The following is a 57,671-nucleotide window of genomic DNA, read 5'->3' as shown; positions in this document are numbered from 1 at the left end:
GGATTATAGGCGCGAAATCGGTCGAGTAGATCCTCGCACGCCAGCCACGCGTCGATCAGCTTGGTCTGACCGTCGATCACCAAAGGCGGTGTCACCGCAACCTCCTGCACTAAGGGAAAAGGAATGGTCCCTTACCCTCGAAGCATACGGCACCTGAGAAACGGTCCTTTGATCCAGGTCAACGGTGCGCCATCGCAGCCAGGACGCGCTTAGACGTCCCAGCCGCCGTCGACAACGATTTCCTGACCCGTAATCTGGCGAGCCTCATCAGTTGCCAGAAACACCACGGCGTGGGCGATATCCTCGGGCGTGGTCACGCGCTTGAGCGCCATGTCCTGGACGTACTCCTCATAGACCTGATCGACGGTCCAACCGCGAACCCGGGCCTTTTCCTCGCATAGCTTGTGCATGCGCGGCGTCTCGACGATGCCCGGCATGACCGCGTTCACGTTGATGTTGTATTCGCCGACGTCCAGCGCGGTGGTGCGGGTCAGGCCACGGATCGACCACTTCGACGAGCTGTAGGCCGCGCGGTAGCGGTATCCACGCATGCCCGAGCTGCCGCCGATATTGATGATCTTGCCATAGCGCCGCTCCACCATGGACGGCAGTACGTGTTTGATTGGCAGAAACGTGCCCTGCAGATTGGTGCGTACCAGATCGTCGAAAGCCTGCTGGTCGATCTGCCAAACCGGCGTTTCAATCGGACCGGTCGCGCCGGCCACGTTCACGAGGATATCGAGGTTACCGTCGAAGACCTTGAGCGTGGCCTCGACCATGGCCGCGACCTGATCCTCCTGGACGACGTCGCAGGTCACGACCTCCGCCTTGCGGCCCATCGCGCGCAACTCCTCGGCCAGGTCGTCCAGTGGACCCCTGGTGCGGGCGGCAAGGACGAGATCGCAGCCTTCCGCCGCCATCGCCTTGCAGATGGCGCTTCCCATGCCCTGCGCCGCACCGGTCACCAGTGCCGTCTTGCCATCCAACCTCATCGATTCCTCCACTCTTTATGCGATCAGACATCAGCGGTGCCAAAGCCGCCGCCGCCGCTGGTTTCAATTGTCACCCTGTCGCCTTTCGTCAGGCGCGCCTCGTCCTTGCCGCCCAGTCGTTCGACCGTGCCGTCGGCGCGCCGCAAGGTAATGCGGTACGGCGCGCCCGCCTCACCGCCCTGCAGGCCATAGGGCGGCACCACCGCGCGGTCGACCATGGAGGTCAACCACATCTCATCGGCGATGATTTCATAGACGCGCTCCTGGCCCTCGCCACCGCGGTGACGGCCCTCACCGCCCGACCCTCGTCTTAGCCGCTGGCATACCAGGCGGATCGGATAGTTGGTCTCGATCACCTCCGCCGGTGTGTTCATGACGTTGGACATGTGCGGACGCGTGACTGGCATGCCGTCGCGGTCATGACGCGCGCCTTCGCCGCCGCCATGGACTTCATAGAGTGTCGTCCACTCTCCGTTGCGCGGATCGCGGCCACCGAACAACAAAAGGCCCGACGTCGTCGCGCAGCCGGCGGTCAACCGTTCCGGCACGACAGGCTCCAGCGCGCGGAAGATGGCATCGGCGACACGCTGGGTGGTCTCGTGATTGCCGCCGACGACCGGTTTGTCGACCGGCGGCTCCAGCAGCGAACCGGGGCGCGTGATGATGTCGAGCGGCCGGTAACATCCGGCGTTCGGCTGAATGTCCGGCCCGGCCACCGCCTTCAAGGCATAGAAGACGCTGGCCGCGGTCGAGAACGGCGTCGCGTTCAACGGCCCGGGCGTGGCGTCATCGGACGCGGAGAAATCGACAACGGCCCGATCGCCGTCGATCGTCAGCGTGACGCGGATGGCCACCGGCGGACCGCCCGCTCCGTCGTCATCGAGCAGATCCTCGCCCGTGTAAGAACCGTCCGGGAGATCCGCCAAGGCCTGTCGCATGGCGGCCTCGGACTGGTCGTGCAGTGCGACAATCGCCTGCTGTACCGTCGCGGCGCCATGGTCGGCAAACAGCACCTGCATGGCCTCATCGGCGGCGCGGGTCGCCGCCATCTGCGCCAGGATGTCGCCTTCGCGCTCGATGCCGCCGCGCACGTTGGCGGTGACGAAGTTCAGCTTCTCGCGGTCCGGTCCCTCGGCGGTGAAAAGCCGCGTGGGTGGAATCCGCAGACCCTCCTGCCAGGCGTCGCGGGCATGCGGCACGTAGCTGCCAGGACGACCGCCGCCGATATCGGCCCAGTGCGCCAAGCTGACGGCAAACGCCTGCACATCGCCGTCAAAGAACACCGGCCTGATCGCCTTGACGTCAGGCAGGTGGTTGCCGCCGACCTCCGGCAAGTTGACGAACCAGACGTCACCCTGCGCCAGCTGTTCGGTCGGTACCCGTTTCAGAAACTCACGCACGGTTGCGGCCATGACGCCCATATGGACGGGGATGTCGCGGCCCTGGGCGATGAGTTCGCCATCCGCGTCGGTCAAGGCGGAGGAGAGGTCGCCGGCCTCGCGCAACAGCGGCGATCGGGCCGAGCGCATGACCACATATGACATCTCCTCGGCGATCGCCGTGATGGCGTGGCGGATCACCTCGACGGTGAAGGGATCGACCCGGCCGGTCACGGCTTGCCTCCGACATCGATGTGCAGATGACCGTGTTCGTCGGCCCAGACCGTCGATCCCGGCGGCACGATCACCGTCGACCATGCGTCTTCGATGACCACCGGTCCATCATGGCGGTTCTCCGCCGTAAGACCATCGCGCGCCAACCTCTCGCTCTCGACCGGACCGGCCGCATCGAACCAGCACAGGGTCGTGTCCGACGCCTCCGTATCCGCCCCATCGGCGGTTGGCGACAGCGCCGACAACGCCAGGGGCGGTGGCGCCGTGACCGTGATACGCAGGGTATCCAACACCCAGGGCTCATCCGTGGCAAAGCCATAGAGCCGCTGATGCCGGTCGATGAAATCAGCGGCCAGGGTCGCGGGATCCGCCGGCCGATCGAACGGCACCTCGATCGCGTCGCTCTGACCGGCATAGTGCATCAAGGCGACACAGGTGGCATCGATGGCGTCGCGCGCCACGCCGCTTGCGGTCAACGGTGCCGACAACCGGGACACCATGTCGTCGCACAGCGCCGCCAGGTCGGCGGCGTTCCAGGCGTCGCGCGCCATGCGTACGGTCCGCTGCTCCGCATAGGTCAGGCGTGCGGTCACGCAGCCGAGCGCGGAGAATCCACTGGACAGACGCGGCACGACAACGTGGTCAATGCCGCAAGCACGCGCCAGTTCGACCGCATGCATCGGCCCGGCGCCACCAAAGGCGAGCAGCGTGCATTGACGAGCATCGATACCGCGTTCAACCGTGACGCGGCGCAGGGCGCGCACCATGCTGGCATTGGCGACGCGATGAATGCCCAGCGCCGCCTCTTCGATGCCGACGCCAAACGCATCGGCTATGCCACCGACGGCGCGGCGTGCCAACGCTTTATCCAGGGTGACCGTGCCGCCCAGTTGCCGGTCAGTGTTGATATAGCCGAGCACCAGGTTGGCGTCGGTGACCGTCGGCGTCTCGCCGCCGGCGCCGTAGCAGGCGGGTCCCGGGTCGGCGCCGGCGCTGTCGGGCCCGACGCGGATCGCCGAACCGTCAAGGCGCGCGATCGAACCGCCGCCGGCGCCAATGGATTCGACGGCGACCATCAACTGACGGATCGGTCGACCGGCAATCCGTTGGTCGCTGTTGATCTGAACCTCGCCGTCAATAACGACGGCGGCGTCTGTCGTCGTGCCGCCCATGTCGAAGGCAATGGCGCGGTCCAGCCCGAGCTCCCGCGCGACGATACCGGCCGCTGTGACACCGGCCGCCGGACCCGAAAGCGCCAAGCCAAGCGGCCGGCCGCGCATGGCATCGACCGCGGCCATGCCACCGGCGGAGTGAAAGAGATGCAATCGCGTCGTCTCACCAGCGTTGGCCTCCAACCTGTCGAGATAACCGCCGACCAACGGCATGAGCGCCGCGTTCAACACCGTCGCGTTGGTCCGCTCGTACTCCCGCGGCTCCGGATTAAGTTCGTGGGACATGGTCACATGCGCGATTTTCGCCGCCATTTTCGCACCCAGGGCCTTCTCGTGCGCCGGATTGGCATAGCTGTGCAGCAAGGCCACGGCCGCCGCATCAACCCCACATGCCGCTGCCGCGTCGCACGCGCGCGACGTCTCGGCCTCGCTCAGGCCGGACAACACAGACCCGTCCCAATCAAGCCGCTCGGCCACCTCAAGCCGCCGTTCTGCCGGCACCAAGGGCGGCAGTTTGGGCAGCACGTCAAGACGGTAGAGTTCACGACGATTCTGCCGGCCGATGGCCAGCGTGTCGGCGAAACCTTCGGTGGTCAGCAAGACGACGGGCGCCAACTTGTCCTGGACAATGGCGTTGGTCGCCATGGTCGTGCCGTGCATCAAGTCCGCGACGTCCGCCCATGCCAATCCAACTGCTGCCAGCCCCGCTTCGACGCTCGCTACCGGATCATCCGGCCGGCTCGGCGTCTTCGCGCTCAAGACCGTTCCGTCGGCCGCGTGAACGGCAACGACATCGGTGAACGTCCCGCCGATATCGACACCGACCTGCCAGGCGCCACGCATGGTCAATTGGCCTCAGCCAATGCGGGCCCGCACGCAGCTGACGATGCCGGGCAAGAGAGTAACTCAAGAAACGTCATCAAGGAGTACTCCAGCGATGTGGCACGTCCACCTCCGCATAGTCGACGCTTTCAATCCATGAGATCGCAATCGAATGGTAAGGAAAAGTATGTTCAGACCCACTCCAATAGAGACATAGCCAATACCCGGACCTCCCGTTCCCGGGGCGGCCGATACGCCCGGCATGACGTTGATGCCGATTGGCAAGATCTCTACCGGATACGCCATAACTAAAGACTGCCCAAGCACTATCGGCGACGACAAGCCGTCCATACGAACTCGGATCGATCCGCGCTGTCACGCCGCGCTGCTCGACATAACGCCCTGCCGCCACGATCGCGTCCTCGCTTCGCTTGGTCGTTGCGACCGCATCACTCTTGATTTGGTCCAATCATCGCCGGGTACAGCGGGTCGATCGGCATTTTGCGCAAGCGTTCGGCACGTGCGACGCGCGTCGGTTGCATGGATCTGCACGTCTTGTTTCTGACCTGACTATGCATTTGCGTCCCCGAATCAGCTTCAATAGCGACCTTCGATCAAACCATACGGCCTTAGCATCAACGGGAGGAAAACCATGACATCACGGCTTGGATCGTTGGATGTCTATCCGCCTGCCAGCAAGTTTGCCTACTTCGATGCTGCGTCAGTGGGGCTGATGCACAAGGGAGCAGCACAATCCATCGTTCAGTGGCAGAAGGCCTTGGCCGAAGAAGGCACCGTCGCTTTCAACGAACAAGACGAACTGCAGATCCTTGAAGGATTGGGTCAAGCCGCAGCCAAACTGTTCGGCACAGATGAACAGAGCGTCGCCATCTCATCCGGGGAGACGCCACTGATGGCGTCGCTCGCGTGGGCAGTCGCTCCACCGAAAGGCAGCACCATTGTCGCGACCGACGTCTGCCACCCCAGCACAATCTATCCCTGGATGCGTGTTGCCGAGACGACCGGCGCGGAGCTTCGATGGGCGCGCGGCAAAAACTACTACGTTGCGCCGGAGTCGATCGAGGCTCTGATCGACGACAACACGGCTGTCGTTTGCCTGTCCCACGCCGAGTACGGCACGGGACAGGTCCACGATCTCAAACATTTCGCCGATCTCGCCCACAAACATGGTGCGTTGCTTGTTGTCGACACCACGCAATCGGCCGGTCAGATCCCGATTGATGCGCAAAGCCAGGGTTTTGATGCCGCGGTTTCGTCGACCTACAAATGGACGTGCGGCCCCTTCGGAACCGGCGTCATGTATGTCTCGCCGGAACTGCAACAGGCCAATCCGGGCATTATCGGTTGGCGTAGCCACAACGACATGTGGGATTTCCAGGCTGACCGGGTTGACTATCCCGACACCGCGAAGCGGTTCGAGTATGGCACGATGGCGTACGGGACCGCCCTTGGCGCCGCCGAGGCCATCAACCACCTGCTCAACATCGGTATCGACACGATTGCCTCGCACAATCGAACCATTGCCGATGAACTATGGGCTGGTCTTGAGGAGACAGGCGCTGAGATACTCTCCCCGGCTGACACGGCGCAACGTTCGGCAACGGTCGCCGCGCGTTTTCCCGGACAAGACAGCCGCGAGCTTGCGGCTGCCCTCAAACAGCGTTCCGTCGTCTCGTCTTTGCGGCGCGACTTCATCCGCTTTTCGCCTCATCTCTACAACAACTCGGAGGACGTCGAGACCGCCTTGTCGGCGTTGCGTGACAGCACACGCTAAACCTCATCGGAGTCATGCCGGATCAACGTGAAGGCATGACAACCGGCAGTTTCTTGCTGCACTGCAGCGAATTGGGCTTGGCGGCAGCACGCATTGTGCCGTGCAAAGACCGTTTCAAGTGCTATGATCAAGGAGAAAGGCGACCATCTTTGGCAGCACATCGGAGGTCGCGGCACGTCTATCAGCTTGATGAAAGACAACCGTTTGATGAGCTGGCCACACAAGATCTTTCTCGGACAAGTCTCGGATTTCGAACTTCGCCTTCTTCGGATTTTCCAGGTTGTCGTTGAGTGCCAGGGGTTTACGGCCGCGGAGAACGAGTTGGGTATCACCCGCTCGACGATCAGCCGCCATATCTGCGATCTGGAGACGAGACTTGGCGCACGGCTCTGCTCACGCGGACGAGGCGGCTTTGCGCTGACACCAGAAGGCCAATCGGTCTTTAACGCGGCAACGCAACTCTTTTCCGCCGTGGAGGAGTTCCGCTCGACGGTGAATGAACTGCATCTTGAACTCGCTGGCGAGATTCACATCGGATTCATCGATACTCTCGTCACAATGGACGAGATGGGCATGCAAAGCGCGATATCGCGCTTTTCCAAGCTGCATCCGAATGTTCAGTTAAAGATTGTCGTCGGCACCGCTGACGAGATTGTTCGGGCCGTGCAGGATCGGCGGCTGCACATTGGCGTCACGGTAAAACAGGGCCGTGCGCCCCGCATCGTCGAGATCCCGCTGGCGACCGAGGTGAGTTATCTCTATTGCGGCCCGGGCCACGAAGCGTTTGACTGTCCGGAATCAGAGATTGATCTGGCGAGTGTCAGCCGTTTCCGCATGGTACGCCATGCCTATTCGGAAGCAGAAGGCCAAGCGATCAGCCGCTGGAACCTGTCGGTGGCATCCAGCGCCAATCAGACAGAAGGCATATTGCTTCTGGTGCTCGGCGGTTCTTATGTGGGTTTCGTTCCCGGTCATTTTGCCAGAACATGGGAAGACAAGGGATTGCTGCGCCGCCTTCTGCCGGCGACGCTGACGACCGTGTCGACCATCACGGCGATCGTGCACAAAAATGCGCGCCAGGACCCCATGGTCAGCCAGTTCCTATCGCTGCTGCCCGTCAACCAGGCTGTCCCCCAACCCAAGATCGAAACTGCAGCCGAATAGACGCTCGCCCTTTAGGGCCGGGGACCACCCCATAAACGTTCCGAAACCTGCGGATTTCGCGCTCGACTCAGCCCGCGTCGTCGTCACTTCGATGATCGCCGATGTAATGCGCTCGCCACCTGTTCACAGTTGACGAGCCAAAGCCACGCGATCCGACGTAACGTCCGAGAGTCTCAAAGTTTAAGTGCAGAGTTTGCTATTTCACGCCTCAGAACCGCTACGAATGATGCATGTGTCTGACGCGGTGACCAGGGGGCGAAGGCGCTAGGGTCTGGTCTCCACGTGCTGACCTAGCAAACGAAGCTTGCTTGCACTGCGTGAACAGCAAGCTGCAACTCAGGGATCAACGCTCGGTTGACCCCATCGAATCCAGGAGGCGAACATGAAGCAACGAGGGGCTTTGAGACTACTGGCTGCCGCGGGACTTGTCGGACTATTCGCGGTGCAACCCGCTACCGCAGAGGACCTCGTTCTTGGCAACGAGGGTACCTATCCACCGTTCAGTATTATGGGAACGGATGGTAGCTTGTCCGGCATCGAGCCCGACCTGGCACGCGAAGTTTGCGCACGCATGGGCGCGAACTGTGAAATCGTGGCGATGGACTTCGACGGCCTGCTGCCTTCGCTGACCACCGGCAAGATCGATATGATCGTCTCGCAGTTGACGCCACTGCCGGAACGCCTTGAGGCAACAGAGTTTACCGTTCCATTGATCTTCAGCCCGGAAGGCTTCGTCGTGCCCGCCGATTGGGACAAGGGTTACGACAACGATGCCATGAGCGGCATGCGCGTCGGCGTCTACAAAGGTTCGTCACACGCCAAGTATGTAGAGGACAACCTGCCCGACGCCACGCCGGTCTATTTCGAGAACAACGACCAGATGGTGCTCGACCTGAAGGCTGGCCGCATTGACGCTGTCTTTGGCCACAAGATCAACTGGGACGTCTTGCTGATCAGCACAACTGACGGCGGAGACTGGAAGCTTAGTGAAGACGATTTTTGGGCGTCCGGCACCAGAGAAGGTATGAGCTGGGCGGTGCAAAAGGGCGAAACCGACCTCGTCAGCCGGGTCAATGAAGCGATCCAGTCGATTATTGACGACTGCACCTACACCGAGATCCGCATGAAGTATCTTCCCGGCGTTCAATTGCTGGAAGAAGAGACGAAGTGCCTCTGAGTCGTACGTAGCATTACTCTTGCTGTGACGGTCAGGTGATGGAGGCGCTAAGCTTTGACGACTCCGGCTATGGCGACGAACTGCTCGCCGGCGCCTCCATCACCGTTCAGCTCGCCACTTACAGCTTTGTGCTGAGTCTCATTCTCGGTATTTTTCTGAGCTTTGCAGCCCTCTCCAAGAACACCGTCGTTAAAGGCGTTTGGCGGGTGAGCGCATCCGCCCTTATGGGCGTCCCATCGATCCTCGTCGTGTTCTTCATCTATTACAACGCACCGCTACTGGTGAACGATGTCTTTGGCGTGCGCTACGACATCTCGCCCTTTGTGGCCGGTATCGCCGGTCTCGCAATCGTTTATGCGGTCTACGTTGGGGAAGCCTTTCGAGGCGCCATCATCAACGTTCCCACGGGCCAATTCGACGCGGCACGCGCGTTGGGTTTGCACGCCTGGCTCATGTGGCCGCTCATCATTCTGCCCCAGGCTCTGCGGCTTGCCCTGCCGGGCCTGACCAATATCTGGATGGTCGTGCTTAAGGATACCGCGCTGGTGTCCATGGTCGGTCTTGCCGATCTGGTTCGTATTGCCGATGTGGCGGCGGCCGTCACCAAGGACCCCTTCGTCTTCTACCTCTTTGTCGGTTTCGCCTACATCATCTTCAGTTCCGTCACGATGTATGGCGCCGAGCGGTTTGAACGTTGGGTCAACCGTGGGCAAAGTGACGAGGGCCGCTGATGGAGTTCAATCCCGAACTTGCGTGGCGCATCCTTCCGGCCCTCTTGCATGGCGCCGGCGTGACGTTGAGCGTCCTCGTGCCGTGCCTCGTCTTCGGCATCATCATCGCAACGCCGATCGCGCTGGGACGGTCGTCGAAGAACCCGATCATCGCCGGTCTCTCGTGGTTCTTCTCCATGTTCTTTCGCGGCGTTCCCGCGCTTGTCGTGCTCTACATGATCTACAACGGCTTCGCGACGATCGGGTTTATCCGCGACACCGTCCTGTGGAACTTCTTTTCTGAGGCCTATTTCTGCGCGGTCTTGGGTTTCACGCTCAATCACGCGGGCTTTACGGTGGAGATTCTGCGCGGTGCCTTCAAGGCGGTGCCGCCAGGCCTGACTGATGCGGCCCGCTCAATCGCCCTGCCGCGGCGCCTCGTGTTCTTCAAGATCACGTTCCCGCTTGCCATACGCTACGGGCTATCGGCTTACATGAACGAGGTGATACTTTTCGTAAAGGGCACGGCCGCGCTCGGCGCCATCACCATGATCGACTTGTTGGCGGCGGCCAATGCGGCGGTGTCAACGACGTACGATCCGTTCACACCGCTGGTCGCGGCAGCCGCCATCTACTGGGCCATAGTCCAAATCGTCAGGATCGGCTTCGAGCGCCTTGAAGCGCATCTGAACAGACATCTCAACTACGTCGGATAGGTGACGTCAGCCACGCGACTAACGTCACGCAAAGCGCCGGCGAACGCAATTTGCCAGGGAGACAGCAATGTATCGCCACGATTGGTATCAGCAAATCTACGAACAGTTTCCGCAGATCGTGTCCGAAGCCGAGGCCTACGGTGCAAAACTCAAACTCGACAAGCTCAAGGGTGAGATCGGCCTTTATTCCGGCTCCTCCGCCTGCCCTGCCCGGCTGCCCGACTATGTATTGAATGCCATTGTCGAGGCGAACCAGACGGAAATTCTACCGGTTCGCACTGTCGAGGACAGACTGCGCAACGTCATCAAGGATCTATTCGGCGATGATTATGATGGCGCCGTCGTCAACAGTTGCGAAGCCGGACTGAGGGTAGCGATCGAGGGGTTGATGGCGCCGCCCTTCATGCGCCGGGGCGATGCCTATCGGGCGCGGATGGTCGCGACTTATGGCGAAGATGTCGAATGGGGCATGGCCTACGGGCGACCGTTCCCGCCCAAGTACAAGAACGTCAACATTGATCGCACCGTCAGCGGCGGCGAACTGGGCATGGAAGCGAAATCGCTGGCCAACCTGGATACGCTCTTTGTGCGATTTGCCGGTGCCCGCTATGAGATCCATGGCGTGCGCCAAAACGTCGTGCCGTTCCTGACCGACGTTGACGTCGACGGCACCATCGAAAACATGAGTCGGGCCTGCGAGCGCAACGCCTCGACCATTAGTGGCTTCCACACGGTGGGTTACGACACACCTGGATGGGGCCACGGCGCCAGAGACGATAAAGGACGTCCCGCCCTGATGCGCAAGATCGGCGAGCTCGCCCGGAGCTACGACGTGCCGTTCCTGGTCGATGCGGCTAGCTGCGTGCCGGGTGTGGGTTTCTCACCAGAGGACGCCGGAGCCAGTATCATGCTGTGGAGCATGGACAAAGCCGGCCGCTCGCCGTGTGCCGGCCTGATCGTCGGCAAGGCCGAGGAGATGCTCACCATTCGCAAGGCACTCGGTCTTGGCGGCCAACGCTTCGGACACGTCTCCTCCCACGGCAAGGCGACGTTCTCCGCCGCCGATCCCGGCCGCGACAGTGTCGTCGGGCTTCTGGCCTATCTCGAGCTGTTGCGCGATGACCCCGATCGTGTGCGCAATCCCGTCGACCGTTTTCATGAGATCATGGTCGACGCGTTCAAGGAACTTGAGCCGTCCCGGTTCCGCGACGGACTGATGTTCACGAAGTCCTATCACATGGGCGGTACGGAGCTGAACTATCAGAAGACCTGGGACGGCGACGGTTTCGGGATCCCCCTCTTTACGCTGGAGGATCTCTACGCCAACACAAACCCGATCCTTCTTGCGACCGAAGCGATGGGTGTCGAACCGGCGACCATCTATGCCGGCAGCATGCTGCTCAATCCGGGGCTCGGTCTGCTCGACCGCGACGGTGGTTTGATCGACGAACGCGCCGCCTTGGCGGCACAGGCCTTGGTCAAGGCAACGGAGATCGTCTGTAAACACGCGGGGCTTGGCGATTGAAGCCCCATCAACACTGGAGATAAGGAGAGGCTGCCATGGGCATTCAAGCATTCAATGCGAGCAACCCCGAAGGACTGCCGCTGTCGGCGGCCATTCGCGCCGGCGATTTTGTGTTCGTTTCGGGAATGGTGGGATTTGGCGAAGGCGAAGAAGTTGTCCCGGGCGGTGTCGGGCCGGAAACCGAGAAGATTATCGCCGATCTGGTCGATGTGCTTGGCGAAGCCGGTATTGCACTGGAGCATGTCGTCAAGTCCACGGTCTTTCTTACCGACGCGGCGGACTTCGACACCTTTAACGCCGTTTATGCCAAACACTTCAACAAGCGCCCGCCAGCACGAATCACCGTGGTCTCGGACCTCACCATCGATGCCAAAGTCGAGATAGATTTCATCGCCTATTGCGGCACTTAAGGCCGTCGCGCTAGCGCCGACGCCACGCTTAAGCGGATTATGAGGCCGGTAAGCGGGTGCCTGCACGCGAAGCGGTCACTGCCTGGGATTGCGACGATCGTGCAACCACGATCAACGACATGGCGTCGCGATATCAATGGCCCATCCCGGTCGGTCTCAGGCCGGCCGGGCAGCAGGCCATCGGTGGTATGACACTGACCGATGACGCTGTCTTTTTTGACATCGGACCTGTGGCGTCGTGGCAGGCTGACATCATGTCCCGGCGCCAACGGGACATTCCAGACCTGCACGGCCGACGGCTCGCGTCTGCGTGAGCGAAGTTGATCCGCTCGAGCGAGACCCTTCGTTATCCGCCCGTATCATGAGGCCCCGCGGCAGGCTGGCACTGGCCTGTTACACGCGTAAACAAGTGCGCTCGATGAACTGCATGTCATCACACAGCGGTCCAAAACGGGGAATTCTGCACTGCCTAGAGCCATGTCGATGAGCGATACACCATTTGCTTGCATTCACATTTAAGTAGTCAATCACACAGTCTAAATTATAAGTTGTGTATTAAACCTCCCTTCTTTGTTGTACGAATTCGTCTAATACTAAATAAGAAGAAGATTGCGTTTGCGTGCACTTTACATTGGCGATTCTATTTGAGGCGAGCGCGGTGCGATGGGATCACTAACGATCCGCGCGCTGCGCAAACTCGTCCGCTTCGCCTGTCCGTCGATAGGCCTCTTTGTGTGGCTCGTCCCCGTCGTTCTTGAGGACCATAAGGCCCGCGCGCAGACGGTCGTCATTTCGACCGATCAAACGACCACGCAGAACCTCGACACACTGGCAGGCGGTGACCCTGGCACAAGTGCCATCGTTAATCCGGGCGTCACCGTCGACACGAGCAACCCGCCGGGATCGGGCGGCAACGCGATTGTCGGCGGTTCGCGACCCTGGGAACTGACCAACGGCGGTTTTATCACCGGGCAAAACAGAGGTGTCGATCTGAGCGCCGGCGGCAGCGTGACCAACAGCGCGGGCTCGAGTGTCACGGCTGTGTCCCTGCAGGCGATCCGAATCCGAAACGCACCGGGCACGGTGATCAACGCCGGCACCGTGCTGGCCCGCCGAGAAAGTGTACTGCTGACCGGCGGCGGCAGCGTCACCAACGAGACCGGCGCGTCCATTACCAGCACGACGCGAGAAGCCATTCAGATCCAAGGCGGCAGCGGCACGGTGGTGAATGCCGGAACACTGCTTGGTCAACGCGAAACGATCCTCCTGCTTGGCGGCGGCAGTGTCACCAACGATGCGGGTGCATCGATCACCAGCACGGCGCGCGAAGCCATTCAGATTCAGGGTGGCGCAGGAACCGTCAACAATGCGGGCACCATCGACTCGCGGCTTGAAGGCGTTCTCCTGAACAGTGGCGGCACGGTCACCAACGCGCTGTCAGGCCTTATTCAGAGCGCCATCCGGGAAGGCATCCAGATCAGCGGCTCGGCGGGCACCGTCGACAACCTCGGCACGGTCGACGCCGGCACCATCGGCGTCTTCCTGGATCGCGGCGGCAGTCTTACCAATCACGAAGGCGCCACGATCACAGGCGGCACCATCGGCGCACGGGTCGACAACGGCGGCACACTGGACAACCTCGCCGGCGCCACGATCACCGGCAACAACGGATCAGGTGTGGAAATGCGCGGCGGTGGCACTGTGGTCAACGGCGCGGGCTCGACGATTTCTGGCACGACACGCGGCGTCTTCATAACCGGCGGCGGCGGCTCCGGGCAATTGACCAACGAAGGCACGATCACCGGTAACCAGTTCGGCGTTTTTCTCAACAACGGCGGCACCGTCACCAACCTGGCTGGCGCCACGATCTCCGGCAACACCGAAGGCCTGCGCGTCAACAACGGTGTCACCAACATCACCAACGCCGGCACCATTTCCGGCGCTGGAACGGCGATCCGCTTCGGCAATGCCGGCGACACGCTGACGCTTCAAACAGGTTCGGTCCTGAACGGCAATGTGAACGGACGCGGCGGTAATGACCAACTGTTCCTCGAAGGGACGGGGACCGAGGACAGCAACTTTCAGAACTTCGAAGGGCTGACCATGCAGGGTACCGACTGGACCCTCTCCGGAACGTCGGGCTTCAACAACGCCACCATCACGAGCGGCACGCTTCGGATCACCGGCACGCTCAACAGCCCGACAACGATCGGCCCCGCGGGCATACTGGGCGGAAACGGGACGATCGGCGGCTCGGTCACCAATAACGGCCAGATTTCACCCGGCGCGGGCCCTGCGACACTCACCATCACCAACAACTACACCCACGCCGCGGGCGCGGTTTACAACGTCGATATCGAACCGGCGGGAACCAGCGACCAGCTGTCGGTTGGCGGCACGGCAACGCTGAACGGCGGCACGGTCGTCGTGACCGCCGCACCAGGCACCTATGCGCCGGGAACGGTCTACACGATCGTCGACGCCGCGACGGTCGCTGGCACGTTCGACGGTGTCGTCTCGAACAGCGCTTTCGTCACGCCCTCGCTGGTGCACAACGCATCGACGGTCCAGCTCGCCATCGCGGTCGCGCCCTTTACGACCTTTGCTGCGACTCCCAATCAGCTCGCCATCGCCAACTATGTCGATCTCACCGCGCCGAGCGCCACGGGCGACTATGCGACCGTCGTCGGCAGCCTGTTCAGTCTAGAACCTGACGCCTACCGCAACGCCCTCGATGCGGTCAGCGGTGACGTCTATCCGTCGACGACGGAACTGGCGATCCAAACCCACGATCAGTTCAACACGACCATTGGGACGCGCATCAACAACTACTGGGTCACACAACGCGGCCTGCTCGACGGTGTCGGTCTCGCCGCGCAGGACAATGGCTTGGCCATCGACTTTGCCAGCGGTGCCAGTCAAATCGCCGATGGCGGCGGGCTGTGGTTCCAGGGTTACTACGTCACTGGCGACCTTGACGGCGACGGCAACGCGGCCGGCACGGACTTCGACATTCAGGGCATTGCCGGCGGTATTGACGCGCAGGTCTCCGACACCCTGCTTTTGGGCGTGGCCGCGGGAACATCCTGGACCACCGGCGATTTCTCTTCGCGCAACAACGCCCGGGTCGACATCGATAGCTACGAGGTCGGCGCCTATGGCAGCTACTTCGACGGTTTTGTCGGCCTTGACGGCATCGTCAGCCTGGGTGTGCAGGACGCCGACAGCGAACGGCCGATCGCGTTCGGCGCCATTCAGCGCACGGCGACTGCCAGCTACGACAGCCATGTCATCGCCGCCTACGGTGAGGCGAGCGTTCTCTATGACATCGCCGACGATACCCAGATCCAGCCACTTGTGGGACTTCGCTACAGCGATTTCGAGTCGGATGGATTTCAGGAAACCGGGGCGGGAAGCCTCAATATCACGACCAACGGTTTTTCGCGCGAGAGCCTGCGCTCGAGCCTGGGCCTGCGCCTGACCCATCAGGACATGCTGAACGACGGTACGGAGCTCGTGCCCTGGGCCTACGCCTTGTGGTCCCACGAGTTCCTCGACAGGTCCGTCAGCTTCAATGGGTCGTTGGCGGGCGCTATTGCCGGCCCGACCTTCTCGGTCGCTGGCGTCGAATCAAGCCGGGACAGCCTAGACCTGGGCGGCGGCCTGTCCATCGCCACGACCGAAAACCTCTCCGTCTTCGCCGGTTACGGGACCAGCCTCAGTACCGACGGTGTCTCCCACACGTTCCAGGGCGGCCTTCGATTCCACTGGTGACGCGTCGGACGATCGACACGTGATTACGACGCTGGCGGCGGATCGAAAGCCACGTTGCATTGGCCGGTGCCCGAGCTGCCGAAATAGGGCGTGATAATCTCCGCACCGCCCTGGTACTCCGTCCAGCCGAGCGCACCGAACAGCATGGCGGTGTCGATCATGGCGCACTCGCCGTTGCAGCGCGTGGCATAGGTCGGCAGCATCTCCAGAAACTCCGACCAGGCACGTTGCTGCCAAAGATCGAGCACGCGCAGGTCGACCTGCCGGTTGAATTCGCCGTTGACCTTGTTGAGTCCGTCGGCCGACACCGCGTTCGGCCAGAACTCATGGGAGAGCGACCCGCTGGCCAGGACCGAGACCTTTCGGCCGCTGGCGGCAATCGCCCGTGCGACGGCCTCCCCCATGCGACGGCCTTCGTCGATCGAGGCGTACTGGTTGGCAGCAACCGGCACGACACGTGCAAAGCTCCCCTGGTTCATGAAATGCATGGGAACCAGCGTGCCGTATTCGCACGCCAGGTTCGGCGTGTCGTGCGCCATTGCGCGCAGATCCGCCGCTTCGACTGCGGTGGCGATAGCATTGGCAAGCTCCGGGTCACCGTCATAGGCATAGTCCAGATCGGCCAGCATGTGCGGCAGTTCGTGGCTGGTGAAGCACCCTTCGTGTCGCGCCTTAGCGTTGACGTGGAAACCCTGGTTGACGATCCAGTGGACGTCGAAAACGACGAATGTCTCAACACCCGATGCCTTGGCCCGTCGGCCAAGCTCGACCAAGCCGTCGATCGCGCTTTGGCGGATGCCATGAAACCGTTCGATGGTGTGCGACATCCAGATCGACGGGACGTGCGTAATCTTGGCCGCCTGAACAATGCTGCCCATGGTGTCAGCCCCCCAAGCCGAGTCGTGGTATCGCGTGATCGCCCATGGCAAGCGCGACGTTCTTGGTCTCCATGTAGAAATCGAAGCTGTAATCGCCACCGTCGCGGCCGATGCCAGAGGCCTTCATGCCGCCGAAGGGCGTCGGCAGATGACGAACGTTCTCCGAGTTGACCCAGACCATGCCGGCGTCCAAACCATGCGCGACACGCAACGCGCGCCCGTTGTCGCGTGTCCAGACATAGCCTGCCAGGCCGTAACGAACACCGTTGGCGATGGCGAGTGCATCCGACTCATCCTCGAAAGGGATGGTCGTCAGCACCGGACCAAAGATCTCCTCCTGCGCCACCCTGGCATCCGGGCTGGCACCGGAAAACAGCGTCGCGTCGACATAATAGCCTTGAGTCGGCGCGCTTTCCGGCGCCCGGCCGCCGGCGGCGACATTGACGCCGTCCTCGCGCGCGATGTCGAAATAGGACGTGACCTTGTCGAGATGGCGGCGATGGATCAACGGACCCAGTTCCGTCGCCGGATCAAGCGGATTGCCGACACGGATCGCCTCCGCCCGTTCGGCGATACGGGCGACAAATGCGTCGTGGATGGAACGCTGCACCAGCACGCGGCTTGACGACGTGCAGCGTTCGCCGTTGAGGCTGTAGATCATGAAGACGACCGCGTCGAGCGCGCGATCGAGATCGGCGTCATCAAAGACAATCACCGGGTTCTTCCCACCCAGCTCGAAATGCACGCGTTTCAGGGTCGGCGCCCCTTGGGCCATGATGGCCGAGCCGGTCGCCGACTCGCCAACAAAAGAGATCGCCTTGATGTCCGGATGCTCCGTCAGCGCCTTGCCCGCCTCTTCGCCCAGGCCGTGCACGGTGTTCGCGACGCCCGCGGGTAGGCCGGCCTCGTGCATCAACTCGACCAGCCGGGTCGCCGTCAATGGGCTCCATTCGGCCGGTTTGTGTACGACCGTACAGCCGGCGGCCAGCGCTGGTGCGATTTTCCAGGTCGACAACATGAACGGCGTGTTCCACGGCGTGATGACGCCGACCGGGCCGAGCGGCTGGCGCACCGTGTAGTTGATGTGGCTTTGGGTCGGCAGCGACAGGCCGTCGGCGGCCTCCGGTGCGCGATCGGCAAAAAAACGGAAGTTTTCAGCGCCGCGCAGGGCAGCTTTGGCCATGAAGCGAATGGCTTGACCCGTATCCCAGCTTTCCAGCACCGCGATCTCATCGGCATGGGCGACAATGGTGTCGGCGATGGCATGCAGGATCTCGCGACGCCTCTTGCCGGGGACCTGCGACCACGCGTCGAACGCTTCGCGCGCCGCCGTTGCCGCACGGTCGATATCGGCGGCGGTACCGCGCGCGACATCGCAGATCGGTTTGTCATCGACGGGGCTGACGGTCTGGAACGTCGCTGTGCTGTCGACACGCTCGCCGGCAATTACATGGCCGATGCCGTCGCGACGCGTCCCCGCCAGGTATGTCTCCAGGGCCGTCAGATTTGCGGCGAGCGCACCCTGCCTATCGGCTACTGCGTCGTTCCTCATGCGGCGGCCTCTTTCTTCGCCATGATGTCGTGCAGGTTGTTCTTCTTGTAGTTGAACGTGTTGGAGATCTCGGAGATGTCGAGCGAGATGCCGATTGGACGGCGTTCGTAGACATCGTTCAGAGCGGACGTCAGCGTCTCGAACAACATCTCACCGATGGTCGCCTTCGTCTCGTCGGGCCGGCCCTCCAGGATTCTCACGCCCACCGCGATAAAGGCGTTCTGGGGGTCGCTATCGGCGATTTCATAGATGTCCCGGCGCTCGGCCCGGGTTCGGACCGCCGCCTTTTTGAATGTCGGACAGGTCAGCGCCGTCTCGTGGATCGCACGGACCAGGCCGGGAATGTCGACCTCGTCCTCAAGGTTCGCGGAATACTCAACGGTCAGATGCGGCATGGCGTGATCACCTCCCAATGTCATTTACATGATAACAATAACATGGTAATGATCAAGCAACAATCACGGGAGGCCCACCAATGATCGACCTGGACCGCGACTTTCTGGCCGGCTCGATACCACCGCTTATCACGCCGTTCCGCGACGGCGCGGTCGACCTGGACGCCTATGCCGGGTTGGTCGACTTCCAGGTCAAGAACGGCTCCCACGGGGTCCTGGTGAACGGAACGACCGCCGAACCGTCGAGCCTGACGGTCGAGGAACGCAACCGCCTGGTGGATGTCGGCATCGAAGCCAGCGGCGGTAAGGTACCGGTGGTCGCGGCCACGGGCTCGCAGTCGCTCGCTGAGACACGGTCACTCACCGAACACGCCGTCCAAGCCGGCGCCGACGCGTTGCTCATCGTTACGCCCTACTACGCCAAACCGCCGCAGCGCGGCCTCATCGAATATTACCTTGAAGTTGTGAAGGGCATCGACCTGCCGTGGATGGTCTATCACATTCCCGGCCGCACGGCGGTCAGCGTCACCCTCGATACATTGCGCGCGCTAAGCGCGGCGTCGCCAACCTTTGTCGGCATGAAACACGCGGTCAACGATCTCGGCTTCTGTAGCGAATGCCTGGCCGAGTTCGGCGATGACTTCCGCATCTTTGTCGGCCTGGAGGAGCTGTCATTCCCCATGATGGCGGTCGGTGCGAAAGGTCTGATGAACGCCGTCGGCAATCTGCGCCCCGGCGCGCTGGCCGCCATGTGCCAGGCCGTCTTCGACAGCGATCTGGCCGGCGCGCGCCGCATGCATCAGGACCTGCTTGAGATCAACAAGTCCGTCTTCTTCGACACCAACCCTATCGCGATGAAATACATGATGCGCCGGCTCGGCATCATCCCGACCAACGAGCACCGCCTGCCCATGGCGCCGGCGACGCCGGAACTCGAACAGCGCCTGGATCGGGTGCTGGCGAACGCCGGCTTGCTTGAAACCGGACGGGACGCCGCCGAATGAGGTTTGTCAGTTACCGTATCGACGGCCGGCCGGGCTATGGTCTGGTGAACGATGGCGGCATCGTCGACCTGACGCGGCGCCTTGGCGATCGACACGGTGAACTCGCCGGATTGATTGCTTCCGGCGATCTTCAAGAGGTTGAAACCTTCACCACGACGGAGCCTGACCTCGCGCTCGATGCCATTGATTTTGACCTGCCGGTCCCCCGACCCGGCAAGATCCTGTGCGTTGGCGTCAACTATGTTGACCGCAATGCCGAGTACAAGGACGGCTCCGACCAGCCGTCGTATCCCAGTCTGTTCATGCGTACGCCGGGCTCGCTGGCCGGCCATCACGAGCCAATCCTGCGGCCGCCGGAGTCCGAGCAGTTCGACTATGAAGGCGAAATCGTCATGGTCATCGGCAAGGCCGGCCGCCGCATTCCGGAGGACAAGGCCGAAGATCATGTGTTTGGCCTGACCATCATGAACGAAGGCTCCATTCGCGACTGGATGCGCCACGGCAAGTTCAACGTCACCCAGGGCAAAAACTTCGAGCGGTCCGGAGCCCTCGGGCCCTGGATCACCACGCGTGATGAGACGCCCGCCTTCGACAACCTCAACGTCATTACCCGGGTCAACGGCGAAGAGCGCCAGAACGGGCATACCGCCGATCTCCTCTTCCCGTTCTCCCGTTTGATTGCCTACATCTCGACGTTCATGGAGCTCCATCCCGGCGACGTGATTTCCACAGGCACGCCGACCGGGTCCGGCATTCGCCTTGACCCGCCACAGTTTCTGAAGCCCGGTGATACGGTCGAGGTCGAGGTCCCGGGCATCGGAACGCTGACCAACACGGTTGCCGATGAACAAGCCTAGTCCCAGGCCAAACGGCATGCGCCCTATCGAACGCTCGCTTCCGCTAAAACTCCTGCAGGCGCGTGAAGCGGTGATGGATCAATTCCGGCCCAATCTCAACGCCCACGGCGTTACCGATCAGCAGTGGCGCGTGCTGCGTGCGCTGGCCGAACACAAACGCATGGATGCCGGCGCGTTGTCGCGGCTCATCACGCTGCGCATGCCAAGCCTGTCACGCATCATGAATGACATGGAGGCGCGTGGTCTGGTCGTGAAACATCGCTCCGGCATTGACCGGCGCCTGGTCGACCTGGAGATAACGCCGGACGGCAAGGCGCTCTTTGCCGAGATGTCGAAGGAATCGGAACGGGTTTATCGAGAAATGGAACAACGCATTGGCCGCGAGACCTATGCGCGGTTGATGGACATTCTCGACGACCTGACCGATAGCCTGAGCACCGAAAGCAGACCGTCGTGAGCAAGGCGCAACCCAACATCCTCTTTATCATGGCCGACCAGTTGCGCGCCGACTACCTGGGCTGCACCGGCCATCCGGCGATCCGGACACCCAATATCGACGGTATCGCCGCACGCGGCGTGAACTTTTCGCGGGCATATGTGCAGGCGCCGGTATGCGGCGGTTCACGCATGAGTTTCTATACCGGCCGCTATGCGTTCAGCCACGGCGCCTATTACAACAACTATCCGCTGCGCATCGACGAATGCACTATCGGTGACTACCTGCGACCGCTTGGATACTGCGTCGCGCTCGCCGGCAAGACCCATGTGAAGCACGATCGCGCAACCTTCGAGCGCCTGGGCGTCGACGCCGACGAAGGCGCCGGTCTCCTGGCGCGCCAAGGTGGTTTCGAACCATGGGAGCGCGACGACGGCCTTCAGCCGGCCCCGGCCTTCGACCCTGACGCGACCTATAACCGCTATCTCTGGGACCTCGGCTACAACGCGGAAAACCCCTGGCAGGATATCGCCAATTCCGCCGAGGGACCTGACGGCGAGGTGTTGTCGGGCTGGCTCATGCGCAACGCCCGCTTGCCCGCGCGCGTCAAGGCGGAGCACTCCGAAACCGCGTTCATGACGGATCGCGCCATGGCGTTCATCGAAGACGTCGGCGACGACCCCTGGTGCCTGCACCTCTCCTACATCAAACCACACTGGCCCTACATCGCGCCGGACCCCTGGCATGCGATGTACGACGCAAACGATGTGTCACCGGCCAACCGTGACGATGCCGAACGGGTCGAGCCCAATCCCGTCTACGCCGCCTTCATGAACCATCCGGAAAGCCAGTGCTTTGCGCGCGAGGACGTCCGCCGCACCGTGATCCCGACCTATATGGGCCTGATCACCGAGATCGACCACCATGTCGGCAGACTGGTGGACTTTCTGCGAACAAAGGGGCTCGCCGAGGACACGATCGTGGTCGTGACATCCGATCATGGCGACTATTTGGGCGACCACTGGCTGGGTGAGAAGGATCTGTTCCATGAGGAGTCGGTCCGCATACCCTTGATCGTCGCCGATCCCCGAAGCACCGCAGACGCGACGCGCGGCACCATCGACGACACCTTGGTCGAAGCGATCGATCTGGCGGCGAGCTTTCTGGACATCGCCGGCGGCGAACCGGCTCCTCATCGCCTGGAGGGTCGGTCCCTGATGCCGTTGCTTGGCGGCGAGCGGTCTGGCGACTGGCGTGACGCCGTCTTCTGCGACAGCTGCTTTGCGATGCGCGAGGCGCGACTTGACCTGGGCCTCGAGCCACAGGACGCGCGCGGCTACATGGTTCGCACGCGCGACTGGAAGTATGTGCTGTTCGAAAAGAACCCACCGATGCTGTTCGACCTGACGACCGACCCGCACGAGCTGAATGACCTTGGCCGCGATCCCGGCCATGACCGCGTGCGCGCAGACATGCATGAGCGTCTGTTCGACTGGACACGGCACCGCCGGCTGCGCACGACGATCCCCGATGACGTGATTGCCGCCAACACCGGTAGGGCGCACGAAAGAGGTTACTTGTTCGGCGTTTGGTAGTGGTCCTGTTCAGGGCCGTCGTGATTTTGAAGCATCAATGCGAATCACAAACCAAAGAGCTTTAAAAAAGGGAGACTGAGATGTTGAAAAGAGCTTTTGCCGCTGGCCTGCTGGCCACCGCTGCAGCGTTAGCCCCGGGCATGGGGGTGGCTGAATATCCGGAAAAACCCGTTGAGTTCGTCGTGCCGTGGCCCCCGGGCGACCTGGAGGACGTCTTGACGCGCATGATCGCCGAGGACTTTCAGGCCGCCTATGGCGTGCCGGCCGCGGTCGTGAACAAACCCGGCGGCGGTGGCGGTCCTTTCCCGGGTGCGGTCGAGGTGGCAAACGCACCGGCCGACGGCTACACCGTCGGTTCCTTCATCATCGCGATTCCGGTAATCGGACCCGATATCGGCATCCCCGAACTCAATCCCAATCCGTTCGAACCCTTGGGCAGTTTCCTGACCTATCCGTTCGTCATCGTCGCCGGTGCCGACGCACCCTATGACGATATCGATGGCCTGGCGGCCTATGCCCAGGATAACGACGTCGCGCTGGGGCACTTTGGCGCGCCTTTGATCCCGACACAGGTGACATTCGCGCTTGCCGATTCCAAGGGTTTCGAATTCGGCTCCGATGCCGCATTCGACATGCTGGACTGCAACTCGCTGGCGTCCGGCGATGTCGATGTCATGAACACGACCTTGCAACTCGTTCTGCCGTGCATGGACCAGATCAAGGTGCTGGCCTCAATCGGCGGTGAGCGCATCAGCCTGACACCCGATACGCCGACGGTCGCCGAGCTCGAGCCCGGTCTCGACATTGCGCTGTGGAACGGCCTCTTCGTGCACAAGGACGTGCCGGCCGACGTGCGTGAGAAGATCATCGCCGTCGCAAAGGAAACGGTGCTGTCCGAGCGGGCCCAGACACTGGCCGCTGAGACCGGCGCGCTGATCTACTGGATGGATGCGGACGAAACCTCGGCGCAGATCGAGCAAGACATCCAGACGATGGGCACCATCGAAGGCATGCTGGGCGACTAAGCAAACAGCCAACGGAGCCGGCCTCGCGTTGAGGCCGGCTGCCTTTCGATCAGGCCGATCACCGCAAAGAGTGTGCGCCTGCGATAGGGAGAACACGTGGTTTAGGGGGTGACCCGTGGCGCGTTTCCAAACACTACAGGATCTCTTCAAGCGTTATCGGCGCCCGGGCGACCTGGTCTTCGCCGTTGTGTTCCTTGTCTTCTCGGTGTTCCTGCTGGCGAACCTTGGTGAGGAGACGGAGTGGACCAAGCGCACCAAGCTCTTCGCACAGCCCGGGTTCTGGCCAGCCATCTCGCTGGTGGCAATGACTCTTTTCGCGCTGCTGCATTTGATCAGTTCGGCCGTCTCGCCGCGCCTACCCGGCCGCTGGACGGAAGTCGCGTTCTGGATACGCTCGATCGAATACGCTTTGTGGTTCATGGCCTACGTGATGCTCGTGCCGCGCGCGGGTTATCTTCCGACCACCGTCGTCTTCACCGGCTTGCTCGCGTTCCGATTGGGCTATCGCGGCTGGCGGCCGATTGGCGGGGCGATGCTGAGCGGCGTCGCCATCGTCGTCGTGTTCAAGAGTTTCCTTCAGGTCAAGGTACCCGGCGGGGAACTCTACGAGGCCCTGCCGGACGGTCTGCGCTCATTCATGCTGACGTACTTCTAAGGCGGCCGGCATGGACGCTTTGCTTTCAGGAGTTGAACTGCTTGCCCGATGGGATGTGCTCGCCGCCCTCCTTATCGGCTCCATCGGTGGTGTCATCATCGGTGCGATCCCGGGCGTCGGTGCCGCTGTCGCGATCGCCATTCTGCTGCCCGCGACGTTCTCGCTCGATCCCCTCGTCGGCCTCACGATCCTGTTGGGCATCTACGGCTCGTCCATGTATGGCGGGGCGCTGCCGGCGATTTTGATCAACACGCCGGGCACCGCGGTCAACGCGCTGACAACCTATGACGGCTATCCAATGACGAAGAGCGGCCAGGCGCGACGTGCCCTGGCGCTGGCCTATTCCGCCTCGTTCTTCGGCGGCGTCTTCGCGATCATCTGTCTGATCGTGTTATCGCCGGTGCTGGCCCTGATCGCCCCGCATTTCGGCAGCCGCGAGATCTTTCTGGCCGCCTTGCTCGGCATCATCCTGGTCGTACTGGCCCATCGTGGACAGATCTTCGCCGCCGGCATGCTGGCTGCCTTTGGCATTTTCCTGAACACGGTCGGCCTGGAGCCGGTCAAGTATACCCACCGCTACACCTTCGACCAGACGTGGCTGGCTTCTGGGATCGATCTGATCGTCGTGGTCCTGGGACTCTTCGCCGTCTCGCAGGCGTTCCTGCTGCTGGTCCAGAAAGACGACCACCCGGACACCCAACCGGTCCAAGGGGCGATCTTCTCTGGCTTGAAGGAACTGCTCGGCCACAAGCGTGTCGCGTCGGTCGCCTCAAGTTTCGGCGTTCTGATGGGCATGATCCCCGGCGTCGGTGAGTTCACCGCCCAGTTCATGTCGTATACCTACGCGCAGAAGACGTCGAAGGACCCCGACAAATTCGGCAAGGGATCGCCCGAGGGACTAATCGCCGCCGAGGCCGCGAACAATGCGGTGCCGGGCGCTGCCATGATCCCGCTGTTGGCGCTTGGCATACCTGGCGAAGCGCTGACCGCCATGATGTTGTCGGTGTTCTATGTGCACAACGTCATTCCCGGCCCGCAACTGTTCCAGAACCAGATCGACTTCGTCTTCGCACTCTACATTGCGATGCTGGCGCTCAACGTCATCGTCCTGGTGTTCCTGCTGTTCTCGACCAACCAGCTGATCAAGATCATCCGCGTACCCACGCGTTTCCTGGGCGTGATCATTCTGACATTGAGTTTTGTCGGCGTTTACAGCCTTCGCAACTCCATCACCGACTGCGCGATCGCCGCCGGCCTGGGCGTCTTTGGACTGATCCTCAAGCGGCTCAATCTGCCGGTGGTGCCGATCATCCTGGGCATGGTGCTGGGCGGCATCATGGAGGTGAAACTCCGAAGCGCCATGGCGAGAGTGAACGACCCGATCGATTTCGTTGACCGGCCAATCGCCGCCATCTTGTTCGCCCTGATCCTGCTGGTGATCGCGCTGCACATCCGCACCCTGGTCGTCGAGAGGCGCAACAGGCTGAGAGACGTCGACAGCGACCTGCACGACACTCAGCAGCGCTAGATCGGTATCAGGTTAAGGCTTTACCGCATCGGGGTCCGCCGCCGCGAAGGCAGGATGCGCCCGGCAGGCTTGCGTGACCGCGCGGATCCGCGGCAATGGTTCGAAATCGATGTCCCATCGCTCGGCATTGTAGACCTGGGGCACCAGGCAGATATCGGCGAGCGAGACTGTGGCGCCGGCACAATAAGGCGCCTGCTCGAAGCCGGCCAAGAGCTGCTCGAACGCGGCCAAGCCAGGCCCGATGAAGTGTCGTGACCACGCCTTGCGCGTACCCTTGGTGCCTCCCGTCAGTTCAGACACATGGGCGGCGACAGAAACGTTGCAGACCGGATGAACGTCGACGGCGACGCTATAGGCTAGCGCGCGGACGCCTGCGCGTTCGGCCGGATCGTCGGGCAGCCAGCCCAGACCGCGTGCCTCATTCAGGTATTCGATGATCGCCAGCGATTGGGTAAACCTGTTGCCGTCGAGCTCCAGCACCGGCACCAATCCCTGAGGGTTGCGCGCCATGTGCTCGGGCGCACGATTGTCTTTCGCCACGAGATCGACCGAGACGGTCTTGTAGGCGATGCCCGCCAGGTTGAGTGCGATGCGCACCCGGTAGCTCGCCGAACTGCGCCAGAAGTCATAGAGCGTGGGCTCAGCCATCGCTGTAGGATCGCGCGGTTTCGAACAGCGCGGTCAGCCGCTCGCCATCGCCGATCTCGTTGGCCATGAGCAGCACGAGCCGTGCGTTCAAAGCATGGCTTTCGGCCTCGCTCAGTCCTTCGTGAATGCTCATCAGCGCGGCATAAACGTTGTCGCCTTCGCTACCGAGCCTGTCGTCGCCAAATGTCTGCGTGGTCATTCCGCGACCTCCTGCATCAGGGTTTCACCGGATGCCCGTGCCAAAGCCATCGACACCTGTGCCGTGTCCGGTGCTTCAAAGACGGCGGCCACGTGGCCATCCGGACGGAAGAGGTAGGCGCGTCCGTCACCGTAGTGGTCGGCGCAGAAGCCACCTTTGTCACCAAAGACCGGGTAGTCGACGCCGTCCTTGCCAACGCCCATGCGTCGCACGCCGTCCACCACCGGCAGCGTCACGTCGCCAAAACCGACCAGCGTGAAAGCGCCCTGGGCCTCGCTGATGAGCCACGTGTCGCCACGAGATCCGGACAGCGGCGCATCGCGCATGGCGCTGCCGGGAGGCACCGGCGCATCGCCGTCAGTCTGAAGCTCGTAACCGGCAAGCGAACACGGCACCGAGAGGCGCCCGGAGTTGATCAGTTTGCGGGCGAACGGCATGTCGCGGGCCAACCGCAGGACCTCACCGCGAAACAGAGCCTCGATTGGCGACTTCGGCGTCATGAAGTGGGTCGCGCGCGAGGAGTTCAGCAGGTTCTCGGTGGCACCGTGGCGGCGCTCGGAATCATAAGTCTCCAATAGCGCCTCCGGCGCCCTGCCCTCAAGCACGGCAACCAGCTTCCAGGCGAGGTTGTCGACATCCTGAATGCCCCCATTGCCGCCGCGCGCGCCGAAGGGCGAGACCACATGGGCGCTGTCGCCGACAAAGATCACGCGGTTATGCACGAAGCGCTCCATCATGGCGCATCGGAACTGATAGATGCTCATCCAGTCGAGCGTAAACGGCGTGTCACCGACCACGGCCTTGATACGCGGCAGCACGTGTTCTTCGCGCGCTTCGGCCTCCAGGTCGGTATCCGGGCGAAGCTGCAGATCGATGCGATAGATATTGTCCGGCTGTTTGTGCAGCAGCGCGGACTGGCCGGAATGGAACGGCGGATCGAACCAGAACCAGCGCTCCGGCTCCTGGGTCTCGAACGGGCTTTGCTCCATCTCGACATCGACGATCAAGAAATGCTCTTCGAAGGTCTGCCCTTCAAACGCCAGCCCCATCCGCTGACGGGTCGGAGATTTCGCACCGTCACAGGCGATGTAATAACTCGCCTCCAGCTGATAGGACCCGTCAGGCGTTTCCACGGTGAGCACGACATGGTCGCCGCGATCCTCGTGAGCGGTGACGTTGTTCTTGAACCTCAATTCGATGAGATCGGGGAACTCGCGCGCGCGCTCAACCAGGTACTGTTCAACATGGTACTGCTGCAGGTTGATGAAGGCGGGGTACTTGTGTCCCTCCTCCGGCAGCAGGTCGAAGGTGTAGACCTCGTCATCGCCATGGAACAGTCGGCCGACCTTCCACGTCACCCCCTTATCCAGCATACGCTCGCCGACACCAAGCCGGTCGAAGATCTCGAGCGTGCGCTTGGCCCAGCAGATGGCGCGTGAGCCAATTGAGACAACGTTGTTGTCGTCGAGAACCACGCTCGCCACGCCCTGTTGCGCCAAGTCGATGGCCATGGCGAGCCCGATCGGGCCTGCCCCGACAATCGCCACTGGATGGCGCGGTTCCGGCGTGATCAGACCCGGCGGCGCAACATAGTCAAAGGGTACGTATTCATAACGAGTCATGGTGTCGTGCCCCTTGCACCATCAGCCCTGCAGTTGCGCCCACATCTCCAGATCGCGCTCCGCGGTCCAGATGCGCGGCGTGTCGATACCGTTGGCCTCGTCATAGGCCCGTGACACGTTGAACGGCAGGCAATGCTCGTAGATGGCGTAGTCGGCGAACTTGGGGTCACAGACCGCGCGCACGGCATCCCAGGCTTCCTTTAGCGAACCGCCGCGCGCGGCAACCTGCACCGCGGGGCGGTAGGTGCTCTCGACAAAATCGCGGGTGTTGTCGAGCGCCGCATTGACCATCTCGGACCCGACCAAGGCGTCGCCACGCCCCGGCGAGATGGCCGAGAGGTCGAAAGCCTTGATCCTGTCGAGCGTCGTGCCCCAGTCGCTGAAGTGGCCGTCGCCGCAGTAGCAGGCCGAGTGGTATTCCACGATATCGCCGGTGAACATAACGTTCTCGTCGGGTACATGGACAACGATGTCACCGGCCGTATGGGCGCGGCCCAGATGCATGAGCTCGATCCGGCGCTTGCCCAGAAAGACAGTCATACGGTCATTGAATGTGGTGGTGGGCCAGGTGAGACCTGGAATGCTCTCATGGCCCTGGAACAGGCGCGGAAAGCGCTGAAATTCGCTGTCCCAGTCTTCCTGACCACGTTCGGCGACCATGGCGCGCGTCTTTTCGCCCATGATGATCTGATCGGCGTTGTAGGCCGAGGCGCCGAGCACGCGCACGGCGTGATAGTGCGTCATGACCAGATGGCTGATCGGCTTGTCGGTCACGCTGCGGACCTTCTCGATCACCAGATTGGCGAGACGCGGCGTCGCCTGGGCCTCGATGACCATGACGCTGTCATCGCCGATAATGACGCCGGAGTTGGGATCCCCCTCGGCGGTGAATGCCCAAAGCCCCGCGCCGACCTCGGTGAAGCTGATTGTCTTTTCTTCCAGGTCGCCTTGCGAGGCGAATGCAACGGACATGATCCCTGTCTCCCTATGTCTTGATGTCGGGGGCCGGCAGGATGGTGCCGGTGCACGTCCCGAAACCCACGCGATACCCGTCACCCCGGGCATAGCCGCTCAGCGTCAGGGTATCACCGTCTTCAACAAAGCTGCGTATCTCGCCGGTGTCGAGCGTCAGCGGGTCCTTGCCACCCCACGACAGTTCCAGCAGCGAACCGAAGCTGGACTTGTCGGCGCCGGAAATCGTGCCCGAGCCCAATAGGTCGCCGGTGTTCATGGCGCAGCCGGAGCTGGCGTGATGGGCAAGCTGCTGGGCTGAGGAGTAGTACATCTCGCGATAGTTCGTGTTGCAGATGGTGGTAGGTCGTTCGGCGTCCTTTGGCTGCATGGTCACGTGAAGCTTGATGTCATAGAGCATCGGCCCCTCCTCCTGGAGGTACGGCAACAGCGGCTTCTCGCGTTCGGGGGTCGCAACGCGGAACGGCTCCAGCGCCGCCTTGGTCACCACCCACGGGCTGATCGAGGTTGCGAACGCCTTGGCCTGAAACGGGCCGAGCGGTTGGTACTCCCAGGCCTGGATGTCACGCGCCGACCAGTCGTTGAGCAGCACGTAACCAAAGATCATCGCATCGGCCCGCTCGACCGTGACCGGTTCGCCCATGGTCGAGGGCAGCCCGACAACGGCGCCCATTTCCAGTTCGATATCCAGGCGTTTGCATGGCCCGAACGACGGCGCGTCCGCGTCCGGCGCTTTGAGTTGACCCAGAGGCCGCACCACGTCGGTGCCGCTTACGACGACCGTCGACGCCCGGCCGTTATAGCCGATCGGAATGTGCAGCCAGTTTGGCGGCAGGGCGTTTTCCGGGCCGCGGAACATTGTGCCGACGTTGGAAGCATGGTGTTGGCCGGCATAGAAGTCCGTGTACTCGGCAACCCGGAAAGGCAGGTGCAGGTCTACCTCCGCCATCGGATGCAATGCCGTCGTCACAGCCTCTTGAACCTCGGACCCTTCCGACAACAGGGCGATCAGGGTCTCGCGGACGGAAACCCAGGCCTCATTGCCCTTGGCCATGAAGGTGTTGAGCGCCGGTTCGCCAAATCCCATCGCCGGCAACAAACCGGCGATTTCAAGCGCTGCGAGGTCGAGCACCTGATCGCCGATCGCCGTGCAGCAGCGCGCCGGGTGGCCGTTGGAGAATACGCCGAACGGCAGATTGTTCAGGGGAAAGAGACCTTCCGGGTCATTGGCCGACGACACCCAGCTTCTTCGAAGGCTCATGGACGCTGCCTCATGTCCAATCGCCCTCCGGCGTGCCGTCGAAGCGCTTCTTCAAGCCATCCCAGCAGTCCTGATAACGCGCCTGAAGCGGTGCTTCGCGTGCGGCGAAGGCAGTCAATTGCTGGGGAAAGCGGGTCTCGAACATGAAGGACATGGTGTTATCGAGTTTTTCAGGCTTCAGATCCACCGTCGATGCGCCGAGGAAGGCGTCGGCATCGGGGCCATGCGGCAGCATCATGTTGTGGAGCGACACGCCACCGGGAACAAACCCTTCGGGCTTGGCGTCGTAGACGCCACAAATGTTGCCCATGAATTCCGACATGATGTTCTTGTGATACCACGGCGGACGGAACGTGTTCTCGGCGACCATCCAGCGCTCGCGGAACAGGACGAAGTCGATGTTGGCGGTGCCCTCGATACCGGACGGCGCCGTCAGCACCGTGAAGATCGACGGGTCCGGGTGATCGTGGAGGATTGAGCCAACCGGGCTGAAGGTGCTGAGGTCATACTTGCAGGGCGCGTAGTTGCCGTGCCAGGCGACGACGTCGAGCGGTGCGTGATCGATAGAGGTCTGGTGGAACGCGCCACACCACTTGACGATCACGCGTGACTTGACATCACGGTCCTCGAAGGCGGCAACAGGCGTCTTGAAGTCACGGGGATTGGCCAGACCGTTGGCACCGATGGGTCCACGCGATGGCAGGTCGAAAGCCTGACCGTAGTTCTCGCAGACGAAACCGCGTGCCGGACCGTCGACCAACTCGACGCGAAACAGCACGCCGCGCGGCAGGATGGCGATCTCCCGTGGTGCCAGATCGAAGATGCCCAGTTCTGTTGCGAAACGCAGACGGCCTTCCTGTGGAACGACCAAAAGCTCGCTGTCGGCCGAATAGAAGTACTCGTCCTCCATCGACGCGGTAACGAGATAGACGTGGGCGGCCATGCCGACCTGGGTGTTGACGTCACCGGCCGTCGTCATTGTGCGCATGCCGCTGACAAAGGTCAGGGCCTCACGCGTATGCGGCAGAGGATCCCAACGGTACTGGCCAAGGCTGATGACGTCGGGATCGACGGAGGGCGCCGACGCCCAGTATGGCAGGTCTATCTTGTCAAACCGGCCGGTATGTCTCACCGACGGCCGGATTCGGTAGCACCACGCACGCTTGTTGTGACCGTGAGGCGCGGTGAAGGCCGTGCCCGACAGTTGCTCGGCGTAGAGACCGTAAGGGCATTTCTGCGGACTGTTCATGCCTTGCGGCAAAGCGCCAGGCAGCACCTCGGTCTCGAACTCGTTGCCGAAACCCGCCATGTAACCGTCCGGCGCGCAGCCAGGACCGGATGCCTGGCGCATCACCTGGGAAGAACTTTGCTCGTTCATCACATGCCCTCGCTCATTTAGTAACTACTGTAACAGTTGCATTTGCAACTAACAAGATTTATGATTCCTGGATGAGCAAGAAGACCGATTTCGACCTCATCGAGTTCCTGCCCTATCTGCTCAACCAGGCTGCGGAGGCGTGCAGTCTGGAGTTCCGCGATACCTATCGGGAACGCTACGGCATGAGCCGGTCGGAATGGCGGGTGCTGTTTCATCTCGGCCGCTACGGCACGATGACCGCCAACGAGATCTGTGCGCGCGCCAAGATGCACAAGACCGAGATCAGCCGTGCGGTCCAAAAGCTCGCGCAACGTCGGTTTCTCGCGCGTAAGACAGACCCTGACGACAGACGCCGCGAAAACCTGGAGCTAACCGCCGCGGGCACCCGCGCGTTCCTGGACCTGAAGTCGGAAGCGGCCGATTACAACCATAGACTGACGCAAGACCTGTCAGCTCAGGAAGCCGAGGTTTTGGTCGGCGTACTTCAACGCTTGTCGAAACTTCAGTGCGTGTGAAAGCCAGCCACCCGCAACCTTGACCTCGCGAAGATAGGCGGTGACCGGACCGATCCTTACTGGCCCGAACAGGATGTCATATCGGGCATCGCCGGTTCGATGACATGCCGCTCGCGCTGGAATGGCACGGTCACGGGATCAATCTCCGCGCCGAGCTCGCGGGCATAACGATGGCCCTCGTAGTTTGCCGTCGCGATGATGCCGGGCGCCTGGCAATCGCCAACCCGGCGCAGCGTACGAATGCCGGCATCGGGCGTGCTGCCTAGAACCTCGAGGACCTCGTGATAGAGACCGTCTTCGGGCACGCGCGATGTCACCATGACCACGCCGTCGGCCGGTCGCTCGGCCTCGCGCCGCCGCAACGAGTCGACAAGCAGGACCTTCCCGGTGTCGATCGCCAGAACGGTCGCGTTGGGCAACAGGTCAACGCCGGCGTCGATGAGCCTATCTTGGTTGGCACCCTGTTCCAGTGTGTGTTTCATCCATGCGGCGATGGTTGCCTGGGGCGTTGCGAGGGTCACCTCATAGCCTTCCGTGCTCAGCAGCTCGGCGATGATGCTGGCCATGTAATAGTGGTCGTCGTCGAACACCAGGACCTTCGATCCGGACGGGCGCCGGCCGGCCATGATATCGTCGGGTGTCAGGACGTGCGCGCCGTCGGTGCCGGGAACCGGTGACGTCAGGTGGCGGCCGTAGCCATCGCGCCGCCAGGTGGCGCCCGTCGCAATCGCCACATGGTCGGCCCCTAGTTCCAGAACCTGATCTGCCGAGAGCCGGCTTTCCCGGTAAACCTCGACATTGGCCATGCGCTGGATCTGTCCGACGCGGTAGTCGCGCACGCGCGCCCATGCCGCCAAGCCCGGCAGCTTGCTCTCGCGCGTGACACGGCCGCCCAGTTCCTCTTCGGCCTCGGCCAGCGTTACGTGGAAACCGCGCAGGCCGGCCGCACGCGCCGCCTCAAGACCCGCAGGCCCGGCGCCGACGATCAGGACGTGATCTTCCGTCTCCGCGGGCGGCAGGTACTCGGGATGCCAACCCTTGCGCCATTCCTCGCTGAAGGTCGGGTTCTGGGTGCAGCGCGCCGGCGCGGTCATCTGGGTCCAGCCGACGCAGACATTGCAGCCGATGCACTCGCGGATGTCGTCGAGCCGGCCTTCCTCGACCTTCCGGGGCAGAAACGGATCGGCGATCGACGGTCGGGCCGCCCCGATCAGGTCGACGATGCCGCGGCGGATTGCCGAGACCATGGCATCAGGCGAGGTGTATCGCCCGACCGTGGAGACCGGCTTGCTCGTCACCTGCTTGACGAAGGCGACATACTCTTCCTGGTACCCTTCCGGCGCGAACCGTGACGTCTTCGAATCATTGTCCCAGTCGCTGACATTGACGTCCCACAGATCGGGCATCTCGGCCAGCATTTCGACCGCCTCGCGGCCCTCGGCGTGCCACTCCAGCCCGTCCGGCCCCATCATCTCGTCAACGGCGAAGCGCACCACGACCGCCGTGTCGCCGCCGACCGCTTCCTTGGTTTCCTCAAGCAGTTCGCGGTAAAGGCGAAGGCGGTTTTCCAGACTGCCACCGTATTCGTCGGTTCGCTGGTTGTGGCGCTTGGCGAGGAAGTGGCTGGGTACCGTGCCGTCGTGACCGGCATAGACGATGACAATGTCGAAGCCGATGTCGCGCGCCCTGATCGCGGCTTCCTTGTGCGCGCGGCGGTAGTCGCGGATGTCGGCCTTGTCCATGGCACGCGCCTGAATGGGGGCCAGGCTCCAATTCGCGGGGCGGTGCATCGGGCCGATCGGGATCTCGCGGCTGTAGAGGTTCGGGGTGTCGTGGCCGTTATGGACAAGCTCGATACCGGCGAGGCTGCCGTACCGATGCACCTCCTCGACCATGCGGCCGAGATAGACCTCGTCGCCGGTGTCCCACATGTTGGTCTCGGCATAGGGCGAGGCATCGCCGCTTGCCAGGAAGTCGCACTGCTCGGTACAGACGATGCCCCAGCCGCCTTCCGCCTTCGTGCCACGCATGCCAATCATGGCGTTGGGATAAACCCGGCCCATGCCGTTGCAATGGGGGACCTGATAGAACCTGTTGGGCGCGGTGACGGGACCGATCTGCAGCGGTTCAAATAGAATGTCGTAACGGGGATCGCGGCTCACGAGTGTTTCTTTCTGTTGTTGGCGTGTTCAAGAGTTGGCCGTCACGAACGCACCGAACGGCGCGGTCACCGGCATCCGACGATCTAGCCTGGACGCTGACCGCGCAGGTGGTGAGGGCAATGCTCGCCCGACTCAAGGACCTGAAGCATCGCTTCCCAGATCTCTCCCATATGAGAGACGATCTCTTCGCCGTGTTTACGCGCCAGGTCGGCACGTTTACCGCCGGTCAGGAAGTCGAACTCGCGTCTTGCCTCTTCCGCATACCAGCCGTTGCGATTGACCAGACTGATGTTGGCGAAACCCGCATCCTTAAGTGCCGCCTCGTAGCGGGCCGGTGACGCCATCGCGAAATCGAGCCCTTCGAGTTCGACGTAGCGCGCCATCTCAGGACTGGGCGTGCCGTCGTGGGCGATGAGCCAATCGGAGGCGGCGAACCAGCCGCCGGGCTTCAGGACCCGGAACACCTCCGCAAAGAGCAAGGTCTTGTCGGCGATGTGGATCATCGCATCCTTGGAGAAGACAACATCGAACTGCTGATCGGCAAAATCGAGCGGACCCGGTTCGACCTGCCGGATCGTGATGCGATCGGCGGCACCTGCGCCATCCGCACGCTTGCGCGCGGCCTCGCAGACTGGTGCTTCGACGTCGATGCCTGTGACATCAGCCGCACCGTGGTCCAGCGCGAGCGCGAGTGTGATAGCGCCAGACCCGCAGCCTATATCGAGCACGCGGGCTCCATCCATGTGCAGACCCTCGACAATGCGGCCGACCTCCTCCGGACCACCGGGCGATAGATAGCCATCACCCCATACTTCCCAAAGAAAAGCGGTGTAGCCATCGTCATAGAGATCTTCGTCTGTTTTATTTTCCATCGATCCAATGCCCATGATCATCGCGTCCAGTGGTTCGCGGTCGCCTTGAACGACAACCGCGAAGCCACCGGCGCGTGCCTTGTGGTTCCTGGCTCGGTTGAGACCGAACCTTAGAACCCTGCCTTCAACTCCTCCCAGCGGAGTGCGAGCACTTCAGGCTCGTTCATGGTCTGCTGGAACTGGGCGTTGGCCAGGAACTCCTCGACGTGACTGGTCTGACCGATCGACTGGAGGAACTCCTCAGAGAGCCCGTCATAGGACCTGATGTTGGAGTGACCGTAGTACCAGTTGGTGATCTCGTAATGACCAGCCTCTGGCGAAATGAATGAGTCGATGATCTCATGCGCCATCTCGTAAAAGCCGTCCTCCATCGCGGCGGGATGGATCGAGAGGCCACAGTGCCACGTGATCGCACCTTCCTTGGGCCGGGTCCACGTGATCTCCATATCGGTGCCTTCTGATTCGGCATGCTCCGCAAGTCCCGCAACGATACCGTTGTCGGACGCGGTAATGACGAGCTCGCCCGAGGCCATCGCTTGCACAGTCTCCGTGAACGAGGCCTGGAGCAAGCGGTTGAGCGGGATCTGTTCGCGCAGGAGATTCTCACATTGGATGCGTTCGTCCTCGTTCATGGTCCAAGGGACGATCCCCAGGACAAGGGCCGCGATCGCGAAGGCTTCGTAGGAGACGTTGGAGATCGCAAGGCGGCCCGAGTACTTTTCGTCCCACAACGCTTTCCAAGTCTGGTTCTCAGGATCGGCGTACTCCGGCGCGAGGTCGGTGCGGATGGCCATCGAGGTCTGGCCCCAGTCTTCGGGCACATAGACCCGCGCGCCGTCCACCGTCGAACCTGGCACATCTTTGAAAACCTGCATGACGTTCGGCCAATTGGAGAGCCGGTCGGTCTCGATCGGCGCCAGAAAGCCCGCGTCGTACCAGCGTGTGAGCGAGGGGCCGCAGGGGAAGGTCACGTGCGGATTGAATCCACTTCTCATCTTGGCGAAGGCGTTATCTTCGTCGTCGAAGAAGGCGTAGTTCGGTTCACGGCCGTACTTCTCGGTGTAATGGACCATGAACTCCGGCTCGTCATAGCCGCCCCAAGTAAAGAATACCGGGTGGTCCTCGTCGGCATCCTGGGCGAGCGCGCCCCCTGCCGTGGTGTGCATGGTCAACGAGGCAACACCGAACGAGGCCATGACGCGTTTGGCGTCGCGCCTGGTCAGTTTGCCCGCGCACAACAGGTCATGAAAACGGGCCGTCTCCATCAATGGTTTACGTGACATATCAACCTCCTCGGTTTGTTGTTGGCCTTGATTGGCACTTCGGATTTTACGTCGCGGAACTATCTATCGCTGGTCGGATCAGCCCCCGCCTTGCGCCTTTGCATTCTCCTCTGTCGCACCCTGACCGCGCGGGCTTCGCCACGTCTCTCGCGGCGGTGTATCGACCCAGGCCTCGCATTCGCCGCGGAACCCGCCGCACAGATCCTCGGTCGCGCCATGGGGCATGTAGCCGAGCAGCGCCCGCACGCGCGGACCATAGCGGGCCGCGATCTCCGGCGGCGTCGACAGGTACTGATTGACCTCCGGGCGCAGCCAACCCAGGCAATAGGTGTTGACGATCCCCAGGCGCGGCGCGTTGCTGCGGTTCTCACCGCCGCCATGCCATGTCGATCCCAGATAGAACACCGCCGAGCCCTTCGGCATCACGGTGGCCTCCCAGCCGGACACATCGGGAAGATGCCAAGACCGCAAGTAGCGGTGACTGTCCGTGACCACGCGGGTGCCGCCGTTCTCCTCGGTGAAGTCGGAGAGCGCCCACATGACCCCGACCGTCAACTCCATGCCGGCAATGTCGATCGGGTAGACGGTGTCGTCGCGGTGGAGCGCTTGGTGTTTCTCGCCCGGCAAGATCTCGATCGGCGACAGACTGCTGATCCGGTAGGTCGAGGCGAAGGGCAGAAGGATGTCGTCGAGCACCTCGATCACCAGGTCATGGTCGACCAGCTTGGCGGCGCTCGGCGCCGTCGCCAGCACGCCACCGATACGGCGGGTGAGATCGCCGTTAAAGATGCCTGCCGAGTTGAATCCCTCGGCGTCGAGCTTCGGACGTAGTTCGGCAGTAACCGCGTCGGCCAGCTCCGGATCAATGAGATTGTTGACCGCAACCGCCCCTTCGCGATGCAAGACACCAGAAACCGTTTCGGCGCCAGCAGTTCGATCAAGATAGGTCAACGGCATGTAACGGTTCTCCTTCTATAATGCTCTGAGACGTTGGGTTGTAGTTCGTAAAGTGCTTCACAATCAGACGCCGGTTTGTGCTTCGACGTCCGCCGATGTGGAGCTACGACCCTGATCGCCTTGCCAAGCGCAATCCGGCCGCAATCCTCGCGTCCCGGCCAGCGGTCGAGAGCAATGTTCGGACGGACGTGTCTGCGGTGACAAATGACTAATCGAGACTTCAGTTAACCCAGGATTAATCGTATGCTGCCTGCCGAAGCGGAAAAATCGGCCTTGGAGCACAAGGTGACGGGCCCGCACTCCGCGTGAACGGTGTCCATCGTGATGACGAGCAAGACACTCAATCTTCATGCCCTCCGCGCCTTCGAGGCTGCTGCGCGACACGAGAGCTTCAAGGACGCGGCCGCCGAACTTGCGGTGACGCCGGTCGCCATCACACGCCACATCAAGCGCCTGGAAAGCGAGCTTGGCGTGGAGCTCTTCGAGCGCTTGCATCGTAAAGTCAGACTCACCAGCGCCGGTCGCGAGTTGCACGACGACGTCGCGACCGCTTTCACCGCCATGGATCGGGGCGTCGAGCGCGCGCGGCGGCGTTCGGGGCGGCACACGCTCCACATCGGCAGCGAAACTGCCTTCGCGAAACGATGGCTTGCACCACGCCTGGAGGAGTTCCACCGCCTGCATCCGGATATCCAGATTGATCTCAGACTGCAGGACGACAGCGAAGAACTCGATGGTCTGATCTTTTATGGTTTTAGACAGCGGTTCGGTCGCGACCGCCATCTTCTGTTCGCAGAGACCGTTTTCCCCATGTGCGTGCCCATGCTGCTTCAAGGTCCCGAGCCGCTCGCGCGGCCGAGCGATCTGGCGCGCCATTGCCTGCTGCACGACGACAGCGACGACTGGTGGCAGCGTTGGTTCGACGCCGCCGGCGTTAGGGACGTCAGAGCTCGGAGTACGGAGATCTACTTTTCGCACGATCGCCTGTACGAAGCAGCTATCGCGGGCCGCGGCGTGTTGATGGGTGATGCCATGGTCTATGGTGACGATCTTGTTCACGGACGCTTCGTGCGCCTTTTTGCCCGGACCATCGAGGGTAATCAGTTTATCCTGGCGCTGCGCCCATCGCCTCAGCGACGCGCACTCGACGTCTTTGTCGATTGGATACTCGCGGCCTGCCACGCTCATAAGGAGCACATGAAGCAATTGATCGGTTAGTAGGCCACCGCCTACCACTGGCGAGCCTGCCAACGGGGTGTCGCTTCGGCAAACCGGGGACACCATCGATGACGACTTAGTTGACGCCCAGCGTCGCGGCAATCACCTGCGCCGTCTCGATGCCGGACACGAAAGCCCCATCGCAAGTGCCTTGCCCGCCATAGACCGTCGCCTCGCCGGCAAAGAACAGTCTCTCGTCGATGGCACGCTTCAGGTTGGTGCGCTGGTGGCCGTGACCGGGGCGCGCGCAGGCCCAAGAGCCCCGGGTCCAGGGCTCGCTTTCCCAGGCCGTCACGATGGAGCGGGTGACGTGTTTTCGGATGTCGTTGCCGAAAATGTCGGCGCACCTGTCGACCGCGAAATCGTGACCGGCCTGTTGACCCTGCTTCTCCAACCACACGCCGAAGCGGCCGCCGACAAAAACCGACGCGATGTTGTTACCCATGACGCAGGCGTGGACCTTCGCCATATCGCCATCGTCGTGCCAGCTCGTGTAATGGCCACGACCGTCCGGCCCGAAGACGTCCTTTTCAAAATGGACGCCCATTTTGTTTTCCGTCCCCATGGGCAGATTGTGAATGGCTTCTGACTTCCAGTCCGGCAGACCGGGCGCAAACGTGATCTCGCCCGACGCCAGGACCCCGGTCGATACGGTGCAGAGCGCGGCGCGTCCTCTAATGGTGCCCTTCGGCGTTTCGACCGTCACGCCTGGCCCGGACCAATCGATACGTTCGGCGCGCGTGTTGAGCGACACCGGTACATCGGCGCCCCATGCGGCAACCAGGTTGCCGTAGCCATTGAGAACGGGGTAGCCGAGCTCACCGACGGAGCTCGCCGAATCGGTGGTCGACACAAGATCGACATCCATGCCCCACGACGTCGCCAGAGCGCCCACATGTGGCGTCGCGTACTCGTGCTCGATATCGATGACATCGGAAATCGCCACATCCCGCTCATCATCGGCGGCGGCAGACACCGCTTCGTCACTGGTCTCGTAGTAGCGAACGCAGGCGGCGCGTTGCTGCTCGTTCAAAGGCTCGCCGTTTCTGTAGAAGCGGTGGTTATCAAGTTCGAACAGGGTGTTCTTGTCCTTACCCAGCTCAATGTCCAGGGCATCGGCAATGGGGACGAACGGGTTGACGGCGCCGCCGACCAGCCAGGCGCACCCCAGATCGAACCAGGCGCCAGGCGCAATCTCTTCGGAATAGGCGCGACCCCCAATGCGATGCGATCCCTCGATGACCGTGTACGTCAAACCTTGGCGCGTCAGTTCCTTGGCTGCCGCGAGACCTGCCGCGCCGGCGCCAACGATGATGACGTCGCAATCCGATGACACACCGTCCTCCTACCGAGCCAAGAAAAGACCGTGTTCCAGGGTCACATAATTAATTTGAGCGCTCAATCAAAAAAATAGGCATACGGTCAATGGGATTTCTGGTAGTATCCGTGGTGGCGATATCAGTCCCGCATGATCGTCACTCGCACCCGTTCAATCGGCATTGGAACCAAAGGCTGCCATGGCAAAAGCGCGTGTCGGCCGTCCGCGAGGCGAGAACACCGAAAACGCCAATCGACGGCGCAAGCAGTTGATGGATGCGGCCATCGAATCCATCGTCGAACACGGGCTTTCGGCCACGACACTGGCCACGGTTGCCAAGGCGTCGGGCCTGTCCCAAGGCACCGCGGTCTTCTATTTCAAGAGCAAGGACTCGCTGCTCGTCGAGACGTTCCGTCACCGACTGGAGGAGTACAGAACGTTCTGGATGGAGACGCTGGACGCCGCCGGTCCCGACCCGGTCGACCGGATCACGGCGCTGGTGTTCGCGGCATTGGCCCCACACCTGATGGAACGGCAGAACCTGGTGTTCTGGAACTCGCTCTGGAACGAAGCGTCCAGAAACAGCGACCTCGCCCAAATGTCGGCCCGCTTCGACACTGAGCGGCAGGCGGTTCAATTGTCGCTTTGCGAAGACGCCAAGGACCTGTTCGAGGGAACGATCTGGACGCCGAGAACCGTCGCGCACACCCTTGAGACGATGACCGACGGCATGTGGAGCCGGCTCTACTACTCTCCGGACTACATGACCCCGTTGGATGCCAGAATGGCGGTCGCAACCGTGTTGTCACTGATCTTTCCGTCAAGAGCGGGCGACATCATGAAACAGGCGTCGGACTTCCCGGCCAACTCATGCAGCCAAGCTTAGGCGAAACTGAAATCTGGACCCGGACGAAAAGGCCCTTGGTGGTTGCCCGCCAGCAGGATGTCGATGGCGTCACTTGATGTGATGCACACTGTCGAAGCCTTCGAAATGCGGCCCGTCCAGGTACATGTGGCGGTGCTCACCGGCCGAGCGGTGAGCGTCCCGGAAAGCCTGAGACTTGGTCCACGCTACGAAGTCGTCACGTGACGCCCACAGGGTGTGGGAAGCAAACAGCGTATAGGTGTCGTTGGACGGACCGCGCAGCAGGTTGAACTCGACAAACCCCGGCACGTCCTTCAGGCGGGAGTCGCGGTTCTTCCAGACACCCTCGAACTCCTCCTCATGGCCCAGGCGCACCTGGAACCGGTTCATGGCGAAAAACATGCGCTTCTCCCTAATGATGTGTTGACGATAGCGGAAGGAAGATCGGCCGACCGTTCTCTGGATGTTGTAGAACGGTTACCGGCAACTTGAAGATGGATTGCAGCAGATCTTGAGTCATGACCGCCGAAGGCGGGCCGTCGGCGACCAGCGCGCCCTCGCTCAGCACACAGATTCTGTCGGCATGGATCGCCGCGAGATTGGGATCATGGAGGATGGCGAGCACGCCGAATCCGTCATCGGCAAATCGCCGTGCGGTCTCCATGATTGTCTGTTGATGCCCGATATCCAGGTTGTTCGTCGGCTCGTCCAGCAGGATGTAACGGGTATCGCCGGCGTCACCATCAACCCCGCTCTGACGCCAAACCTGTGCGAGGACGCGAGCCAGTTGCACGCGCTGGCGTTCGCCCCCGGATAGAGTCGGATAGATCCGCTCAGCCAAGTGCACCATGTCGACCTCCTTCAGGGCCGACTGAGCAATCGCAATGTCATCCTCTCGTCTGGAACGGCCGGCATGGCAACTGCGGCCCAGCATGACAACGTCGAAGACGCGGAACGGGAAGGTCAAGAGTGGCGTCTGCGGCAAGACCGCGCGGCGCAGGGCGAGATCATGTGGGCGCCACCGCTGCACGGGAAGACCATCCAACGACGCCAAACCGGCATTGGGCGATCGCGCGCCCGACAGCACGTGCAGCAATGTCGACTTGCCGGCGCCGTTCGGTCCGATGACCGCGACAATCTCGCCCGGGCGCACGTCTAGCGAAACATCGCGCAGGATCGACGCATCTCCGATCGAAACCTTGATATCCGATGCCCGCAACATCACCACATGCCCATGCCGCGCCGGCGCACCAGAAGCCACAAGAAGAAGGGACCGCCTATCAGGCTTGTCAGAATGCCGATTGGCAGTTCCGCCGGCAGAACGATCGTGCGCGCCAAAAGGTCGGCCAACAGAAGCAGGATAGCGCCAAGCAACACGGATGCCGGCAGCAGACTGCGATGATCGGGGCCAATCACCAGGCGGATCAGATGCGGCACGACCAAGCCGACGAAGCCGATAATCCCGGTCAACGCGACCGATGAGCCAGCGGCAAGCGCCGCCAGCACGACGATCCAACGCTTCGTCCGCTCGACGTCAAAACCAAGATGCAGCGCCTCGGTTTCGCCGAGCAAGAACGCGTTGAGGTGACGCCATAACATCGCCAGCAGAATTGTCGGCACCAGCATAAGCGGCGCCGCCGGCAGCAGGCGTTCCCAGGTTACGCCACCCAGACTTCCGAGCAGCCAAAAGTTCAAGTCTCGCAACTGCTGATCGTCGCTTAAGAATATCAGAAGACCGATCCCGGCCCCGGAGATCGCATTGAGCGCGATGCCGGCCAGCAGAAGCGTTGCAACCTCAGTTCGCCCGTCACGCGACGCGATACGGTAGACCACGAACGTAATGATCAGGCCGCCGGCGAACGCGGCGACGGGTATGAGATAGGTCAAGCTGCCGGCTGGAAGGAACGCAACCGCCGATCCGCCGAGAACGATGGCCGCCGCGGCCGCTACCGCCGCGCCGCTCGATACCCCGATCAGGCCGGGGTCGGCCAATGGATTGCGGAACAATCCCTGAAGCGCCGCACCGGCGACCGCGAGCGCCGCGCCGGCCAACAACCCAAGGCAGACGCGCGGCAAGCGGATCGCAAGCAACACAATGCTATCGGTGTCGCCGGTTTCGCTCGCCGACGCGAAGCCCAACCACCCAGCCAGGATCGCGACCACCCGTTCCGGCGGGATTGCCACCGCCCCATAGCCGGCCGCTACAACGATGGTGAGCAACAGCGCCACGCCCAACACGGCAAGAAAGACGCCAACGCGCCTGCGCCTTCTCGTGCTTGCAGCGACGGGGTCGTGTGCAATGTTCATCCCAGCCGTATCGGTTTGGCCCGCCGTCACTCTTGCAGGTCGGGGTGCAATGCCAAGGCAAGCTCGCGTGCGGCTTCGGGCGTTCGCGGACCGAATCCCAACAGCAGCAGACCGTCCATCACCACGATATCGCCGTTTTGACCGGCCGGCGTGGCGGCAATCTCGGGCCGCGACAGGATCGCTTCCTGACCGCCCAGCAGATCAAAGGTACGTCCGGTTACCAACACGACGTCCGGCGCGGCAGTCACGGTGGCTTCGGGAGACAAGGGTTCATAACCCTCGAAACCATCGATGGCGTTTGCGCCACCGGCAAGCTCGATGATCCCGGCCGCCGACGTTTCGCGACCGGCCGCAAGGGGCGCGCCATTGCCGACCGACAACAGGAAGAGGACCTTGGGCTTTGTCTTCGTGGTCGCGACCCAGTCGCGCAGCGCCGCGAAGTCGGCCGTCAGTCGCTCCGCCATCGTTGCGCCCTCGCCTTCCATGCCCAAGGCATTGGCAACTACCCGCACTTTCTCCGCGACGCCTTCCGGCGACGGCTCATCGGGAACAACAACAAGCGGCGTGCCGGCTTCGCGCAGCTGATCGAGAACGGTCGGCGGTCCCGCATCGTCAACGGCGAGCAGCAGCGTCGGGCCAAGCGCCAAGATCGGCTCGGCGGCAAGCTGACGCATGTAACCGACATCCGGCAGGTCCTGGGCCGATTGCGGATAAAGGCTGGTACTGTCGACCGCAACAAGCCCGTCCTCGGCGCCAAGCGCATAGACGATCTCGGTAACCGAACCGCCAATCGATACGATTCTGGCGACATCAGATCCGGTGCTGTCTGCCCCGTCGTCTGTCCAACCGGCGCCAGACATGAGCGAGACTGGCAAGGCGATCGCTATGGCGATGAGCCATGGTGGTAAGGCCCTATTGCACCATGTTCTCGGTCTCTCCACTCGTTTCTCCTTCACCACGAAGTCGGCCTCACCAGATCATGGAGTAACTGACGAGAGCCTTATAGTTGCGCCCTGCCTCAACCGAACCTGTGAAGACCCTGCTGTAGGACTTGTCGAACGCATTATCAACGCCGACGTCGACACGGAACCCTTGGAGCAGGCCTTCAGGCGGCTGCCAAGCGGCATAGAAGTCATGCACCGCATAGCCTCCGCGTTCTTGCCCCGGGGTATTGACCTTGTCGAAGCCATCGGCAGCGAGCATGCGCCAGCCGACGATCGAATTCACTTCCGGCAGCTTCAGGCCCGTGATGACGGTGAACGTGTCGGGCTGCAGGCTTCCCACATAGGCGCCGGTGTCCTCGTCCTTGCCGCGTATCGTCGAGAACCCCAGCGACACGAGGAAGCGATCGTTTTCGTAGACACCTTCCACCTCCGTGCCCCAGAGCTTGGCGTTGCCGATGTTGTCGGCTTCTGTCGTGCCGTTGCAGGCACCGGGAATGAACGGATTACAGTCGACGAACGGGGCTGGCTGAGTGACCGAGAGGTTGATCAAGTCCTTGGCGTAGGTCCGATAGTAAGAACCCTTGACCCACATGCCGTCGTCCTCCGTGAGAACATCTTCGAACGTCAAACCGCCGCCAAACTCCCAGGTGCGCGTACGCTGCGGTTTGAGATCCGGGTTTGGGATGAAATTGTTCGTGATGGTCGGGATGCCGGGGATCACGATATTGAAATGCGTCCCCGTCAAATAGAGTTCATTAAAGGTCGGCGCGCGAAACGCCTCCGAATAGCTCCCGAACACCATCAGCCAGTCATTGGGCAGGTAGCTTACGCCCAGACGCGGCGACCACTCGCTGTCGCTGTTACCGGCCGCAAGCGAGCTGTTGACCTCGTAGTCGTCATAGCGGATGCCCGGCACGATAAGCAGCTCGCCGGGAATGGTGCCGAAAGGCTCGGTGATCGTGGTCTCCGACTGCAGAAACACACCATAGAAATAATCTTCCGCGTTCGGCACACCGGCCCGGGTACCCGATCCGGACGCGCCGAACTGCTTGTCGTGGTAGAACTCGACGCCATAGGTAAAGATGTTGGCGACGTCGTCTGACGTATCAAAGCTTGTGCGGTTATCGATCCGAAAGCCGTAGGTGTCGACATCGCGTTTCACTGTCTGGCCGGCCGGCCCGATACCGAGGTTATCGAGCCTGAGTTCGTCAGCTTGTGTTTCGGTGAAGTAGGCGATGACGTCCAGGTCAAGCAGGTTGTCCATTGGATTGCTGTAGTCGTAGCTGACCTGATAGGTGCTTGACCGTATGTCTTTGTCGACGATGCCGAGGCCGCCTGCACCCTGCCCGTTGTTCGGCTCCTGCGCATCGTTCCGGAAAGTGATGTAGGACCCCTCGATGCGGTGATAGTCGGCAAAGTTGAACCCGCCGGTCGCCAGCCCGGCGATAATGTCGTCGTCGGTGTTCGCCAACGTGTTGCCGTCGCCGAGTTTGATATCGCCGGAATCGCGTTTGGTGATAGAGCCCAGAATGTCGAACTGGTCGGTCGGCGCCGTATAGGCGGTCAGCGTACCGACCCATTCGTCGTTGACCGTCTGAAAACCGCCGGAAACAGTGCCGCCATAGGTGTCACCGCCCGACAAAAAATCGGCGGCGTCGAGTGTCCTGAACTCGATCACACCGCCCGTACCGCCACTGCCATAGAGCGCCGAGGCCGGACCACGCAGCACTTCGACCTGCTGGATCAGACTGGGATCGATGAAGAAACGCCCATCATGGGCCGATCCAAAGTTCTGGCGCGCGCCATCAATCAGAACGACGGTGTCGGGCCCGGAGAAACCCCGGATAACCGGCACCTCGCCGGTCCGCCTCGGCCCGCCAAGGAACTGAACGCCCGGCACCCATTTCAGGATGTCGTCAGGCGTTGACGGCTGGAGCGTCTCGATTTCCTCCCTGCCGATGACCGAGACCATGCCCGGATACTCGAACGCCTCGATCGGATTGCGCGTCGCGGTCACCGAAATCGGGTTGAGAAGAATGGGCAGCGATGCACCGCCATCATCCGTCCCCTCCTCCTGTGCGACCGTTGCATCCTCGGCTGTCTGAGCGACGGCCAACGATGCATAAAGCGCCGTCACAACGACCGTTGCCACGGCGCAGCCCACCTTTCCAAAAGTCATACCAGTTCCCCGCTCTGCTCACTCGCTTCTTTGAAGCGCGCATCCTGGCTGGCTGCCTTGAGCCTCGTGGGCAATCGGTGGCTGGCTTGGACAGTTTTTGGTTCGTCAACACGGCTACTTCGTCAGGATCAGTTTACCCTTAGCCGTACAACGCAGCCGATAGCTGTCGCTATCGTGCTCAATAATGAGTTCGTTGGCGCCATCGAACAGGACAGTGCTCGCGATGCGGCGAACGCCGCCGGTGTTGGTGGCATCGACATCGCCAACCTCACCGTCAGGCAACCGCGACGAACCGCTACGGTCCTGCATAAACAAACTCCTCGCGCTCTTCTCAGCGGCGCGTCAAACCCAAGCGGGTGTCATCGTAACGTGATCGCAAAAGCAAATGCAACTCATTCTCATTCGTAGTTGGGCAATTTTGACACCACATCACAAAGCTGATTTCAACGGTGTTTGAGCGCATTAGACGGCGATTCCTTAACCGAAACCACAATCAACCTCTCGCCCGTGCGGAGTGTCTTGTTGCCCCCCGGTCCGTTCGTGCGGTACGAACAGTTGCGAACGATTCTTAACAAAGACCCCACGATCTGTGTGACCAAGGCAAGCCGACTTGCACCGAGGTCATGTCAAAGGCAGGCGAAAAGGAACTCGTGGTCTTGCGCCAAAAGACAACGCCTCTCGACCTCTTCGTTACGCATCGCAATGCTCTCGTCGACTACGCGAACGGCATCATTGGCAACCGTGCGCACGCGGAGGATCTGGTGCAAGAGGCCTGGTTACGATTTGACGCAGCGGCAAACCGCCGACTTCTGGAGGAGCCGGTCGGGTACCTCTACCGGATCGTGCGCAACCTTGCGCTCGATGGTCGGCGCACCATGACGCGCGAGAACCGTGTCATGACCGGCGATGACTTCGACAGCGTCGCCGGCAGAACCGCAGCTGGCGAACCGACACCGGAGATGGTCGCGCTGCACAAGGACGACTACCGCATCGTCATGGAGGCCATCGCCGAACTGCCGGAACGCACCCGGATAGCACTTGAGATGCATCGTTTCGGCGGCTGCAAACTGCGCGAAATCGCTGCGTTCCTCGGCATTTCGGTCTCGCTTGCCCACATCCTTGTTGCCGATGGGGTCGAGCACTGTAAACGGCGACTTGGTCAGGCGTCATGATGACGGCCCGAACTTTTGGACTGGAAAACGCGGCGCTGGAAACGTCTATGAATTGTCGGGGAACGCTGCCTCACGCCGCGAGGCAGATCGACGCTAGGTTCAGGCTGCCAACCATGCTGCAGGAATCGCATGACCGCTGAGACGATGTCAGCCGAGGAGCGAGCCTCGAAGGAGGCCACGGACTGGCTCATATTGCTACAGGAGGAACCGGACGACCCCTCGCTGTTGAGCCGCTTTGAACGTTGGCTGGGCGATAGTCCGGTCAACGCAGCGGCATGGGCGACGACACAGAAGACGGTACGCGCGATCGGCGTGGCCCAACCTCAGACGTCGGATGCGTGGGCATCGTTCGTTGCCGAAAGCCGCGCTGCAGACGTGCTGCAGCAGCAACCACAAACAGACGCCGCGGTCGCGAACACTGCGAGATCTCCTGGCCAACGCCGGGACGTTGCGGTGCGCAGAGATCAGCCGACGAGGCGACGGAAGCTAGGCCTCAGAGTAGCGACATTGGCGATTGCGGCGTGCATCGCCATCCTTGCCGTTCCGTCGATCGTCCTGCGTCTAGAGGCCGACCACATCACCGGTAGCTCGGAAGTGACCACGATAGCATTGGCAGATGGCAGTGCGGTCACCATGGCGCCCGACAGCGCGATTACCGTCACCTATGACGACACGGGCCGCGATGTTCGCTTGCTCGCCGGCGAGGCCTTCTTTGATGTCGTGTCTGATGCGGACAGGCCGTTCCGTGTCACCACACGCGACGTCCAAGCGACCGTGCTGGGCACACAGTTCAATGTGCGGAGCGACAACGACGAAGCTGAGATCGCGGTCGCATACGGCGTTGTCCGCGTCGACAACGACCGTGTCACGCCGCCGGTATCCGAAACGCTCGCGGCAGGCCAACGTGTTCGCGTTACGTGGAACGGCAATGTCATCCGAAGCGACATACCGGCGGTCCAAATAGCGGCGTGGCGTCAAAACCAACTGGTCGCGCAGGATCAGCCCATGGGGGAGGTTGTCGATCGGCTCCGGCCGTTCTTCGACGGCACGATCATCGTCACCGACGGCGCGTTCGCCGAACTCCCCGTTACCGGCGTCTACAACCTCGCCGACCCGGTCGACGCCTTGCGCGGCCTTGCTCACACCCATGGCGCAAGCGTCCACCAGATCACACCCTGGATCCTCGTCGTGTCAGCACCGTGATGAAATAGCCCGCCAAATCAGAACGATAGCCGTTAGGAACTTTTTTTAGAAAAGCCCAGCTCGCAAGCGTTGTGTCTAGTGGAAAGTGCGAATGAGAGGCATTCGCATACAAATGCTGTGCGGGCTCACCGGGGGTGTCTCGCCAGACACACCGTGGCGGGGGAACATTGTGAGCATCAGAACCGGAAACGCTGCGTGGGCAATCGCACGGCGAACCGCAATCGTCGGCATTGCGATCGCGACGACATTCTTGGCGACCGAAACCCAGGCGGCGTCCGCCGAGATACCCGAGCCCACAGCACAATCGGCTGAGCTTGACGCGCTGCAGACGTTTGATATCCCCGCGCAACCACTGACCAGCGCGCTCGCCTTGTTCGGTCAGCAATCCGGCCTTCAGGTGACCGCAGACGGCGCCCTGATCCGAAACGCCAACGCGCCAGATGTCCGGGGCACCATGACATCCAACCAGGCGCTCAGGCTGTTGCTGTCACAAACCGACCTGACCTACAGCATCGTCGATGGCACGACGGTGAGTATCCGGCAACGCGGTCAAAGTGATGATGACGTTCTGATGCTTGATCCGATCACGGTCGAGGGACAGGGCCAGACCGCCTTCGGACCCGTCGACGGCTTCGTCGCCGATCGCAGCTCCACTGGCTCGAAGACGGACACTCCGATCAGCGAGGTGCCGCAATCGATCAGCGTCATCACCGAAGACCAAATCGACGCGCTCGGCGCCCGAACGGTCGGCGACGCGTTGGCCTACACCGCCGGCGTGACAACCGGTACGCGTGGCGATTCATCGGGGCTAGGCGGCGACAACATTGCCATTCGCGGCTTTGGCGGCGACGGCACTGCTGGCGCCTCCGATAACGAATACTGGGACGGTCTGCGTGTCCAGGGGACGCAGTTCGCAGTGAGCAGTTTCGATCCGTTCTTTTATGAGCGGCTTGAGGTGCTGCGCGGACCGGCATCCGTTCTCTATGGCCAGAACCAGCCTGGCGGCATCGTCAACCGCATCTCGAAACTACCGCCTGACGAAGCCCAGGGGGAGGTCATGCTTCGCGGCGGCACCTTCGACACGATTGAACTGGGTGTCGATCTCGGCGGTCCCTTGACGGATGACGCGGACCTAACCTACCGGCTCGTCGGCATTCTCTCCGACCAGAATGCACAAACCCAATTCACGGGCCGCAAACGTGAGGCGTTCGCGCCCAGTTTCACCTGGCGTGCAACACCCGATACGACGCTGACCATTCTGACCGCCTATCAGCATGACGATATCGACGGCGGCTTCGTGAAGTATCTACCGTCCGTCGGCACTGTTTTTGATTCGCAGTTCGGCAAGATCCCGCGCGACCGCTTCGCCGGAGATCCCAACTACGATAAATGGATCCGCGAGTTCTATGCGCTCGGCTACGTTTTCGAGCACCAGTTCGACGACACCTGGTCGTTCCGGCAAAACGCCCGCTATACCCATAACGACCTGGACTTCGAGTCGGTCTTCATCAGCTCGCTTCAGGCCGATGAGCGGACCGCCAACCGAAGCGCGTTCGGTGCCGTCGAACACTCTGACGCCTACGCCCTGGACACGCAGGCACAGGCGGTCTTTGACACCGGTGCGCTTTCCCACACGTTTCTCTTTGGCATCGACCTGCAGCGCAACAATAGCGATACGCTGCGCCGGTTCAGCGCGGCGCCGACGCTGGACCTCTATGATCCCGTCTACTATCAGACCATCCCTCAACCGCCGGTCTTTCAGAATCTCGACTTTCGTACCGAGCAGATCGGTCTCTACGCCCAGGACCAGATCAAGTTCGAGAACTGGATTTTCACATTCGGTGGGCGGCAGGACTGGGCCGAGAGCAAGACCACCAACAACCTGACCGGCGGCATCACCTCGCAAGATGACAACAAGTTCTCCGGTCGGGGCGGCGTGGGCTACGCCTTCGACAACGGTCTCACACCCTATGTCAGCTACTCCGAATCCTTCGTGCCTGAGATCGGTGTGGACTTCTCCGGCAACCCCTTCGTACCGACCACCGGCCAGCAGTATGAAGCCGGCATCAAGTATGAGCCACCGGGCGAGAACCTGATTGCGACTGTGTCGGTTTTCGAGCTGACTCAGCAAAACGTCTTGACGCCCGACCCGAACAACCCGGGCTTCGAAGTTCAAGCCGGTGAAGTACGGTCGCAGGGTGTCGAGTTGGAAGCCGTTGCGACCTTGGACAGCGGGTGGAGCTTCATCGCTTCCTACACCTACCTCGACCAGAAAGTTACGGAGAGCAACGGCACCGACCTCGGCAATCGGCTGACCGGCATTCCCGAGCATACGGCCTCGTTCTGGGGCGGCTATGCGTTTGACGGCAACAGCCTGGACGGGTTGGAGCTTGGCGCCGGTGTCCGCTATATCGGCAGCTCTGTCGGCGATACCGCCAACACGTTTAACGTACCGGCGGTCACATTGTTCGACGCTTCCGCGCGCTATGACCTCGGGCAAGTCGACAGCCAGCTGACCGGCATGGAGGTTTCGCTCAACGCCTCCAATGTCACCGACGAGACCTATGTCGCATCTTGTCTAAGTGCCGACCGTTGCTTTTATGGTATCGGGCGCTCAATCCTTGCCGGTTTGACATTCGAGTGGTGACGGGCGCGCAAGCCCGCGCCCGTTCTTCGAAGGCCACAACCAAGGGCGCGATCGTCTCACGAACCCTGGCCGCCACGGTCGGCGGGTATGCGTTCGCGTCGCTCTGCGCGGTGCTGTTGGCGCTCGTCATGCCAGCGTCACGTGCAGAGGCGGTTCAGACGGGCATGCTTGTCAGCGCGCCAATCTGGGTTGCCGTCTGGATCTGGGCCTTCGCCGTTAGGGCCGCATGGCGCGCATGGTTGGGGATTGGGTCCGCTTGTTTGGTGGCGGCCGCCCTGTTGTCGCTCGTTTGGTTTGGAGAACGGCTGTGAAGGCGACGTTCCGCCAATCCATGGCGTGGCTGCACACCTGGTCCGGTCTGCTGGTCGGCTGGCTGTTGTTCGCGATCTTCCTGACCGGCACCGCGAGCTATTACCGCCAGGAGATCAGTCTTTGGATGCGCCCCGAGTTGCGCATGGTCCGGATCGCGCCGTCCGAAGCCGCGGATCGGGCGATCGACAGGCTCCAGGAGATCGGTCAGGGCGCGTGGCAATGGGTCATCGACTTGCCGACAGAGAGAAACCCGACGACCGAGATCGTTTTTCGCCGCGAACCCGGCAGCGGTCCGACCTTCGGGCGCGAACTGCTGGATCCCGTGACCGGCAAACCCATCGACGTCCGCAGCACGTACGGCGGCGAGAGTCTCTACTACTTCCACTTCGATCTTTTGGTGCCGTCGATTTGGGGCCGCCTGATCGTCGGGTTCTGCGCGGTCACCATGCTGGTCGCGATCATCAGCGGTATCATCACCCATCGCCGGTTCTTCCGGGACTTCTTCACATTCCGCCCGCGCAAGGGTCAACGCTCCTGGCTCGACGCACACAACGCCATGGGCGTGATGGCCCTGCCCTATCATATCCTGATCACGTACACGGGCATCGTGCCCCTGCTCTTCCTCTACATGCCCTGGGGTGTCGACGTCGCGTACTCGGGGGACCGCAGCGCCTTTCTTCAGGATAGCGGCGTTGTGACGACAGACGCCACCGATGCGTCCGGACAAGCCGCACCACTTGCCGCCTTGGCGCCGATGCTGGCGGCCGCCAGCCGGCTGTGGGACGGCGGCCAGGCCGGCCGCATCGTTATCGATCATCCTGACGATGCCGCTTCACGCGTGATCGTGTATCGCAGCGGTACCGAGACCTTGAGCCATCGTGCCGAGGGCGTCGTGTTCAACGGTTCCGATGGTGAACTCGTCGACGCGCAGATGGCGCGGAGTACGGCGACCCGTTTTGCCTTGTTCTTTTATGGCCTGCATCTGGGCCGGTTTGCCGAGCCCGTCCTGCGTGGACTGTTGTTCCTTTCGGGCCTCGCCGGCACCGGCGTCGTCGCGACAGGGTTGATTCTGTGGTCCGTCGCGCGCCGCCGCCGCACGATCGCGGAAGGGCGAGCGCCAGGTTTTGGCCTCCGCACCGTCGACAAACTGAATCTGGCCGCCATTTTAGGCCTTCCCGCCGGCATCGCCGCCCTGTTCTGGGCCAACCGTTTGCTGCCTCTCGACATGGCCAGCCGAGCCGATCGTGAGGTCGAGTGTTTCTTTCTGGCGTGGCTGGTTGTCGCGGTCGTCTTGATGCTACGCCCACTGAACCGCGCCTGGATTGACGGGTTGTGGTTGAACGCCGCTCTCTTTGGTTTGCTGCCGGCGCTCAACGCCGTCACCACCAACCGCCATCTCGCGGACGCCATCGCGACCGGAAGCTGGCAGCGTGCCGGTTTTGACCTGACCGTCCTTGGTTTCGGAGTCGCGTTCGCCAGCACCGCGTGGACGCTGAACCGGAAGGTGCGCCCAACCGCTGCCGCCAACCTGCCACGGCCGGCCACGCGACCTTCACCCGAACAGGTGGAGTTGGTGGAATGACCCTGCTTGCCCTTTCGTGCGCCTATGCCGGTTTCGCCTGCCTGGCCCTGGCGATGGATCGACATCACCGGCAGCTCTGGCAGCGTCCGGTCGGGCAGGGTCGGCGCGCGATGCTGCGTCTGGCCGGCGCGACCCTTCTGACCACCTCTCTCGTTGCCTGTAGCGCGGCGGCCGGTTGGTCGACGGGCTTGGTGCTTTGGTTCTGTGTGCTGACCGCGAGCGGTTTGGCCTTTGTCGTTCTTCTGCCGCTCGCGCCGCGCTTGGCCCTAGCAGGAACGCTCGCCGTCATTCCAAGCGGCATTGCGGCCGCCCTGATGACGATGCCAAGACCATGACATCGAGAGATCAAAAAGAGCGCCGTTCTACCCGTCGTCACCTTGGCAACTGGATGGCCGGTCACACCCGCCATCACCCAGGATGGAACGGTTGCGGTCGGTCCCGCTCGCCGTTACAAAGGATCTCAAATGCGACTAATTCTTATCCGCAAGTGGCAGTTTTGATGTTACGATTGCTCGTCTTAAGCGCTGCATTCGCGTTGTTCGGTGTTTCGGCCAATGCTGGCGATCCGATCGTCACGGTCGAGCTTAACAAGCTTGAACCGAACGGTGATGCCTGTCGGGCGTATCTGATGCTTCACAACGGCGCCGGTGCGGCGTTCGATAGTTTGAAGCTGGACCTCGTGCTGCTCGACAACGACGGCATCGTCGCCAACCGGCTGGCGGTCGAGACGGCGCCGCTGAAGGCTGGGAAGACGAGCCTGAAGGTCTTCGACTTCGCCGATCAGCAGTGTGGCGAGGTTGGCCGCGTCCTGCTGAACGACGTCCTCGCGTGCCATGACAACAACGGGCCGCGCCAAGACTGCCTGGACGTCGTCGCGCCGACATCGCTCGGCTCCGTCGCCTTCATTAAGTAAGGCCCGACCAGGGAAAGCCGCGATATGGATGAAACGGAAGTCAACGCAGAGTCCCTGACCACTGCCCCGGCGGACGGCATGGCGACGGCTGCCAGTGAAGCAGCCGGTACTGCCGGCAACCCGGTTCTGGCCGGTATCCAGGAGCTGGTGCAGGCAGGCGGGCCGGTTGTCGTCATCCTGCTCGTCATGTCCGTGGTCGCGCTTGGCATCATCTTCGCCAAGCTCTGGCAGTTCCACCGCGCGCGCCTGGGCGATCGCAAACTGGCGCTTGGCGCTCTCGCGCTTTATCAGGCGGGCCGGCCCGACGAGGCGCTGGCGCGTCTGAGTGGCGCGCGCAACCCCGTAGCCCAGACTCTGGCGCGCGCCATCCGCGGCCAACAACGCGGCATCGACGAAACCAGAGTGCGCGAAGAAGTCGTGCGTTATGGCGGCGATGTCTTGGAGGCGCTACGCGGTCTGTTCCGGCCGCTCGAGGTCATCGCTTCGCTCGCGCCGCTGCTCGGTCTTTTCGGGACGGTTCTGGGCATGATCGATGCATTCCAGAACCTCGCCGCAGCCGGCAATCAGGTCGATCCGGCGGTCCTTTCGGGCGGCATCTGGGAAGCGCTGTTGACGACGGCCGCCGGACTGGCCGTGGCGATCCCCGTCGTCATGATCCTTAACTGGCTTGAACGCCGCGTCGATCGCGTCGCCTTCGATCTCGACAGCATTGTCACCCGCGTCTTCACGGAGGACCTGTCGGAAGTCTCCGAGGCGCGGACACATGGAGAGCAAAGTGGGCCCGAACGTATCGGGTCGGCTGCCTTCGCAGCTGGCGACTAGGCACACCCTGAAAACCGGCAGGCGCCGCGCGCTGATCAGTCTGACGCCGCTGATCGACGTCGTGTTCATTCTGCTTGTCTTCTTCATGCTCGCGTCGTCTCTGCTTGAGTGGCGCGCAATCGACCTCAACGCGCCTGGGCGCGCGGGCGCGAACACGTCGATGGAAGGCGCTCTGCTTGTTGAGATTCGAACCGACGGTCTGCGTCTATCGGGCCAGACCGTGACGTTGGACGACCTGAAGCAAGCAGTCGGCAAACGGCTCACCGACAATCCGCAGCAACGCGTCCTGATCAAACCGGCCGCCGGCGTCGCACTACAGGATGCGGTGTCGTTGCTTGACCATCTCGCCGAGATCGGCGCGAGGGATCTGTCGTTCATCCGAGACAGCGAACGTTAGGGATATGCGGTTTCAGCGCAGTCAATCGAAAGCCATGGGCGATGAGCGCATTCTGCCGCTCATCAACATCGTTTTTCTGCTCCTGATCTTCTTCATGATCGCCGGACAACTGACCGTGACGGATCCGTTCGACATCGAACCCGTCTACTCGGCGAGCAACGGATCCGACGTCAGGCGCGAGGCATTGGTCGTGGTGGACGCCAGCGGTCAGGTGGCACTCGACGGCGAGATCGTGACCGAGGCCGTCCTCGTCGCGGTGATCAGCGAGCGAACTGAGTTTGCCGGTGCCGACTTCATCGTGCGGCTCAAGGCGGACGGGCGGGCGGAGGCGACATCGATCGTCGCGGTCATGGAGCTTTTGCGCGACGCCGGTGTCGAGAAACTGAAACTGCTGACCGTGCCGGAACCGCTTTGATGCATGTCACCGTGCGTCAACTCCTGATCGCCGTCATGTTGGCGGTCCTGGTTCATGCAGGAGTCGCCGCCGCCATGTTCTGGGAACCCGAGCCACCCGGTGCCGTGGCGTCTGGCATCGGCGGCATCGATGTCTCGCTCGGCCCGACCGGCGGCGCGCCCGGAAGCGTCGCCACACCCGCGCCGCCTCTCGAGGCGCAGGAGGCCGTCGTCGAGGAAGCCGAGGTCGTTGAGGTCGTGGAGACGACCGCGGAGACGCTGCCTGTCGATGAGACAGTCGAGATTACCGAACCCGTCGAGCCCAACGCCATCGTGGCGGTCGACGCCGCGGCGGACGTCGCGGAACCCGTTGACGAAGCTGCGGTCATCGCGACCGACGCGATCGTGGAAGCGGCCGATCTGACAGCGACCGTCAAACCTGATGAGGTCGCCGAGGCCGTGCCGGTTCCGCCGATCCCGCTCGAGGCGCCGACCACCGTGGCATCCTTGGCTGAGGCAACGCCGGCACCGCAAGTCAGCGCGCCTGTGCCGGCCGAGGTCGAAAGCGACGCCGAACCAACGATCTCTGAGGACGCGCCATCGGTTGCCGGCTCGGCCGGCCAAGCGGGATCGCAGGACAGCCCCGACGCCGGCCACGCAGACGACGTCTCGGGCGGCGGCTACGAAGGCAGCGCCGCCGACTACATGGCCTATCTCCTGGCCTGGCTGGAGAAGCACAAGACCTATCCGCGCGAGGCGCAAAGCCGCAACCAGGAAGGTACGGTACTGCTCTATCTCGAGATGGGTCGAGCGGGAGAGGTACACGCCTTCCGGATTCACGATAGCTCCGGCCATCAGCGCCTGGACGACGAGGTTCTCGCCCTCATCCGTCGCGCCGAACCGCTTCCACCGCCGCCGCCTGAGGTCGAAGGCGACCGCATCAAACTGCTCGTTCCCGTCGAATTCTTTCTCAAGTGACGGCGGAACCGTCGGCGTAGGCAGTGCTCAGTTCAGTGTCTTTGACGGCGGGTTGCCCGCTTACAGAACATCCACGTCTCGACAGCAAAGTCTGCCGCAGACATCATGCCGCGTTCACGCAAGTCCGTGATCAATAGGACCGCGGCAGGCCGAGAACCTTCTCGGCGATGAAGTTCAGGATCATCTGAGGACTGACGGGTGCAATGCGGGGGATCAGCGCTTCACGTAGATACCGTTCGACGTTGTATTCCCTCGCGTATCCCATGCCGCCCAGCGTCTGGATCGCGGTCTCACACGCCTTGAACGACGCCTCCGCCGCCAGGTACTTCGCACTATTCGCCTCGGCACCGCAGGTTTTGCCGGCATCGTAAAGAGCCGCGGCCTGCAGGGTCATCAGGAAGGCGGCCTCAAGGTTCATCCAGCAGTGCGCCAGCGGATGCTGGATACCCTGGTTCATGCCGATCGCGCGATCGAAGACGACGCGCTCCTTCGCATACGCCGTCGCCGCGTGAAGCGCCGCCCGTCCCAGACCGACCGCTTCGGCGGCGATGAGAATGCGTTCCGGATTAAGACCGTGAAGGATCATCGAGAAACCTTCGCCTTCCCGACCGATCAAGTCGTCTTCGGGGACCGGCAGATCATCGAAATAGACGATGTTGGAATCAACCGCATGGCGACCGAGCTTGGGGATCTCGGTCGCCGTCACGTGGTCGCGGTCAAGACGCGTATAGAAGAGACTCAGGCCGTCGGTCTTTTT

The 57,671-nt window shown here is 62.1% G+C and carries 54 protein-coding genes (1 of these 54 running past the window's edge); 29 read left to right on the top strand and 25 right to left on the bottom strand.

The features are described from left to right. The 4 genes from AAF563_04070 to AAF563_04055 form a co-directional block, all read right to left on the bottom strand. Positions 1 to 95, bottom strand: partial view of a hypothetical protein gene (locus tag AAF563_04070; GenBank protein ID MEM7120428.1) — the start only. 442 nt of this gene lie to the left of the window's left edge; only the first 95 of its 537 coding nucleotides appear in the window; its start codon is at positions 93 to 95; its stop codon lies off the left edge, out of view. A 114-nt stretch (positions 96 to 209) separates the two neighbouring features. Beyond that, positions 210 to 992: an SDR family NAD(P)-dependent oxidoreductase gene (locus tag AAF563_04065; protein MEM7120427.1), complete on the bottom strand. Its 783-nt coding sequence runs from the start codon at positions 990 to 992 to the stop codon at positions 210 to 212. 23 nt (positions 993 to 1,015) lie between these two features. Beyond that, positions 1,016 to 2,605 (bottom strand): hydantoinase B/oxoprolinase family protein, encoded by a 1,590-nt coding sequence (locus tag AAF563_04060; protein ID MEM7120426.1) that lies wholly within the window; start codon positions 2,603 to 2,605, stop codon positions 1,016 to 1,018. After that, positions 2,602 to 4,620 carry a hydantoinase/oxoprolinase family protein gene (locus tag AAF563_04055; GenBank protein MEM7120425.1) on the bottom strand — a complete coding sequence of 673 codons (2,019 nt, stop codon included), beginning with the start codon at positions 4,618 to 4,620 and terminating at the stop codon, positions 2,602 to 2,604. Before AAF563_04055 ends, AAF563_04060 begins: the two co-directional genes overlap by 4 nt. Positions 4,621 to 5,251: 631 nt before the next feature. Between AAF563_04055 and AAF563_04050 the strand changes: the two genes are divergently transcribed. From AAF563_04050 to AAF563_04015, 8 genes are all read left to right on the top strand, one after another. Beyond that, on the top strand, positions 5,252 to 6,394 hold the full coding sequence (locus tag AAF563_04050; GenBank protein ID MEM7120424.1) for an aminotransferase class V-fold PLP-dependent enzyme: 1,143 nt from the start codon (positions 5,252 to 5,254) through the stop codon (positions 6,392 to 6,394). A 123-nt stretch (positions 6,395 to 6,517) separates the two neighbouring features. Further along, a complete protein-coding gene (locus AAF563_04045; protein ID MEM7120423.1) occupies positions 6,518 to 7,558 on the top strand; it encodes a LysR family transcriptional regulator in 1,041 nt (346 codons plus the stop codon). Between the two features lie 382 nt (positions 7,559 to 7,940). Beyond that, positions 7,941 to 8,735 carry a transporter substrate-binding domain-containing protein gene (locus AAF563_04040; protein MEM7120422.1) on the top strand — a complete coding sequence of 265 codons (795 nt, stop codon included), beginning with the start codon at positions 7,941 to 7,943 and terminating at the stop codon, positions 8,733 to 8,735. A 38-nt stretch (positions 8,736 to 8,773) separates the two neighbouring features. Continuing rightward, complete coding sequence (locus AAF563_04035) at positions 8,774 to 9,466, top strand: ABC transporter permease subunit (GenBank protein MEM7120421.1); 693 nt, start codon at positions 8,774 to 8,776, stop codon at positions 9,464 to 9,466. After that, positions 9,466 to 10,161, top strand: a complete 696-nt coding sequence (locus AAF563_04030) for an ABC transporter permease subunit (GenBank protein MEM7120420.1) — start codon at positions 9,466 to 9,468, stop codon at positions 10,159 to 10,161. Before AAF563_04035 ends, AAF563_04030 begins: the two co-directional genes overlap by 1 nt. Before the next feature lie 67 nt (positions 10,162 to 10,228). Then, positions 10,229 to 11,686 carry a hypothetical protein gene (locus AAF563_04025; protein MEM7120419.1) on the top strand — a complete coding sequence of 486 codons (1,458 nt, stop codon included), beginning with the start codon at positions 10,229 to 10,231 and terminating at the stop codon, positions 11,684 to 11,686. A gap of 35 nt (positions 11,687 to 11,721) precedes the next feature. After that, entirely contained in the window at positions 11,722 to 12,096 is a 375-nt protein-coding gene (locus AAF563_04020) for a RidA family protein (GenBank protein MEM7120418.1), read from the top strand. A 663-nt stretch (positions 12,097 to 12,759) separates the two neighbouring features. Then, complete coding sequence (locus AAF563_04015) at positions 12,760 to 15,870, top strand: autotransporter domain-containing protein (protein ID MEM7120417.1); 3,111 nt, start codon at positions 12,760 to 12,762, stop codon at positions 15,868 to 15,870. A gap of 23 nt (positions 15,871 to 15,893) precedes the next feature. On the opposite strand, the gene hpaD is transcribed toward AAF563_04015, so the two are convergent. From hpaD to AAF563_04000, 3 genes are read right to left on the bottom strand one after another with little or no spacing between them, the layout of a single operon-like run. Next, a complete protein-coding gene (gene hpaD / locus AAF563_04010) occupies positions 15,894 to 16,748 on the bottom strand; it encodes a 3,4-dihydroxyphenylacetate 2,3-dioxygenase (GenBank protein ID MEM7120416.1) in 855 nt (284 codons plus the stop codon). A 4-nt stretch (positions 16,749 to 16,752) separates the two neighbouring features. Beyond that, positions 16,753 to 18,300: a 5-carboxymethyl-2-hydroxymuconate semialdehyde dehydrogenase gene (gene hpaE, locus AAF563_04005; GenBank protein ID MEM7120415.1), complete on the bottom strand. Its 1,548-nt coding sequence runs from the start codon at positions 18,298 to 18,300 to the stop codon at positions 16,753 to 16,755. Continuing rightward, entirely contained in the window at positions 18,297 to 18,695 is a 399-nt protein-coding gene (locus AAF563_04000) for a 5-carboxymethyl-2-hydroxymuconate isomerase (GenBank protein MEM7120414.1), read from the bottom strand. The genes hpaE and AAF563_04000 overlap by 4 nt, the downstream gene beginning before the upstream one ends. 80 nt (positions 18,696 to 18,775) lie before the next feature. Here AAF563_04000 and dapA point away from each other — a divergent pair, with 80 nt between their 5' ends. From dapA to AAF563_03965, 7 genes are all read left to right on the top strand, one after another. Further along, positions 18,776 to 19,699: a 4-hydroxy-tetrahydrodipicolinate synthase gene (gene dapA, locus AAF563_03995; protein MEM7120413.1), complete on the top strand. Its 924-nt coding sequence runs from the start codon at positions 18,776 to 18,778 to the stop codon at positions 19,697 to 19,699. Then, entirely contained in the window at positions 19,696 to 20,556 is an 861-nt protein-coding gene (locus tag AAF563_03990; protein ID MEM7120412.1) for a fumarylacetoacetate hydrolase family protein, read from the top strand. The genes dapA and AAF563_03990 overlap by 4 nt, the downstream gene beginning before the upstream one ends. A gap of 16 nt (positions 20,557 to 20,572) precedes the next feature. Further along, positions 20,573 to 21,013, top strand: coding sequence for a homoprotocatechuate degradation operon regulator HpaR (hpaR, locus tag AAF563_03985; protein MEM7120411.1), 441 nt, complete (start codon positions 20,573 to 20,575; stop codon positions 21,011 to 21,013). After that, positions 21,010 to 22,587 (top strand): sulfatase-like hydrolase/transferase, encoded by a 1,578-nt coding sequence (locus tag AAF563_03980; protein MEM7120410.1) that lies wholly within the window; start codon positions 21,010 to 21,012, stop codon positions 22,585 to 22,587. Before hpaR ends, AAF563_03980 begins: the two co-directional genes overlap by 4 nt. A 140-nt stretch (positions 22,588 to 22,727) precedes the next feature. Next, positions 22,728 to 23,612, top strand: a complete 885-nt coding sequence (locus AAF563_03975; GenBank protein ID MEM7120409.1) for a tripartite tricarboxylate transporter substrate binding protein — start codon at positions 22,728 to 22,730, stop codon at positions 23,610 to 23,612. Between the two features lie 115 nt (positions 23,613 to 23,727). Beyond that, positions 23,728 to 24,267: a tripartite tricarboxylate transporter TctB family protein gene (locus tag AAF563_03970; protein ID MEM7120408.1), complete on the top strand. Its 540-nt coding sequence runs from the start codon at positions 23,728 to 23,730 to the stop codon at positions 24,265 to 24,267. Between the two features lie 10 nt (positions 24,268 to 24,277). Continuing rightward, positions 24,278 to 25,795, top strand: a complete 1,518-nt coding sequence (locus AAF563_03965; GenBank protein ID MEM7120407.1) for a tripartite tricarboxylate transporter permease — start codon at positions 24,278 to 24,280, stop codon at positions 25,793 to 25,795. A 12-nt stretch (positions 25,796 to 25,807) separates the two neighbouring features. Here the strand turns inward: AAF563_03965 and maiA are convergent, their stop codons facing one another. From maiA to hmgA, 6 genes are read right to left on the bottom strand one after another with little or no spacing between them, the layout of a single operon-like run. After that, complete coding sequence (maiA, locus tag AAF563_03960; GenBank protein ID MEM7120406.1) at positions 25,808 to 26,443, bottom strand: maleylacetoacetate isomerase; 636 nt, start codon at positions 26,441 to 26,443, stop codon at positions 25,808 to 25,810. Beyond that, the gene (locus AAF563_03955; GenBank protein MEM7120405.1) at positions 26,436 to 26,642 is read right to left on the bottom strand and encodes a DUF2783 domain-containing protein; all 207 of its coding nucleotides are present in this window, start codon (positions 26,640 to 26,642) and stop codon (positions 26,436 to 26,438) included. The genes maiA and AAF563_03955 overlap by 8 nt, the downstream gene beginning before the upstream one ends. Next, the gene (locus tag AAF563_03950) at positions 26,639 to 28,264 is read right to left on the bottom strand and encodes an FAD-dependent oxidoreductase (GenBank protein MEM7120404.1); all 1,626 of its coding nucleotides are present in this window, start codon (positions 28,262 to 28,264) and stop codon (positions 26,639 to 26,641) included. The genes AAF563_03955 and AAF563_03950 overlap by 4 nt, the downstream gene beginning before the upstream one ends. 21 nt (positions 28,265 to 28,285) lie before the next feature. After that, complete coding sequence (locus AAF563_03945; protein ID MEM7120403.1) at positions 28,286 to 29,236, bottom strand: MBL fold metallo-hydrolase; 951 nt, start codon at positions 29,234 to 29,236, stop codon at positions 28,286 to 28,288. Between the two features lie 13 nt (positions 29,237 to 29,249). Then, on the bottom strand, positions 29,250 to 30,497 hold the full coding sequence (gene fahA, locus AAF563_03940) for a fumarylacetoacetase (protein ID MEM7120402.1): 1,248 nt from the start codon (positions 30,495 to 30,497) through the stop codon (positions 29,250 to 29,252). A gap of 10 nt (positions 30,498 to 30,507) precedes the next feature. Further along, positions 30,508 to 31,848, bottom strand: coding sequence for a homogentisate 1,2-dioxygenase (hmgA, locus tag AAF563_03935; protein MEM7120401.1), 1,341 nt, complete (start codon positions 31,846 to 31,848; stop codon positions 30,508 to 30,510). A 98-nt stretch (positions 31,849 to 31,946) separates the two neighbouring features. On the opposite strand from hmgA, the gene AAF563_03930 reads away from it, so the two are divergent. Further along, complete coding sequence (locus AAF563_03930; protein ID MEM7120400.1) at positions 31,947 to 32,390, top strand: helix-turn-helix domain-containing protein; 444 nt, start codon at positions 31,947 to 31,949, stop codon at positions 32,388 to 32,390. A gap of 56 nt (positions 32,391 to 32,446) precedes the next feature. Here AAF563_03930 and AAF563_03925 read toward each other — a convergent pair whose 3' ends face one another. The 4 genes from AAF563_03925 to AAF563_03910 form a co-directional block, all read right to left on the bottom strand. Then, positions 32,447 to 34,552, bottom strand: coding sequence for an FAD-dependent oxidoreductase (locus tag AAF563_03925; protein ID MEM7120399.1), 2,106 nt, complete (start codon positions 34,550 to 34,552; stop codon positions 32,447 to 32,449). 83 nt (positions 34,553 to 34,635) lie between these two features. Next, positions 34,636 to 35,424 carry a methyltransferase domain-containing protein gene (locus AAF563_03920; GenBank protein ID MEM7120398.1) on the bottom strand — a complete coding sequence of 263 codons (789 nt, stop codon included), beginning with the start codon at positions 35,422 to 35,424 and terminating at the stop codon, positions 34,636 to 34,638. A 110-nt stretch (positions 35,425 to 35,534) separates the two neighbouring features. Further along, on the bottom strand, positions 35,535 to 36,707 hold the full coding sequence (locus AAF563_03915; GenBank protein MEM7120397.1) for a hypothetical protein: 1,173 nt from the start codon (positions 36,705 to 36,707) through the stop codon (positions 35,535 to 35,537). A 78-nt stretch (positions 36,708 to 36,785) separates the two neighbouring features. Beyond that, positions 36,786 to 37,664: a phytanoyl-CoA dioxygenase family protein gene (locus AAF563_03910; GenBank protein MEM7120396.1), complete on the bottom strand. Its 879-nt coding sequence runs from the start codon at positions 37,662 to 37,664 to the stop codon at positions 36,786 to 36,788. Between the two features lie 324 nt (positions 37,665 to 37,988). Between AAF563_03910 and AAF563_03905 the strand changes: the two genes are divergently transcribed. Continuing rightward, positions 37,989 to 38,882: a LysR substrate-binding domain-containing protein gene (locus AAF563_03905; protein MEM7120395.1), complete on the top strand. Its 894-nt coding sequence runs from the start codon at positions 37,989 to 37,991 to the stop codon at positions 38,880 to 38,882. Between the two features lie 76 nt (positions 38,883 to 38,958). Here AAF563_03905 and AAF563_03900 read toward each other — a convergent pair whose 3' ends face one another. Further along, a complete protein-coding gene (locus AAF563_03900) occupies positions 38,959 to 40,218 on the bottom strand; it encodes an NAD(P)/FAD-dependent oxidoreductase (protein MEM7120394.1) in 1,260 nt (419 codons plus the stop codon). 181 nt (positions 40,219 to 40,399) lie between these two features. On the opposite strand from AAF563_03900, the gene AAF563_03895 reads away from it, so the two are divergent. After that, positions 40,400 to 41,086: a TetR family transcriptional regulator gene (locus AAF563_03895; GenBank protein ID MEM7120393.1), complete on the top strand. Its 687-nt coding sequence runs from the start codon at positions 40,400 to 40,402 to the stop codon at positions 41,084 to 41,086. Positions 41,087 to 41,155: 69 nt separating this feature from the next. Here AAF563_03895 and AAF563_03890 read toward each other — a convergent pair whose 3' ends face one another. The 6 genes from AAF563_03890 to AAF563_03865 form a co-directional block, all read right to left on the bottom strand. Continuing rightward, positions 41,156 to 41,467, bottom strand: a complete 312-nt coding sequence (locus AAF563_03890) for an antibiotic biosynthesis monooxygenase (GenBank protein MEM7120392.1) — start codon at positions 41,465 to 41,467, stop codon at positions 41,156 to 41,158. A 10-nt stretch (positions 41,468 to 41,477) separates the two neighbouring features. Continuing rightward, positions 41,478 to 42,287 (bottom strand): heme ABC transporter ATP-binding protein, encoded by an 810-nt coding sequence (locus AAF563_03885; protein MEM7120391.1) that lies wholly within the window; start codon positions 42,285 to 42,287, stop codon positions 41,478 to 41,480. Then, on the bottom strand, positions 42,287 to 43,372 hold the full coding sequence (locus AAF563_03880; GenBank protein MEM7120390.1) for an iron chelate uptake ABC transporter family permease subunit: 1,086 nt from the start codon (positions 43,370 to 43,372) through the stop codon (positions 42,287 to 42,289). The genes AAF563_03885 and AAF563_03880 overlap by 1 nt, the downstream gene beginning before the upstream one ends. Positions 43,373 to 43,398: 26 nt before the next feature. Then, positions 43,399 to 44,232 carry an ABC transporter substrate-binding protein gene (locus AAF563_03875; GenBank protein MEM7120389.1) on the bottom strand — a complete coding sequence of 278 codons (834 nt, stop codon included), beginning with the start codon at positions 44,230 to 44,232 and terminating at the stop codon, positions 43,399 to 43,401. Between the two features lie 109 nt (positions 44,233 to 44,341). After that, on the bottom strand, positions 44,342 to 46,468 hold the full coding sequence (locus tag AAF563_03870; protein ID MEM7120388.1) for a TonB-dependent hemoglobin/transferrin/lactoferrin family receptor: 2,127 nt from the start codon (positions 46,466 to 46,468) through the stop codon (positions 44,342 to 44,344). 141 nt (positions 46,469 to 46,609) lie between these two features. Continuing rightward, on the bottom strand, positions 46,610 to 46,804 hold the full coding sequence (locus tag AAF563_03865) for a hemin uptake protein HemP (GenBank protein MEM7120387.1): 195 nt from the start codon (positions 46,802 to 46,804) through the stop codon (positions 46,610 to 46,612). 314 nt (positions 46,805 to 47,118) lie between these two features. On the opposite strand from AAF563_03865, the gene AAF563_03860 reads away from it, so the two are divergent. From AAF563_03860 to AAF563_03810, 11 genes are all read left to right on the top strand, one after another. Continuing rightward, complete coding sequence (locus tag AAF563_03860) at positions 47,119 to 47,667, top strand: sigma-70 family RNA polymerase sigma factor (protein MEM7120386.1); 549 nt, start codon at positions 47,119 to 47,121, stop codon at positions 47,665 to 47,667. A 129-nt stretch (positions 47,668 to 47,796) separates the two neighbouring features. After that, the gene (locus AAF563_03855) at positions 47,797 to 48,870 is read left to right on the top strand and encodes a FecR domain-containing protein (protein ID MEM7120385.1); all 1,074 of its coding nucleotides are present in this window, start codon (positions 47,797 to 47,799) and stop codon (positions 48,868 to 48,870) included. 169 nt (positions 48,871 to 49,039) lie between these two features. Continuing rightward, positions 49,040 to 51,517: a TonB-dependent siderophore receptor gene (locus AAF563_03850; GenBank protein ID MEM7120384.1), complete on the top strand. Its 2,478-nt coding sequence runs from the start codon at positions 49,040 to 49,042 to the stop codon at positions 51,515 to 51,517. A 128-nt stretch (positions 51,518 to 51,645) separates the two neighbouring features. Further along, positions 51,646 to 51,828, top strand: a complete 183-nt coding sequence (locus AAF563_03845) for a DUF3649 domain-containing protein (protein ID MEM7120383.1) — start codon at positions 51,646 to 51,648, stop codon at positions 51,826 to 51,828. Beyond that, on the top strand, positions 51,825 to 53,411 hold the full coding sequence (locus AAF563_03840) for a PepSY-associated TM helix domain-containing protein (GenBank protein ID MEM7120382.1): 1,587 nt from the start codon (positions 51,825 to 51,827) through the stop codon (positions 53,409 to 53,411). Before AAF563_03845 ends, AAF563_03840 begins: the two co-directional genes overlap by 4 nt. Beyond that, positions 53,408 to 53,746 carry a DUF3325 domain-containing protein gene (locus AAF563_03835; GenBank protein ID MEM7120381.1) on the top strand — a complete coding sequence of 113 codons (339 nt, stop codon included), beginning with the start codon at positions 53,408 to 53,410 and terminating at the stop codon, positions 53,744 to 53,746. Before AAF563_03840 ends, AAF563_03835 begins: the two co-directional genes overlap by 4 nt. Positions 53,747 to 53,910: 164 nt before the next feature. Continuing rightward, positions 53,911 to 54,324 carry a Tat pathway signal sequence domain protein gene (locus AAF563_03830; protein MEM7120380.1) on the top strand — a complete coding sequence of 138 codons (414 nt, stop codon included), beginning with the start codon at positions 53,911 to 53,913 and terminating at the stop codon, positions 54,322 to 54,324. A gap of 24 nt (positions 54,325 to 54,348) precedes the next feature. Continuing rightward, positions 54,349 to 55,146 (top strand): MotA/TolQ/ExbB proton channel family protein, encoded by a 798-nt coding sequence (locus tag AAF563_03825; GenBank protein MEM7120379.1) that lies wholly within the window; start codon positions 54,349 to 54,351, stop codon positions 55,144 to 55,146. After that, entirely contained in the window at positions 55,136 to 55,543 is a 408-nt protein-coding gene (locus AAF563_03820) for a biopolymer transporter ExbD (protein ID MEM7120378.1), read from the top strand. Before AAF563_03825 ends, AAF563_03820 begins: the two co-directional genes overlap by 11 nt. A 4-nt stretch (positions 55,544 to 55,547) precedes the next feature. After that, positions 55,548 to 55,958: a biopolymer transporter ExbD gene (locus AAF563_03815; GenBank protein MEM7120377.1), complete on the top strand. Its 411-nt coding sequence runs from the start codon at positions 55,548 to 55,550 to the stop codon at positions 55,956 to 55,958. Beyond that, positions 55,958 to 56,914, top strand: coding sequence for a TonB family protein (locus AAF563_03810; protein MEM7120376.1), 957 nt, complete (start codon positions 55,958 to 55,960; stop codon positions 56,912 to 56,914). Before AAF563_03815 ends, AAF563_03810 begins: the two co-directional genes overlap by 1 nt. 130 nt (positions 56,915 to 57,044) lie before the next feature. Here AAF563_03810 and AAF563_03805 read toward each other — a convergent pair. After that, the coding region (locus AAF563_03805; protein MEM7120375.1) for an acyl-CoA dehydrogenase family protein at positions 57,045 to 57,671 on the bottom strand (627 nt) is incomplete at its 5' end.

This window comes from Pseudomonadota bacterium (assembly GCA_039028155.1).
In the GTDB taxonomy this organism is placed as follows: Bacteria; Pseudomonadota; Alphaproteobacteria; order SP197; family SP197; genus JANQGO01.
This window is presented reverse-complemented; position numbering and strand designations above follow the sequence as displayed.

Excerpts from the sequence above, each read along its gene's own strand:
- AAF563_04065 (MEM7120427.1), bottom strand. The coding sequence starts at position 992 with ATGAGGTTGGATGGCAAGACGGCACTGGTGACCGGTGCGGCGCAGGGC.
- AAF563_04055 (MEM7120425.1), bottom strand. The coding sequence starts at position 4,620 with ATGCGTGGCGCCTGGCAGGTCGGTGTCGATATCGGCGGGACGTTCACC.
- AAF563_04050 (MEM7120424.1), top strand. The coding sequence starts at position 5,252 with ATGACATCACGGCTTGGATCGTTGGATGTCTATCCGCCTGCCAGCAAG.
- AAF563_04045 (MEM7120423.1), top strand. The coding sequence starts at position 6,518 with ATGATCAAGGAGAAAGGCGACCATCTTTGGCAGCACATCGGAGGTCGC.
- AAF563_04040 (MEM7120422.1), top strand. The coding sequence starts at position 7,941 with ATGAAGCAACGAGGGGCTTTGAGACTACTGGCTGCCGCGGGACTTGTC.
- AAF563_04035 (MEM7120421.1), top strand. The coding sequence starts at position 8,774 with ATGGAGGCGCTAAGCTTTGACGACTCCGGCTATGGCGACGAACTGCTC.
- AAF563_04030 (MEM7120420.1), top strand. The coding sequence starts at position 9,466 with ATGGAGTTCAATCCCGAACTTGCGTGGCGCATCCTTCCGGCCCTCTTG.
- AAF563_04025 (MEM7120419.1), top strand. The coding sequence starts at position 10,229 with ATGTATCGCCACGATTGGTATCAGCAAATCTACGAACAGTTTCCGCAG.
- AAF563_04020 (MEM7120418.1), top strand. The coding sequence starts at position 11,722 with ATGGGCATTCAAGCATTCAATGCGAGCAACCCCGAAGGACTGCCGCTG.
- AAF563_04015 (MEM7120417.1), top strand. The coding sequence starts at position 12,760 with ATGGGATCACTAACGATCCGCGCGCTGCGCAAACTCGTCCGCTTCGCC.
- hpaD (MEM7120416.1), bottom strand. The coding sequence starts at position 16,748 with ATGGGCAGCATTGTTCAGGCGGCCAAGATTACGCACGTCCCGTCGATC.
- hpaE (MEM7120415.1), bottom strand. The coding sequence starts at position 18,300 with ATGAGGAACGACGCAGTAGCCGATAGGCAGGGTGCGCTCGCCGCAAAT.
- AAF563_04000 (MEM7120414.1), bottom strand. The coding sequence starts at position 18,695 with ATGCCGCATCTGACCGTTGAGTATTCCGCGAACCTTGAGGACGAGGTC.
- dapA (MEM7120413.1), top strand. The coding sequence starts at position 18,776 with ATGATCGACCTGGACCGCGACTTTCTGGCCGGCTCGATACCACCGCTT.
- AAF563_03990 (MEM7120412.1), top strand. The coding sequence starts at position 19,696 with ATGAGGTTTGTCAGTTACCGTATCGACGGCCGGCCGGGCTATGGTCTG.
- hpaR (MEM7120411.1), top strand. The coding sequence starts at position 20,573 with ATGCGCCCTATCGAACGCTCGCTTCCGCTAAAACTCCTGCAGGCGCGT.
- AAF563_03975 (MEM7120409.1), top strand. The coding sequence starts at position 22,728 with ATGGGGGTGGCTGAATATCCGGAAAAACCCGTTGAGTTCGTCGTGCCG.
- AAF563_03965 (MEM7120407.1), top strand. The coding sequence starts at position 24,278 with ATGGACGCTTTGCTTTCAGGAGTTGAACTGCTTGCCCGATGGGATGTG.
- maiA (MEM7120406.1), bottom strand. The coding sequence starts at position 26,443 with ATGGCTGAGCCCACGCTCTATGACTTCTGGCGCAGTTCGGCGAGCTAC.
- AAF563_03955 (MEM7120405.1), bottom strand. The coding sequence starts at position 26,642 with ATGACCACGCAGACATTTGGCGACGACAGGCTCGGTAGCGAAGGCGAC.
- AAF563_03950 (MEM7120404.1), bottom strand. The coding sequence starts at position 28,264 with ATGACTCGTTATGAATACGTACCCTTTGACTATGTTGCGCCGCCGGGT.
- AAF563_03945 (MEM7120403.1), bottom strand. The coding sequence starts at position 29,236 with ATGTCCGTTGCATTCGCCTCGCAAGGCGACCTGGAAGAAAAGACAATC.
- fahA (MEM7120402.1), bottom strand. The coding sequence starts at position 30,497 with ATGAGCCTTCGAAGAAGCTGGGTGTCGTCGGCCAATGACCCGGAAGGT.
- hmgA (MEM7120401.1), bottom strand. The coding sequence starts at position 31,848 with ATGCGCCAGGCATCCGGTCCTGGCTGCGCGCCGGACGGTTACATGGCG.
- AAF563_03930 (MEM7120400.1), top strand. The coding sequence starts at position 31,947 with ATGAGCAAGAAGACCGATTTCGACCTCATCGAGTTCCTGCCCTATCTG.
- AAF563_03920 (MEM7120398.1), bottom strand. The coding sequence starts at position 35,424 with ATGGAAAATAAAACAGACGAAGATCTCTATGACGATGGCTACACCGCT.
- AAF563_03915 (MEM7120397.1), bottom strand. The coding sequence starts at position 36,707 with ATGTCACGTAAACCATTGATGGAGACGGCCCGTTTTCATGACCTGTTG.
- AAF563_03910 (MEM7120396.1), bottom strand. The coding sequence starts at position 37,664 with ATGCCGTTGACCTATCTTGATCGAACTGCTGGCGCCGAAACGGTTTCT.
- AAF563_03905 (MEM7120395.1), top strand. The coding sequence starts at position 37,989 with ATGACGAGCAAGACACTCAATCTTCATGCCCTCCGCGCCTTCGAGGCT.
- AAF563_03895 (MEM7120393.1), top strand. The coding sequence starts at position 40,400 with ATGGCAAAAGCGCGTGTCGGCCGTCCGCGAGGCGAGAACACCGAAAAC.
- AAF563_03890 (MEM7120392.1), bottom strand. The coding sequence starts at position 41,467 with ATGTTTTTCGCCATGAACCGGTTCCAGGTGCGCCTGGGCCATGAGGAG.
- AAF563_03885 (MEM7120391.1), bottom strand. The coding sequence starts at position 42,287 with ATGTTGCGGGCATCGGATATCAAGGTTTCGATCGGAGATGCGTCGATC.
- AAF563_03880 (MEM7120390.1), bottom strand. The coding sequence starts at position 43,372 with ATGAACATTGCACACGACCCCGTCGCTGCAAGCACGAGAAGGCGCAGG.
- AAF563_03875 (MEM7120389.1), bottom strand. The coding sequence starts at position 44,232 with ATGTCTGGCGCCGGTTGGACAGACGACGGGGCAGACAGCACCGGATCT.
- AAF563_03865 (MEM7120387.1), bottom strand. The coding sequence starts at position 46,804 with ATGCAGGACCGTAGCGGTTCGTCGCGGTTGCCTGACGGTGAGGTTGGC.
- AAF563_03860 (MEM7120386.1), top strand. The coding sequence starts at position 47,119 with ATGTCAAAGGCAGGCGAAAAGGAACTCGTGGTCTTGCGCCAAAAGACA.
- AAF563_03855 (MEM7120385.1), top strand. The coding sequence starts at position 47,797 with ATGACCGCTGAGACGATGTCAGCCGAGGAGCGAGCCTCGAAGGAGGCC.
- AAF563_03845 (MEM7120383.1), top strand. The coding sequence starts at position 51,646 with ATGCCAGCGTCACGTGCAGAGGCGGTTCAGACGGGCATGCTTGTCAGC.
- AAF563_03835 (MEM7120381.1), top strand. The coding sequence starts at position 53,408 with ATGACCCTGCTTGCCCTTTCGTGCGCCTATGCCGGTTTCGCCTGCCTG.
- AAF563_03830 (MEM7120380.1), top strand. The coding sequence starts at position 53,911 with ATGTTACGATTGCTCGTCTTAAGCGCTGCATTCGCGTTGTTCGGTGTT.
- AAF563_03825 (MEM7120379.1), top strand. The coding sequence starts at position 54,349 with ATGGATGAAACGGAAGTCAACGCAGAGTCCCTGACCACTGCCCCGGCG.
- AAF563_03815 (MEM7120377.1), top strand. The coding sequence starts at position 55,548 with ATGCGGTTTCAGCGCAGTCAATCGAAAGCCATGGGCGATGAGCGCATT.
- AAF563_03810 (MEM7120376.1), top strand. The coding sequence starts at position 55,958 with ATGCATGTCACCGTGCGTCAACTCCTGATCGCCGTCATGTTGGCGGTC.